This window comes from Micromonospora sp. NPDC005163, from assembly GCF_053599835.1.
Genome location: NZ_JBSFYP010000056.1, coordinates 1 through 44,809, shown reverse-complemented (window position 1 = coordinate 44,809; position 44,809 = coordinate 1). Strand labels below are relative to the sequence as shown.

General features: G+C 72.8%; 37 protein-coding genes, 2 tRNA genes, 1 rRNA gene, 1 other RNA gene and 1 pseudogene. 23 read left to right on the top strand and 19 right to left on the bottom strand.

All coding sequences use genetic code 11. From position 1 onward, the window contains the following. Nucleotides 1-93: ribosomal RNA gene (gene rrf, locus ACWD6N_RS28865) — 5S ribosomal RNA — on the top strand; the annotation flags it as partial. A gap of 76 nt (nt 94-169) precedes the next feature. On the opposite strand, the gene ACWD6N_RS28860 is transcribed toward rrf, so the two are convergent. Together ACWD6N_RS28860 and ACWD6N_RS28855 are read right to left on the bottom strand one after the other, a co-directional pair. Beyond that, nucleotides 170-565: a hypothetical protein gene (locus ACWD6N_RS28860; protein ID WP_354963324.1), complete on the bottom strand. Its 396-nt coding sequence runs from the start codon at nt 563-565 to the stop codon at nt 170-172. A gap of 88 nt (nt 566-653) precedes the next feature. Continuing rightward, a complete protein-coding gene (locus ACWD6N_RS28855; protein WP_387324007.1) occupies nt 654-2,474 on the bottom strand; it encodes a VanW family protein in 1,821 nt (606 codons plus the stop codon). Nucleotides 2,475-2,656: 182 nt separating this feature from the next. Here ACWD6N_RS28855 and nudC point away from each other — a divergent pair, with 182 nt between their 5' ends. After that, complete coding sequence (gene nudC / locus ACWD6N_RS28850) at nt 2,657-3,586, top strand: NAD(+) diphosphatase (protein WP_387324010.1); 930 nt, start codon at nt 2,657-2,659, stop codon at nt 3,584-3,586. Here nudC and ACWD6N_RS28845 read toward each other — a convergent pair. After that, nucleotides 3,480-4,904, bottom strand: coding sequence for a polysaccharide biosynthesis protein (locus ACWD6N_RS28845; RefSeq protein ID WP_387324013.1), 1,425 nt, complete (start codon nt 4,902-4,904; stop codon nt 3,480-3,482). The two genes, nudC and ACWD6N_RS28845, sit on opposite strands and share 107 nt — an antisense overlap. Then, complete coding sequence (locus tag ACWD6N_RS28840; RefSeq protein ID WP_387324016.1) at nt 4,901-7,126, bottom strand: hypothetical protein; 2,226 nt, start codon at nt 7,124-7,126, stop codon at nt 4,901-4,903. The genes ACWD6N_RS28845 and ACWD6N_RS28840 overlap by 4 nt, the downstream gene beginning before the upstream one ends. Nucleotides 7,127-7,262: 136 nt before the next feature. Between ACWD6N_RS28840 and ACWD6N_RS28835 the strand changes: the two genes are divergently transcribed. Together ACWD6N_RS28835 and ACWD6N_RS28830 are read left to right on the top strand one after the other, a co-directional pair. Further along, complete coding sequence (locus ACWD6N_RS28835) at nt 7,263-8,981, top strand: hypothetical protein (RefSeq protein ID WP_387324019.1); 1,719 nt, start codon at nt 7,263-7,265, stop codon at nt 8,979-8,981. Next, nucleotides 8,978-9,145: a hypothetical protein gene (locus ACWD6N_RS28830; protein ID WP_158609830.1), complete on the top strand. Its 168-nt coding sequence runs from the start codon at nt 8,978-8,980 to the stop codon at nt 9,143-9,145. Before ACWD6N_RS28835 ends, ACWD6N_RS28830 begins: the two co-directional genes overlap by 4 nt. A 55-nt stretch (nt 9,146-9,200) precedes the next feature. Here ACWD6N_RS28830 and ACWD6N_RS28825 read toward each other — a convergent pair whose 3' ends face one another. After that, nucleotides 9,201-10,361, bottom strand: coding sequence for a glycosyltransferase family 4 protein (locus ACWD6N_RS28825; protein ID WP_354963329.1), 1,161 nt, complete (start codon nt 10,359-10,361; stop codon nt 9,201-9,203). 258 nt (nt 10,362-10,619) lie between these two features. Here ACWD6N_RS28825 and ACWD6N_RS28820 point away from each other — a divergent pair, with 258 nt between their 5' ends. From ACWD6N_RS28820 to ACWD6N_RS28795, 6 genes are all read left to right on the top strand, one after another. Continuing rightward, entirely contained in the window at nt 10,620-12,290 is a 1,671-nt protein-coding gene (locus ACWD6N_RS28820; protein ID WP_387324022.1) for a substrate-binding domain-containing protein, read from the top strand. After that, a complete protein-coding gene (locus ACWD6N_RS28815; protein ID WP_450005347.1) occupies nt 12,287-16,564 on the top strand; it encodes an alpha-(1->3)-arabinofuranosyltransferase domain-containing protein in 4,278 nt (1,425 codons plus the stop codon). Before ACWD6N_RS28820 ends, ACWD6N_RS28815 begins: the two co-directional genes overlap by 4 nt. Next, a complete protein-coding gene (locus ACWD6N_RS28810; RefSeq protein WP_450005345.1) occupies nt 16,561-17,358 on the top strand; it encodes a class I SAM-dependent methyltransferase in 798 nt (265 codons plus the stop codon). The genes ACWD6N_RS28815 and ACWD6N_RS28810 overlap by 4 nt, the downstream gene beginning before the upstream one ends. Before the next feature lie 91 nt (nt 17,359-17,449). Next, nucleotides 17,450-18,616, top strand: a complete 1,167-nt coding sequence (locus ACWD6N_RS28805; RefSeq protein WP_387324031.1) for a DUF3068 domain-containing protein — start codon at nt 17,450-17,452, stop codon at nt 18,614-18,616. Between the two features lie 420 nt (nt 18,617-19,036). Next, on the top strand, nt 19,037-19,660 hold the full coding sequence (locus ACWD6N_RS28800; protein WP_450005343.1) for a DUF6230 family protein: 624 nt from the start codon (nt 19,037-19,039) through the stop codon (nt 19,658-19,660). Between the two features lie 77 nt (nt 19,661-19,737). After that, the gene (locus tag ACWD6N_RS28795) at nt 19,738-21,201 is read left to right on the top strand and encodes a DUF6114 domain-containing protein (protein ID WP_387324037.1); all 1,464 of its coding nucleotides are present in this window, start codon (nt 19,738-19,740) and stop codon (nt 21,199-21,201) included. An 85-nt stretch (nt 21,202-21,286) separates the two neighbouring features. On the opposite strand, the gene ACWD6N_RS28790 is transcribed toward ACWD6N_RS28795, so the two are convergent. Then, nucleotides 21,287-22,957 (bottom strand): DUF885 domain-containing protein, encoded by a 1,671-nt coding sequence (locus ACWD6N_RS28790; protein ID WP_387324040.1) that lies wholly within the window; start codon nt 22,955-22,957, stop codon nt 21,287-21,289. Between the two features lie 141 nt (nt 22,958-23,098). Here ACWD6N_RS28790 and ACWD6N_RS28785 point away from each other — a divergent pair, with 141 nt between their 5' ends. After that, complete coding sequence (locus ACWD6N_RS28785) at nt 23,099-24,082, top strand: DMT family transporter (protein WP_354963337.1); 984 nt, start codon at nt 23,099-23,101, stop codon at nt 24,080-24,082. A 21-nt stretch (nt 24,083-24,103) separates the two neighbouring features. Here ACWD6N_RS28785 and ACWD6N_RS28780 read toward each other — a convergent pair whose 3' ends face one another. Together ACWD6N_RS28780 and ACWD6N_RS28775 are read right to left on the bottom strand one after the other, a co-directional pair. Continuing rightward, nucleotides 24,104-25,174: a PHP domain-containing protein gene (locus ACWD6N_RS28780; RefSeq protein ID WP_387324042.1), complete on the bottom strand. Its 1,071-nt coding sequence runs from the start codon at nt 25,172-25,174 to the stop codon at nt 24,104-24,106. 29 nt (nt 25,175-25,203) lie between these two features. Further along, nucleotides 25,204-25,968, bottom strand: a complete 765-nt coding sequence (locus tag ACWD6N_RS28775) for a M23 family metallopeptidase (RefSeq protein WP_387324044.1) — start codon at nt 25,966-25,968, stop codon at nt 25,204-25,206. A gap of 63 nt (nt 25,969-26,031) precedes the next feature. On the opposite strand from ACWD6N_RS28775, the gene ACWD6N_RS28770 reads away from it, so the two are divergent. From ACWD6N_RS28770 to ACWD6N_RS28755, 4 genes are all read left to right on the top strand, one after another. Then, nucleotides 26,032-26,424 (top strand): hypothetical protein, encoded by a 393-nt coding sequence (locus ACWD6N_RS28770; RefSeq protein ID WP_387324047.1) that lies wholly within the window; start codon nt 26,032-26,034, stop codon nt 26,422-26,424. 111 nt (nt 26,425-26,535) lie between these two features. After that, a complete protein-coding gene (locus ACWD6N_RS28765; protein WP_354963340.1) occupies nt 26,536-26,703 on the top strand; it encodes a hypothetical protein in 168 nt (55 codons plus the stop codon). A 117-nt stretch (nt 26,704-26,820) separates the two neighbouring features. After that, the gene (locus tag ACWD6N_RS28760; RefSeq protein WP_354963341.1) at nt 26,821-27,348 is read left to right on the top strand and encodes a tRNA adenosine deaminase-associated protein; all 528 of its coding nucleotides are present in this window, start codon (nt 26,821-26,823) and stop codon (nt 27,346-27,348) included. 190 nt (nt 27,349-27,538) lie between these two features. Continuing rightward, nucleotides 27,539-27,985 (top strand): nucleoside deaminase, encoded by a 447-nt coding sequence (locus tag ACWD6N_RS28755; RefSeq protein ID WP_328426144.1) that lies wholly within the window; start codon nt 27,539-27,541, stop codon nt 27,983-27,985. 11 nt (nt 27,986-27,996) lie between these two features. Here ACWD6N_RS28755 and ACWD6N_RS28750 read toward each other — a convergent pair whose 3' ends face one another. The 3 genes from ACWD6N_RS28750 to deoD form a co-directional block, all read right to left on the bottom strand. Then, entirely contained in the window at nt 27,997-28,461 is a 465-nt protein-coding gene (locus ACWD6N_RS28750; RefSeq protein WP_354963342.1) for an acyl-CoA thioesterase, read from the bottom strand. Continuing rightward, nucleotides 28,458-29,096: a TetR/AcrR family transcriptional regulator gene (locus ACWD6N_RS28745; protein ID WP_354963343.1), complete on the bottom strand. Its 639-nt coding sequence runs from the start codon at nt 29,094-29,096 to the stop codon at nt 28,458-28,460. Before ACWD6N_RS28745 ends, ACWD6N_RS28750 begins: the two co-directional genes overlap by 4 nt. 132 nt (nt 29,097-29,228) lie before the next feature. Beyond that, nucleotides 29,229-29,936, bottom strand: coding sequence for a purine-nucleoside phosphorylase (deoD, locus tag ACWD6N_RS28740; RefSeq protein ID WP_030328147.1), 708 nt, complete (start codon nt 29,934-29,936; stop codon nt 29,229-29,231). A 75-nt stretch (nt 29,937-30,011) separates the two neighbouring features. Between deoD and ACWD6N_RS28735 the strand changes: the two genes are divergently transcribed. Then, nucleotides 30,012-30,098, top strand: a tRNA-Ser gene (locus tag ACWD6N_RS28735). Between the two features lie 75 nt (nt 30,099-30,173). Here the strand turns inward: ACWD6N_RS28735 and ACWD6N_RS28730 are convergent. Then, nucleotides 30,174-31,862: an SdrD B-like domain-containing protein gene (locus ACWD6N_RS28730; protein ID WP_387324050.1), complete on the bottom strand. Its 1,689-nt coding sequence runs from the start codon at nt 31,860-31,862 to the stop codon at nt 30,174-30,176. A gap of 174 nt (nt 31,863-32,036) precedes the next feature. Then, complete coding sequence (locus ACWD6N_RS28725) at nt 32,037-32,972, bottom strand: TetR/AcrR family transcriptional regulator C-terminal domain-containing protein (RefSeq protein ID WP_354963346.1); 936 nt, start codon at nt 32,970-32,972, stop codon at nt 32,037-32,039. Nucleotides 32,973-33,155: 183 nt separating this feature from the next. On the opposite strand from ACWD6N_RS28725, the pseudogene ACWD6N_RS28720 reads away from it, so the two are divergent. Further along, a pseudogene (locus ACWD6N_RS28720) lies at nt 33,156-34,649 on the top strand (carboxylesterase/lipase family protein); the annotation flags it as partial. Between the two features lie 132 nt (nt 34,650-34,781). Here the strand turns inward: ACWD6N_RS28720 and ACWD6N_RS28715 are convergent. After that, nucleotides 34,782-35,276, bottom strand: coding sequence for a polysaccharide deacetylase family protein (locus ACWD6N_RS28715; protein WP_387324608.1), 495 nt, complete (start codon nt 35,274-35,276; stop codon nt 34,782-34,784). Between ACWD6N_RS28715 and ACWD6N_RS28710 the strand changes: the two genes are divergently transcribed. Beyond that, a complete protein-coding gene (locus ACWD6N_RS28710) occupies nt 35,167-37,140 on the top strand; it encodes a hypothetical protein (RefSeq protein WP_449935800.1) in 1,974 nt (657 codons plus the stop codon). The two genes, ACWD6N_RS28715 and ACWD6N_RS28710, sit on opposite strands and share 110 nt — an antisense overlap. Nucleotides 37,141-37,246: 106 nt before the next feature. Here the strand turns inward: ACWD6N_RS28710 and ACWD6N_RS28705 are convergent, their stop codons facing one another. Continuing rightward, on the bottom strand, nt 37,247-37,801 hold the full coding sequence (locus ACWD6N_RS28705) for a hypothetical protein (protein ID WP_354963347.1): 555 nt from the start codon (nt 37,799-37,801) through the stop codon (nt 37,247-37,249). A gap of 153 nt (nt 37,802-37,954) precedes the next feature. Between ACWD6N_RS28705 and ACWD6N_RS28700 the strand changes: the two genes are divergently transcribed. Then, a complete protein-coding gene (locus ACWD6N_RS28700) occupies nt 37,955-39,190 on the top strand; it encodes an MFS transporter (protein ID WP_354963348.1) in 1,236 nt (411 codons plus the stop codon). Here ACWD6N_RS28700 and ACWD6N_RS28695 read toward each other — a convergent pair. After that, nucleotides 39,165-39,356 (bottom strand): DUF397 domain-containing protein, encoded by a 192-nt coding sequence (locus ACWD6N_RS28695; RefSeq protein ID WP_354963349.1) that lies wholly within the window; start codon nt 39,354-39,356, stop codon nt 39,165-39,167. The genes ACWD6N_RS28700 and ACWD6N_RS28695 overlap by 26 nt on opposite strands. Further along, on the bottom strand, nt 39,347-40,114 hold the full coding sequence (locus ACWD6N_RS28690; RefSeq protein WP_354963350.1) for a helix-turn-helix domain-containing protein: 768 nt from the start codon (nt 40,112-40,114) through the stop codon (nt 39,347-39,349). Before ACWD6N_RS28690 ends, ACWD6N_RS28695 begins: the two co-directional genes overlap by 10 nt. A gap of 198 nt (nt 40,115-40,312) precedes the next feature. Here ACWD6N_RS28690 and ACWD6N_RS28685 point away from each other — a divergent pair, with 198 nt between their 5' ends. Together ACWD6N_RS28685 and ACWD6N_RS28680 are read left to right on the top strand one after the other, a co-directional pair. Further along, nucleotides 40,313-40,552 carry a flavin reductase gene (locus ACWD6N_RS28685; protein WP_387324056.1) on the top strand — a complete coding sequence of 80 codons (240 nt, stop codon included), beginning with the start codon at nt 40,313-40,315 and terminating at the stop codon, nt 40,550-40,552. Further along, complete coding sequence (locus ACWD6N_RS28680) at nt 40,549-41,040, top strand: DinB family protein (RefSeq protein WP_387324059.1); 492 nt, start codon at nt 40,549-40,551, stop codon at nt 41,038-41,040. The genes ACWD6N_RS28685 and ACWD6N_RS28680 overlap by 4 nt, the downstream gene beginning before the upstream one ends. A 5-nt stretch (nt 41,041-41,045) precedes the next feature. Here the strand turns inward: ACWD6N_RS28680 and ACWD6N_RS28675 are convergent, their stop codons facing one another. Then, nucleotides 41,046-41,882 (bottom strand): class I SAM-dependent methyltransferase, encoded by an 837-nt coding sequence (locus ACWD6N_RS28675; RefSeq protein WP_387324062.1) that lies wholly within the window; start codon nt 41,880-41,882, stop codon nt 41,046-41,048. Nucleotides 41,883-41,958: 76 nt separating this feature from the next. Next, nucleotides 41,959-42,043: transfer RNA gene (locus ACWD6N_RS28670), tRNA-Ser, on the bottom strand. A gap of 82 nt (nt 42,044-42,125) precedes the next feature. Here ACWD6N_RS28670 and ffs point away from each other — a divergent pair. Together ffs and ACWD6N_RS28660 are read left to right on the top strand one after the other, a co-directional pair. Next, nucleotides 42,126-42,215: signal recognition particle sRNA small type (gene ffs, locus ACWD6N_RS28665), an RNA gene on the top strand. Nucleotides 42,216-42,407: 192 nt separating this feature from the next. Beyond that, a partial coding sequence (locus ACWD6N_RS28660) for a DNA polymerase III subunit gamma and tau (RefSeq protein WP_450005341.1) occupies nt 42,408-44,809 on the top strand: 2,402 nt, incomplete at its 3' end.

The following is a 44,809-nucleotide window of genomic DNA, read 5'->3' as shown; positions in this document are numbered from 1 at the left end:
ACGCCCGGTCACATTCCGAACCCGGAAGCTAAGCCCTCCAGCGCCGATGGTACTGCACTCGTGAGGGTGTGGGAGAGTAGGACGCCGCCGGACAAACATTGGTCAGGGCCACCCCTTCAGGGGGTGGCCCTGACGCATTTCCGCACCCAAATCTGCCGATCACCATTCGCTATCCGATCCGGGAGAGAGCCGCCTGGGCCCGCGGGCACTGCCAGCAGGCGACACCGTCGACCACAGCCGCGGTCGGCGGATGGGTGTCGCCGGCCGCACAGCCGGGCCAGACCGTGTCACCCTCGTCGAACTCCTTCTCCTGCAACAGGTCTGCCAACTCGACGACGGCCCGCTCGACGTCGCTCGTCACCGGGAGGCTGCCCAGGAGGGCATCGCCCGGCTGTCCCCGCCAGCGGTAACGGACCAGCAGGTTGTCGAGATCCCCCAGGTCCACGTCCAGCGGCTCCACGACGGCACCGCGCCGGGCGAAGTCGTCCGCCACCCGCCGTACCGCGCGCTGGTAGCACTCCAGCGCGCCGAGTACGCGCTCGACGTAGTCGTCGGGTTCCGACATGGCGCCCAGGCTACTCACGGGTGAGCGTGCTGGCCGTGGTCACGGCGGTGCGCAGCAGCACCCGGGTCCTGCGGTGGATCAGCGACGCTCAGGACGGCTTCGGGCCGCAGACGTAGCGGGGCTCCGCGTTGTAGCGCCAGGTGAACTTCTCCCGCTTGACCACCGCCCCGCCCTTCTTGATGACCCGGAAGGCGTCCTGGGTGAAGCCGTTGATGCCGTTGCTCGGGATGCACGTCGGGCCGGGTTCGAGGTGGATGAGCTTCGGCGTGGTCGTGTTGCGGCGTGGCCCGTACTCCGTCTTCACGCTGTCGTAGATCTTCGTGCTCCAGATCGACACGGTGATCGTGCTCGACGTGTAGGACGTGTCGATGAGCAGGCCGTACTGGGTGTTGTTGCGGAACTTGAAGTCCAGGTTCGGCCAGAAGATGGTCGACTCGATGACCGCCGGGTACCGGTCGAACCAGTACGAGTGCGGCTTGTGCTCGACGTCCTCCAGCCCCGCGTAGTAGGTGGCGTTGAACAGCGTGGTGGTGAACTGTGAGGTGCCGCCCCCGACACCGGGCACCAGCTTGCCGTCCAGGATCACCGGCGCGTCCCGGTAGCCCTGCGCGTAGCCGCGTTCGCCGGTGTGGCCGTTCAGCGAGAACGTCTTTCCCGGCAGCACGACCGTGCCGTCCACCTCCCTGGCGATCGTGGCGATGTTCTGGCTGCGCGACGAGGCCATGCCCCCGGTGAACCGGGTGGTGAAGGTGGAAACCCGCTCCTTGATGCCGAGACCGGCCAGCTTCTCCGCGGTCAGCTCGGGCGGTGTCGGCTTCAGTTCGCCGGTCACCTCGCGGCCGTCCGGCTTCGGCAGCACGGCGAGCAGATCACGGCCCAGGGTGGCGGTGTCCAGCTGCTGCCCGGGTCGCCCGTCGGTGACCTTCGGTCGGCCACCGGAAATGGTCATCGTCGCGTTCTTCGGCGGCACCTCGATGGCGTCCAGGTCGTCGCCGAGCGCCGAGCGCAGCCGCTTGACGTCCACCGTCGGGGTCAGCTTGCCGGCCTTGTCGGCGGTGAACCGCAGGCCCTTCGCGATGGCCGCGGGCGGGATCTTCAGCGAGCCGCGATCGGTGCGCAGGGTGACCGGTGCGGAGACGGCCGGCTTCGCCAGCTCGGCGACCAGCCGGTCCAAGTCCTCGGCGGTGGTCGCCGGCTGGCTCTCCACCAGCGGCACGGTGACCTGGGTGCCGGTCAGCCAGCCGGCGCGGACCGCGTCGGCGGAACGCTGCGGGTCGAACGCCAGCCCCGGCTTGGGCTGGACCACCTTCGGCGTGGTGCCCTTGTAGGTGATCGCCGGCATCGTCATCGGGCGGGCCTGGTCGCCGAGCACCTTGCGGAGCGCGACGTCCAGCCGATCCACGTCGACGGTGACGACCGGGTCGACGGTGCGGGAGCCGACCAGTCGGCTGACCGGGTGCGCGTCGGCCTCGGCTGCGGCCGCCACGGTGCCCTCGACGTCGACGTTCAGCCCCACGTCGGTGGGGTTGATCTCGGCCGTGCGCTCCCCGACGCTGACCCGCAGGGGCGCGGCGAGGGCCGCCGCCCGCCGGTCCAGCTCCGCGCGCAGCTCCCGGTGGGCGTCGGTACGGCTCCGGCCACCCAGCTCGGCGCCGAGCACACTGGTGCCACGGGGAACATCCCCGGCGTACGCCCAGGCGCCAGCGCCCGCCACGGCGGCGAGCACGCCGCCGGTGACGCCGGCGGCGAGGAGCATCCGTAGCCGGCGGGGGCTACGCCGGCGGCCCTCCGGCTCGCCGATGGGAGGTGGCGTGACCTGCCCCGGCCCGTTGTCGGGCCAGGTGACCGCGGTGACCTGCACGGTGGGCCGGTCGTCGGCGGGTGGACTTGTTTCGCCGTACAGCGTCACTGCAACCTCGATCGCCAGGTGCCGCGGGAGGTCCTCCCTCCCGGAGGCACCTACGGTAACGAATGCCCGGCCGTCCTCGTCGGCTGCACGCCCACCGGTGCCGATACCGCGTGTCGTCCCGGCGTGTCGCGCGGGGCGGGGGCGATGTCCGCGTGGGACCGCGCACGTGGCACGGTGGCGCTGTGAACACTGCGGAGCGGGTGTTGGCGTACGGCGGCGGGTGGCTGGACCGGGCGGGTGAGTTGCGCACCGATCCGGCCCGGCTGAGCGCACTGCTCACCGACGCGACCACCGTGGTGCTGCCGCTGTGGCGGGACCGCTGTCTCGTCGACGGGAACGGCCCGGTTCGGTTGACCGCGGAGCTGGCGTCTCTCGTCCGGTCCGCCGCGGTCGAGTCCGTATTCCTGGGGCTCGACGGGGACGCCGCCGTGTTCGCCGCGGACCTCTCCGCGCTCGGCGAGCAGTCCGCCGTCGAGATGGCCGGTGCGGCGCGGGCCGTCGACGTACGCGCACTGGTCGGCCGGCTGGACCCGGCCGAGGCGGCCGTCCAGGCGTACGCGCGGGGGTTGCTGCACTGGCACCGGCAGCAGCGGTACTGCGGCGCGTGCGGAGCGCCTGCTGTGGCTGGCGGCGGCGGGCACGTGCGGACGTGCACCGGCGGGGAGTGCGGGCGGCTGCTGTTCCCCCGGATCGAACCGGCGATCATCGTGCTGGTGGTGGCACCCGACGAACCGGGTGTGCCGGAGCGCTGCCTGCTGGCCCGGCACGCGGGCGCGGCGCAGGACGCGTACTCGACGCTGGCCGGCTTCGTCGAGGTGGGCGAGAGTCTGGAGGACGCGGTCCGGCGGGAGATGGCCGAGGAGGCCGGGATCACCGTGACGGACGTGGCCTATCAGGGGTCGCAGGCGTGGCCGTTCCCGGCCGGGCTGATGGTGGGCTTCCGGGCCAGCGCCGGATCGGACGAGGTCCGGGTGGACGGTGTGGAACTGCTGGAGGCCCGCTGGTTCACGCGGGCGGAGCTGCGGGAGCGGGTCTCCGCCGGTCGTCCGCTCGGCCGGGTCGACTCGATCGATCACCAGCTGCTGGGCGCCTGGCTGGCCGACGGCGACTGACCCTCGGCCACCGGTGGCCGGTCTTCCGGGGTCCGCCGCGGGTACGGCGAACGGTCAGCCAGATCATCACGGCGGCGGTCAGCGCGGCGGTGACCAGCGCGCAGCTGAGCACGCCCTCGACCGTGCGCGGCGCCACCAGCAGGGCCGCCCCGACCAGGCCGGCGGTGGCCACCCAGAGCGGCGCGGCCGGCCATCGGGCACCGGTCGCCACCCGGTCGTTGACCAGCATGAACACCACCGCGTAGAGAGCGCCGGTGGCGGCGAAGAGCGGGGCCGCGCCGGCCAGGTGCAGGTAGTCCGCGCCGCCCACCAGCCGGAAGGCCAGCCCACCGGCGAGGGTGGCGGCGGTCACCAGCACCGCACCGCAGGCCACGATCAGCGCCAACGCGAGCGCGCGAGCCCTCCGGTCGCCCCACGCCAACCTCGGCAGCACCAGCAGCGTGACCACCTGCGGCGCCCAGAGCGCGCCCTTGGTGAGCACCGACCCGACCGCGTAGCCGCCGGAGCCGGTGGCCGGTAGGAGTTGGCGGGCGAGGATCAGGTCGGCGTACGAGATGACGAGCATCGCCAGGGTGGCGCCGCACGCTGTCAGCACCTGCCGGCCGCTCAGTGTGCGGTCCTGCTCGCCGGCAGGGGTGGGCGCGACCCTCGGCTCAGGGGCGGCACCGCTGACGGCCGTGCTGCCGGGGGCGGCGAGCCGGGCCAGCAGCGGCAGGACGAGGAAGCCGGCGAGCATGCCGAGCAGCAGGGAGCCGACCGGTCCCCACCCGAGGGTGAGCCCGACGATGAGCCCGCCGTAACGCCCGGCGGCGAGCCCGGTCATCGCGCCCGAGAGCCGCAGGAACCGCTGGTCACCTTGAAGCTCGCCGAGCCAGCGACCGGCCAGCACAGTGGCGAAGGTGGTCGGGGCGAGCAGCAGGGTCAGTGCGACCGGAAGCCGGAGCGCCAGGGTGAGCACCGGTGCCGCGGCGAGGGTCACCCCGGCGGTGAACGCGGCGGTACGCAGCGCCAGTCGTGTCGTCCCGCTGGACCCCCACCTGGCGCGGTGGGCCGCCACCGCGATCTGCAGGCCGAACCCGGGCACTGCCGCGATGGCGCCGAGCGCGAGCACCGTGGCCAGCGCGCCGAGGTCGGAGGCGGTCAGTTGCCGGGCACCGAGCATGGGGACCAGGTAGGCCAGGCCGTTGGTCAGCATGGTGGCGGCGGTGACGGCCGCGCCCGCGACACCGAGCCGTACGACCCCCTTGTCGCGGGCCGGGCGCTTCGCCGCGTCGGGCCGGGTCACCTCCGCCACCAGCCGGGGCTCTTCGGTGGTCACTCGGGCTTCGGCACCAGGTCGCCGATGGTGATCTCGTTCGTGCAGAGCGTCAGGTCCGAGCCGGTCACCGTCAGCTCCACCGCGTCGTCACCGCCGGTGATTTCGAAGAAGCGCTGGTTCAGGCCCCTCTTGATCGGGAACGTGTGGCTGCCCTGCCCGAACCGCAGCACGGCCATGCCATCGGTCGAGCTCAGGTAGCCGATACGGACGATCCAGTCCCAGTGGTGCCGTGGCTTGTCCAGCGGCATCCGGACGGTCTGGCCGGGCGTCACCAGGTAACCGCAGCCCTCCTGCGGACCCGGAACGATGCTGCTGCCCTGAATGGTGGCCACCTGCACCCGCCCGAGGCCGTCCAGGATCGAGGCGTTCTCCGTCTCGGTCACGAACTCCGGACGCGAGCCGGCGGCCGCGAAGAACCGGGACTGGTAGTTGTACGGCCAGGAGAGATTCGACAGGACTTCGCTCGGGAGCGGCGTGTCGAAGAAGACGGTGCCGGGCGGGGCGCTGGCCAGCTCGATCCGGGCCGTGTCGAGGTAGGACCGGCCGTACTTCTTCGCCCACTCGTCGCCGTAGCGCGACGTGGTCCAGACCGTGCCGAACATCGCGGCCACCAGCAGCAGCGCCAGACCAGCCGTCACCACCTCGCGGTACCGCTCGGGCACCGGCCCCAGCCAGTCCGGCGGTGGGGGCGTTGACGGCCGCCGCTCGCCTCGACTGGCCGGGGACGCCGCGGTGGTTTCCGGCGCGCGCTCCGCCGGGGGCCTCGGCCCTGCCGTCGGCCGGGGCTCCGCTGCCTGCTCCGGGTCGAGTGGGGTGTCCGGCTCGGTCGTCGGTTCGCCGGCCGGGCCGGGGTCCGGGTCGTCCGGGGCCTCGGCGTGGATCACACCGGCCCGGGACGAGTGGGCCGCGACCACGGAGCGCGGTGCGGCCGGCGACGGCTCCGAGCGCGGCGCCCTGGGCGCCACCCCGCTCAGCGCCGCGGCCGGCTCCGCGTCGGCGGGCGGTGCCGGAGACCCCGCGGGCGGAGTTGACTCGTTGTCGGTCGGCTCGCCGCCGGAGGGCGTTGATCGGGCGATCCCGACGAGGGCCACGCCGACGCAGAGGGCGGCCACCACCACGGCGTCGCTGACGTAGCGGGGTACCCCGCCCGCGACGCCGGAGAAGACCGAGCCGAGCCGGGTGGCCGCCAGCAGCGCCGTGACGAGGATCAGGTAGCTGCCGAGCAGCACCCAGGCCCGGGTGGCCCGGCGGTCCCGCTTCACGGTCAGCACGATCAGCGCGGCGAAGACCGCCCAGGCGATCCAGCGACCGAGGTCGGGCGGTGCGACCACCGGCGACCCGTCTCCCGCGCCAAGCCAGCCCCAGGGGCCGCCCAACAGTCCGGGCACGAGCGTGGAACCGAAGAGTTGGGTGAAGAACGACAGCACCTCCTCCACCGACTCCGGCCGGCGTACGGACGACTCGGCGCGCCCCAGGTAGACCGCGGCGAACGCGCCGACCAGCGCGGTCAGCACCAGCCAGGACGGCCACCAGCGGCGCAGCGCCGTCAGCACCGAGCGGACCGGACCGCCGTCGGTGAAGAAGCAGACGGTGAAGAGGAAGACCAGGGGTACGGCCAGCAGCGCCTTCTCGAAGAACAGCAGACCCAGCAGCACGGAGAGGACCAGCGACAGCAGGTGGCGCTTGCGACCGGTGCGGACGTACCTGAGCTGGGCACCGAGGGCGAGCACCATGCTCAGCTCCATGGGCAGCATGTTCGCGCCCACCGCCCACCACGAGGTGGCCTCCAGAGTCAGCGGGCTGAACAGGAACATCCCGAGCGGGACGAGCAGCAGGCGGCTCGGTCGCAGCAGGTCCCACAGCAGTCGGTAGAACGCGACGGAGAGCACCGCCTGACCGGCGGCCATCAACAGCACGTACGGCCAGTAGGTGAGCCCGAAGGCGTCGGTGACCAGCCAGGTGAGCAGCCGTCCGCCCGGCATGAAGTGGTTGTTGTAGAGGCTGAGCAGGAAATCCGGGGTGAGGGCCGATTCGGTGGACTGCGTGACCAGCACGTAGTCGTCGGCCGCGAGGTAGCCGCGGGAGGCGATCTGCGCCCGCCACAGCACGCTGACCACGATCATCGTGACGGCCAGGGGTCGGATCGGATCGACGCGTACCCGTCCGCCGGCCTCGCCGGTCTCGCCACGCGCCGCGTCCACCTCGGATCCGGTCAATGCCATGGCGGGAAGACTGCCACACCGGTGACGGGTGGCCCCATCAGGTCAACGGATGGTTCAGGGGCCGACGGCGGTCCGCGTACAGTGGCCGCCACCAGCGCGACGGGTGCTCGCGCCGGACCGGGGTGGGGTCGACGAAATGCGCGAACGGTTGGTGCCGCACGGTGTCGCCGCCGCCGTCACGGCGGTGGTCCTCGCGCCGCTGCTGCTCCCCGGATACGTGCTCCGCTACGACATGGTCTTCGTGCCCCGGCAGGCGCTTGGCTGGGAGGTGATCGCTCCGGCCTCGGCGCTGCCCCGGGCCGTCCCGCAGGACGCCGTGGTGGCGCTGGCCAACCAGCTGGTGCCGGGCTGGTTGCTGCAACGGCTGGTGCTGGTCGCGATCCTCTACCTCGCGGCCCTCGGCGCGGCCCGGCTGGTGCCGACCGAACGGGTCGCGGTGCGGGTGGTGGCCGCCCTCGGGTACGCCTGGACGCCGTACCTGGCCGAGCGGCTGCTCGTCGGCCAGTGGGGGCTGCTGGTCGCGTACGCCGCGCTGCCCTGGCTGGTCCGGGCGGCGATCGGGGTACGGACCGGCCGGCCCGGCGCGCTGCCGCGGCTGCTGCTCGCCGCGGCGGCGTCCGCGCTCACCCCGAGCGGCGGCGTGATCGCGCTGGTGGCGATCGCGGTGCTGCTGCCCGGCCGGTATCCGGGGGCGGCCCGGGCGGCCTCGACCGCGCTGGGCGCGACGGTGCTGCTCAACGCGCCGTGGCTGGTCGCCGGGTTCGCGAGCACCGGCAGCGGGAAATCCGACCCGGCGGGCGTGCTGGCCTTCGCGGCGCGGGCGGAGAACTGGGCCGGGCCGCTGGTGGCGCTCGCCGGTACCGGCGGCATCTGGAACGGGCAGACCACGCCCGCCTCCCGGGGCGCGCTGCTGGTGCCACTGGTCACCGTGCTGGTGCTGGCCGTCGCCGGGTTCGGCGTACCGCTGCTGCGCCGGCGCTGGCCCGCCCCGGTGACCGGCCGGCTCGGCCTGCTCGCCGTCGGTTCCTGGCTTGTGGCGGCGCTCGGCGCGCTGCCCGGCGGCGCGGACCTGCTCGGCTGGCTGGTCGCGACCCTGCCCGGAGCGGGGCTGGTCCGGGACGGCCAGAAGCTGCTCATCCCGTACGCGCTGGCCCTGGCGGTGGCCGCCGCGGTCGGCGCGGAACGCCTCGCCGACCGGCTGGCCGCCCGTTTCGACCCGGCCACCGGGCGGGTGCTGCTGGTCGGTGCCGCGCTGCTGCCGGTGGCGCTCCTGCCCGACCTGGCGTTCGGTGCGGCGGGTCGGCTCCGACCGGTGGCCTGGCCGGCGGACTGGACCAAGGTGGCCCGGCTGGTCGAGCAGCGGCCCGGTGAGGTGATCTCGCTGCCGTTCCAGGAGTACCAGCGCTACGGGTGGAACCGGGACCAGGTGGTGATCGATCCGGCGCCCCGGTACCTCGGTGTGCCGGTGCTGATCGACGACACACTGCGGGTGGGTGGGCTGGCGGTGGCCGGCGAGGACCCGCGCGCCGAGCGGGTGCGGGAACTCCTCGACGCCGGGACGCCGGTTTCGGCGGCCGGCGCCCGCTGGGTGCTGGTCCAGCGGGCGGCGGGACCGCCGCCGCCTCCGACGGCCCTGGCCGGACTGCGGATCGTCCACGATGGACCGGAGCTGACCCTGTACGAGAATCCGCGCTGGTCTCCGCCGCCCGCGCCGACCCGGCCCGGGCCGGTCGGGCTGGCCCACCTGCTCGCCGGAACGGTGGTGCTGGCCATCGGTTTTTCGGGCGCTGCGCGGGCACGCTACCGCGTGGTAGCGTCCCGGCACGCGAGTCCCGCGGAAGGAGAAGGTGGATGAGGAACCTGCCCGCGTTCGTCGCCGTCGGGGTGCTCGGGGTCGTGCTCGGCCTGCTCGGTAGCGTCGGTCTGGCGAATGTGCTCAGCCCGTCCGCCAAGGAGGCTGCCACCACCAACGTCAATGGTGAGCAGGGCGCCGAGCCTCCGCTGTACGGCACGCGCTAAGTCAGACGACGAAAGGGCGCCCGCTGGTCGCGGGCGCCCTTTCGTGGTGCTCGGGTCAGCCGGCCCGGCCCGTCGCCTGGGCCACCAGTTGGGCGAAGCGGGCCCCGGTCGCCGTCCAGGTGAAGCGGGACGCGTGGTGCAGCGCCGCCTCACCCATCGCCTTGCGCCGCACGTCGTCGGCGAGCAGTTCGCGGACCTGGGCGGTGAACTCGGCCTCGTCGTCGGCGAGCAGGCCGGTTTCGGTGTCGACCATCGCCTCGGCGACGCCGCCGGCGTAGCGGAAGGCCACCGTCGGGGTGCTGCGCGCGGCGGCCTCGACGATGGTGAGCCCCCAGCCCTCCTTCAGCGACGGGGTGAGCGCCACCCAGGCCGAGGAGAGCACGGCGTGCTTCTCCTCCTCGCTGATGAAGCCGGTGAACCGGACGCGGTCGGCGATGCCGAGCGAGTCGCACAACTCCCGCAGCGGCTGCTCCCACCAGCCCTGACCGGCCACCACCAGCTCCAGGTCGGGCAGCTCACCGACGAGTTCGGCGACGGCGCGCAGGGCGATCTCCACCCGCTTGTGCGGGACCAGGCGGCCGAGCACCAGCAGCGACGGGTGTGGCGTGCGCGGCAACGGCGGTCCGGTCACCGGCGGCGTGCCGTTGGGCACCACGTCGATCCGCTCGGCGGCGACCCCGAGCGCGGCCAACTCGGAGCGGCTGGCCTCGGAGACGGTGACGTACCGGCAGCGCCGGTAGAGCCGGACGGCCAGCCACGACTCGATCCACCAGCCGAGCCGGGCCATCCACGGGCCGAAGACGACCGGCCACTGCTCCCGGTGCACGTGGTGCACCAGCGCGATCACCGGTCGGCCGGCGTACAGGGGGGCGAAGAACGGCACGCCGTTGCAGACGTCGATCACCAGGTCGGGCCGGCCGAGACCGCGCCGGCCGAGCGGGCCCAGGCCGAACCGGCCGGCGAGACAGGTCAGAGCGGCCCGGGCGTAGACGGTGTGCCGGGAACCGCGCCGCAGCACGCGTACGCCCTCGGCGGTGGTGTCCGTCGGGCCGGCGTTGCCGTGCGCGGCGCAGAGCAGGGTCACCCGGTGGCCCATGGCGACCAGTTCGGCGGCGATCCGCTCGAGGTAGACCTCGGAGCCGCCGCCTTCCGGGTTGGTGGTGTCGCGCCAGTTGAGGAACAGGACGTGGCGTGTGGGGGTGCCGGAGGGGTCCACGCTGCTCCTACCGATGAGTAAGTGAGCACGATCGCGCCACCCTAGGGCGGCCCGGCCCGTGGGCGCAATGGGTCGCACCGGCAGCGAAGATCGGATAACCGCTCGTCGATCGGGGGTTTGCCGGCGGCGGAAAAGCTTGGCAGGGTGTGCAGCGCAACCGCGCGTGACGGCCGGCGTCCAGGTGACGCCGCCCGGCGGGCGCGATGGATTCCGACCTGCGCACGGACGCGCCGGTACGTGACGAGGAGGTGGCCGGCGGTGTTGCGCGACGGGCTCGCGCCGGTGCGCTCCCTCTTCCGCCGATCCCCGGTGGTGCTGCTCAGCGCCGCCCTGGTGCTGCTGCTGATCGGTTGGGCCGCCGTGGCCTACGTGCGCGCGGACCGGGGTGTGCCGGAGTGCGCCGAGCGGGTCCAGCTGCGGGTGGCCGCCGCGCCGGTGATCGCCCCGGCCCTGGACCGGATCGTACGGGCCAGCGTCGGTCGGCAACCGTGCGTGTCGATCGCCGTGCAGGCCCGGGAGTCCGCCGCCGTGGCCGGGGAACTGGCCAACGCGGCGGACGTCGCCGACGCGTGGCTGCCGGAGTCCACGTTCTGGCTGCGCCGGGCCCGGGCCGGGGGCGCCTTCGAGGTGCCGGGCGAGGGCACCTCGGTGGCGAGCACCCCCGTGGTGCTCGCGGTGACCGAGCCGGCCGCGCGTCGACTGGGATGGCCGGCGAAGGCGGTGACGTGGGCGTCGCTGATCGGACCGAAGGCCCGTCCGGCCCCGGTGGGAGTGCCGGACCCGGCCGCCGATCCGGCCGGGGTCGCGGCGCTGCTCGGCGTGCGCGCCCTGGTCGCCGGTGAGCGGCAACCGGCCGCCGCGATGGCGGCGGTGCTGCGCCGGCTCGCGGGTGAGACGTTCCCCGCCGGCGAGGGCGGGGGCGTGCTGGCACCCGGGGGCGGGCTGGCCGGTAAGGCCCAGGCGGTGGCGGCCAGCGAGAAGGCCGTGCTCGACCACAACGCGCTGGCCGGCTCCAACAAGCTGGTCGCCGCGTACCCGGAGATCGGCGTCCCGTCGCTGGACCTGCCGTACGTGGTGCTGCCCGCCGCCCGCGGCCAGGTCCGGGAGGCGGCCGCGGGCTTCCTGGCCAACCTGCTGACGGTCGAGTCCCGGGACGCGCTGCTCGGGTTCGGCTTCCGGACGGCGGCGGGCTTCCCGCCGGCCATTCCCGACGACCGCCGACTGCGGGCGGAGGAGCGCAGCCCGGTGCCGTTGCCCGCCGAGGAGGCGGTCACCGAGGTGTTGAACGGCTGGAGCGGCGTGCAGCGCAGCGCCCGGATCCTCACCGTCATCGACGTCTCCGGCTCGATGGCGGCTCCGGTGCCCGGCACCGGCGAGACCCGGCTCGGGGCGACCGTCAAGGCCGCCCAGGAGGGCGCCGGTCTGCTGTTGGACAACAGCGAGCTGGGGATCTGGGTCTTCTCCACCAAGGTGGACGGGGGCCGGGACTACCGGGAGATCCTGCCCGTCGCCCCGCTGCGCGCCCAGCGGGCCCGGCTGGCCGATCGGCTCGCCGCCGTCCGGGTCAAGACCGGTGGGGGCACCGGGCTGTACGACACGACGCTGGCCGCGTACCGGGACGCCCGGCAGCACTGGACGCCCGGCCGGATCAACCTGGTGCTGGTCATGACCGACGGGCGGAACGAGGACGAGGACAGCATCGGCCGGTCGAAGTTCCTCGCCGAGCTGACCCGGTTGCAGGACCCCCGCAAGCCGTTGCCGATCATCTTCATCGGGCTGGGCCGGGACGTCGACCCGGACGAGCTGACCGCGATCGTCAAGGTGGCCGGCGGGCGGGTGTTCCGTACCGAGCAGCCCAGCGGCATCCGGCAGATCTTCTTCTCCGCGCTCGCCGACCTGAGCTGCCTGCCCCCGGAGTGCCGCCGATGATCCGGCCGCGCGTCCCCCGGCCGGTGCGCTCGGCGCCCTGGACCGCGCTGTCGCTGCTGCTGCTCACCGCGATCGCCTTCGGGCAGCGGCCCGGCCAGGTCACCTTCGACACCAAGCTCGACCTGGCCGCGAACCCGATCCACTTCCTGACCCGCGCGCTGCACCTGTGGAACCCGGAGGCGACCTCCGGCGAACTGCAGAACCAGGCGTACGGCTACCTCTTCCCGATGGGGCCGTTCTTCGCGGGCGGGCAGCTGCTGGGCGTACCGTCGTGGGTCACGCAGCGGGCCTGGACCGCGCTCCTGCTGGCGGTCGCGTTCTACGGGCTGCTCCGGCTCGCCCGGGCGTTGAACATCGGCACCGAACCGACCCGGTACGCGGCCGCGCTCGGCTACGCGCTGGCGCCCCGGATGCTCACCGAGATCGGCGCGCTCTCCTCGGAGACGCTCGCCGCGGCGCTCCTGCCGTGGGTGCTGCTGCCGCTCGTGCTGGTCCGCCGCATCGGCTCGCCACGCCGGGCCGCGGCGCTCTCCGCGCTGGCCGTGCTCGGCATGGGTGGGATCAACGCGGCGGTGGTCGTGCTGGCCCTGCTGCTGCCCGGGATCTGGCTGCTCACCCGACGCTGGGACCGAGCCCACCTGCGCCTGGTCGGCTGGTGGTGCCTGAGCGTCGCCGCGGTCTGCCTGTGGTGGATCGTGCCGCTGCTGCTGCTCGGCGAGTACAGCCTGCCGTTCCTGGACTACATCGAGTCGTCCACCACGACCACGGCGGTGGCGTCGCTCTTCCAGGCCGTTCGGGGCACCAACCAGTGGGTGGCGTACATCGTCCAGGGTGATCCGTGGTGGCCGGCCGGTTGGCTGCTGATCGACCACCCGGCGCTGATGGCGCTGACCGCGCTGGTCGCGTTGATCGGGCTGGCCGGGCTGGCCGGCAACCTGCTGCCCGAGCGGCGTTTCCTGGTGCTCGGCTTCCTGACCGGGCTGACCCTGCTCACCATGGGCTACGTCGGCAGCCTGGACAGCCCGCTCTCGGGGCCGGTCCGGGAGCTGCTGGACGGTCCGCTGGCCCCGTTGCGCAACGTGCACAAGTTGGACCCGATGTTGCGGCTGCCGCTGATGCTCGGGTTCGCGCACGGTGTGGACGCGGTGGTCACCCGGCTGCACAACGCCGCCGCTCGGCGCCGCCCCGGTGTCCGGCTGCGGCCGCTGGCGCTCGTACCGGTGCTGCTGCTGGTGCTGGGCGCGGCCGCGCCGGCCTGGCTGGGCCAGCTGCGGCCCGGGCCGGGCTGGTCGGACCTGCCGCCGCACTGGCGGTCCGCGGCCACGTGGCTGGCCGACCGGGACGCGCTGGCCCGGACGCTGATGGTGCCCGGGTCCGGCTTCGGCCAGTACGAGTGGGGGCGGACGGTCGACGAGCCGCTCCAGGCGCTCGCCGGAGCGCCTTGGGCGGTGCGGAACCAGATCCCGCTCGGCTCGGCCGGCAACACCCGGGTGATGGACACCGTCGAGACCGTCCTGGCCGGCGGCCGGGGGTCGGCCGGGCTGGCCGACTTCCTGGCCCGTGCCGGCTTCCGGCACGTGCTGCTGCGCAACGACATCGACCGGAGTCAGGTGGACGCCCCACCGGTCGCGGTGCTGCGCCGTGCGCTGACCGGATCGCCGGGCATCGCCCGGGTGGCGACCTTCGGGACCACCACCGCTCCCGGTCGCACGCCGGGCAGCCCGATGGACGACGACGCCGGCCCGGTGCCGGCCATCGAGGTGTACGAGGTGCAGCGACCGGTGCTGGTCGCCTCGGCGGTGCTCACCGACGACGTGCCGACGGTCAGCGGCGGGCCGGAGTCCCTGCTGCCCCTGCTCGAACAGGGGCTGGTGGAGCGGGACCGGCCGGTGGTGCTGGCCGGGGACCGCGCCGAGGTCGGTGACGAGCGGTGGATCGTCACCGACGGGCTGCGCCGCCGGGAACGCGACATCGGCCGGGTGCGGGACAACGTCAGCCAGACGCTGACCGCCACCGAGGCCGGCCGGCAGGGCCGGGTCGCCCTCGACCTGCTGCCGTTCCCCGGCAAGCGGCACCAGACCATCGCCACCTACCAGGGGGTGCGGGAGGTCAGCGTGAGCACCGCGACCAGCTTCGTGGACAACCTCGCCGCCGCCGACCCGTCGCACCTGCCGTTCGCCGCCGTGGACGGCGAGTACTCCACCGCGTGGCACTCGGCGCCGCTGGCCGGGCCGGTCGGCCAGTGGCTCCAGGTGGACCTGGACACCCCGCGTGCGGTGGAGACCGTGTCGTTGGCGTTCGTCGACGACCTCGGGGTCGGCTGGCCGGTGACCCGGTTCCGGATCACCACCGACCGGGGCTCGGTGGACCACGAGGTGGCCGACACGCTGGGTGGCCACTCGTACTACACGTTGCCCGGATCGACCAGCCGGGTACGGGTCACGGTGCTGGCCGTCGCCGGGGAACGGCGCGACGGCGGGGTCGGCATCCGGGAACTCGCCATCCCCGGCACCACCGCCCGTCGGGCGCTCAGGGCGCCGAACGACCTGCCCAACGGGTTCGGTGGTCCGGTGGCCTGGTCGTTCAGCCGCGGCTCGGGCGACCGGCCCGCCTGCTTCCCGACCTCCGCTCCCGGTGCCGGTTCGGACGCGGCGGGGACGGGGAACGGGTCGGCGGGTGGCACCGGGACCCGGCCGGCCGGAGCGGTCGTACGGTGCGACCGCTTCCTGGCCCGCGCCGGCGAGGAACCGCTCGGCGTCGACCGGGTGTTCCGCAGCACCACCCCGGGCAGCTACCGGCTGGCGCTCACCGCCGTGCCACGGCCGGCCGGTCAGCTCACCCTGATCGGGGTGCCGGTGGTGGCCACCGTCTCCTCGTACCTGACCGGCGATCCGGCCGTCGCCGGTTACGCGGCCGTCGACGGCGATCCGGGGACGGCCTGGCTGGCGGACACCGGCGACCTGCGCCCCACGCTGCGGCTGCGGTGGCCCAGGCAGCGACGCCTCGCCGAGGTGCGGCTGCGGCCCGCGGAGTTGCCGGTCGGCTCGCTGCCCACCCAGGTCGAGGTACGGACCCCGGGCCGCAGCCTGGTGCTGCCGGTCGGCGCGGACGGAACGGTCCGCTTCCCGGCGGTCCGGACGGACCGGATCGAGATCGTGGTCCGGGAGACCGCCGCGCGGACCGCCGACCGGCGCGGTAACGGCTGGACCGCCACCGCCGGGATCGCCGAGGTGGAGATTCCGGCGCTGGACGACCTGCTCCGCCCGCTTTCCGGCGGCACCCGGGTCACCGAGAGGTGCGGCACCGGCCCGGCCGTGGAACTGGACGGCTACCGCTACGAGACGTCCGTGACCACCACGCTCGCCGACGTGCTGGCCGGGCGGCCGGCACCGGTGACGATCTGCGGCTCCACGGGGGCGGTGGTGGACCTCCCGGCCGGAGGGCACCAGCTCGCGACCGCACCGTCGGCCGGTTTCCTGGTGCAGGACGCCACGCTGCGCCCGGAGGCGGCGGTGCCGGCACCCCGGCACCGTGCGGTGACCACGCTCGACTGGGACCCGACCGACCGCCGGGTGCGGGTGGCCGCCGGCGGTGCGGCGCTGCTGGTGGTGCCGGAGAACGCCAACGCCGGCTGGACGGCCACGCTGGACGGTCGAAAACTGACCACGACCCGGGTGGACGGCTGGCAGCAGGCATGGGTGCTGCCGGCCGGTGACGCCGCGGAGGTCCGGCTGGTCTTCGCGCCGGACCGGACGTACCGGGGCGCTCTGGCGGCGGGCGCGTTCGCCGCGCTGGTGGTGCTCCTGCTGGCCGCATGGCCGGTCCGCCGCCGCGCCGGGGTGGACCGGACGATTCCGGCCGAGGGCCCGGCGTGGGCGATCGGCGTCCTGCTGGTGGTGCTGCTCGCCGCCCTGGGCGGGGTGCTGCCGGTGGCCATCGTGCTGGCCGCGATGCTGCTGCGGCAGCTCGCCATCCGGGCGTTGCCGGTGGTGGTGCTCGGCGGGCTGACGGTCGCCACGGTGACCGCGGTAACGGGCCGGTTGCAGGGCCACGGGCAGGAGTGGGCGTACGGCCCGTGGGTGCAGGCGGCGATGCTGGTCGCGGTCGCCGCGGTCACCGCGGCGGTGATCCCGGCTCCCGGCACGCCCGCCGAGCGACTCGTACCTGCGGGCGCGGGCGAGGCGGCGACGGACCCGTCTCCGCAGACGAACGACGGTGGGCCGGACGCGGCCGGCCCCACGGATCAGGACGAGGACGGGACGGTGGCGCGATGACCACAGCAGACGGGATCGCTGGCCCGGCGGACCGCCGCCGGTTCGCCACGCTGGGCCGCTCGGTGACGCTGTTCCGGGCGTTCCTGGTCGAGCAGACCGACCCGGACCACTTCTACGGCCTGCTGGCCGGGGACTCGGTACGTCAGGTGTCCGGCTACACCGCGCTCGCCGGGCGGACCGTGCTCGACGTCGGCGGCGGTCCCGGCTACTTCGCCTCCGCCTTCCGGGACGCCGGTGCCCGTTACGTGGGCCTCGACCCGGACGTCGGCGACTTCTCCGCCGCCGGGGAGTCCGTCGCCGGCATGCTGCGGGGCAGCGGCACCGCCCTGCCGGTCCGGTCCGCCAGCGTGGACGTGACGTTCTCCTCGAACGTGCTGGAACACGTCTCCGAGCCGACCCGGATGCTGGACGAGATGGCCCGGGTGACCCGTCCCGGTGGCGTGCTCTTCGTGTCGTTCACCCCGTGGCTGTCACCGTGGGGCGGGCACGAGACGGCCCCCTGGCACTACCTCGGCGGCGACCGGGCCCGGCGGCGCTACCAGCGGAAAACTGGCCGACCGCCGAAGAACCGCTACCTCGAGACGCTCTTCCCGGTGTCCATCTCGGACGCCCTGCGCTGGGCCCGCGGCAGCCGCGACGTCGAGGTGCTCGAGGCGCTACCGCGCTACCACCCGTGGTGGGCCCGCTGGGTGATCCGCGTGCCCGGCGTACGGGAGATCGTGGCCTGGAACTTCGTGCTCGTCCTGCGGCGCACCGGTCCGGAACCGGGCGGCGCGGCGGAAAAACAGAGCTGACCGGGGGTCGCGTTGCGATGTGACCAGGTAGTAACCTCGCGGCCACATCACTGATCGATAGCGGCGAAATTAGCTCCTCCAGGGAGGAAACATGAAGCACCGCGCCATAGGTGCCGTGCTGTTCGGTGGCGGCGTACTGCTCCTGGCGTTGGCCGCCGGATTGGTGTTCGTCGTCAAGCCCGCGATGACCAAGCTGCCCTACGATTTGGAGGCGTCGACGTCCGTCGCCGAGGCGAAGGGTGCGACCTTCCTTCAAATCGCCAACGGCGCCATCGCCATCAACCAGGGTGACCTCAAGTCCACCGTCCTGGTCACGCCCAACCGCGAGCAGACCGCCAACCTCAGTGGCGACCTCGAAGGCGACACGGTGGTCTGGACGGTCGGTCAGACGGTCGACCGGACGGACACCAAGGAACTGGTCAACGCGTACGGTGCCACGCTGGCGCTGGACCGGGTCTCCGGTGCCGCCGTGGACTGGGACGGTCAGTACCTGGACGACACCGGCACGCGGGAGAAGGTGACGTTCGCCGGCCAGGTCTACAAGTTCCCGTTCAACACCGAGAAGCGGAGCTACGACGTCTTCGACCGTGATCTGCGGAAGGCGCTGCCGGCCGAGTTCAAGGGCACGGAGGACGTCAACGGGCTCGAGGCGTACCGGTTCGAGCAGGTGATCACCGACCAGCAGCTGAACCTGGCCGCCGACCGGATCGGCCTGCTGCTGGGGGCCCTCGCCCCCGGCGCGACCCAGGGCACGATGACCTACAGCAACACCCGGACGCTCTGGGTCGACCCGGTCACCGGGTCGTACGTCAAGGTGCGGGAGGTGCAGAGCAAGGCCCTGGTGCCGGACGTCGGCACCCCGATCTCGCTGCTCAAGGCCGACTTCACCTACAACGACGCCACCATCGAGGCTTCGGTGGAGCGGGCCAACGAGAGCCGCGGTCAGCTCACCATCCTCGGCGTGTGGGCCCCGATCGGCGTGGCCGTGCTGGCTCTGCTGCTGATCGTCGCCGGTCTGCTGGTGGCCCGCCGAGGCGGGGCTGTGCCGGCGGGCGAGGCGCGCCACCGGGCCGACCCGGTGCCCGTGGAGGACCCGACGCCGACCCGGGTGGACCAGCCGGCGGTGCGGGACGACGAGTCCGAGCGGGAGGGCGGTCCACTGACCGACGAGATTCCGCCGGCATCGACGAACTGGAAGTCCGAGGACCCGACGGTGCCGACCCAGCGCCCGGCTCCCGGCGAGGTGGAGCAGCGCTGACGCGCGTACGACCGGAAGTACGACGAAGGGGTGGACCGCGATGCGGTCCACCCCTTCGTCGCGTGACGGGGGTACCCGTCTCGGACGCCCACGCAGCGGCCACGACCTGCGCACTTTACATCTGTTACCTGATTGTAATCGGTCGATGTGATTGTGACTCTCCGTCGCCCTGTAGTGGGCATATGCCGGCTTTGTCGGCACTTCAGACCACTCTGCACGTGGAGGGCTCGACACTTCGTGACGCCCTGCCACCGTTCGGTCGCCCGTCTGTTACCGCTGGGTAATCAGGGGGTTGTGAGCCGCGCCGCAACGGGTGCACGATCAGGCTCGATCGTTACCCGCCGGTAACAGGTGACGGGCCCGGTGCGGGCCGCCAGTCCGGGACCGGCCACCCGCGCGCATCCGCCCGAGGAGGAACCCGTGCAGGATCGGTTTGACAATCAGGGTCGTACCCGGTGGCGGCGGTTCGCCGCCATGATGGTGCCCGCCACGGCCGCCGCTGGCGCCATCCTGTTCGGGATGTCGTCCGGCGCGATCGCCTCCGACATCAGCGTGTCCGGGCAGACGTTCAAGATCGGCGCCGAGCGCCTCGAAGGCGACGGCTTCAAGCAGTACGGCGGCATCGTCCGGGAGAAGGGCAAGGACGGTAAGGCCGGCGAGGTCCACCCGGTCGCCCTCTCCGAGATCAGCAGCGCCGAGCTGTACAGCCTCTGCCAGTCGGTCCGCGCCGACCTGCCCGGCCTGCCGGTGGTACTCACCATCAACGCCGGTGAGGGCAAGGAACCCGCCCGGGCCAAGGACCTGCTGATCGCGATGGACACACTGAACGGCAACGCGACGTTCACCAACATCAAAATCGGCCGGGACGCGACCGACCTGAACCCGACGGCGAAGGCCGGTTCGTTCGGTCAGAACTCCGACCACGTCACCATCACCAACCTCCAGCAGGTGTCCCGGTACACCACGGCGGCCACCTTCAACCTGGTCGGACTCCGGCTGAAGGTCAACGTGGGCGACGACGCCAAGGGCAAGGAGTGCTTCTGAGGTGAGCCGTGGCCCGCGGTGGCCGACCGCCGCGGGCCACGTCCGTGTCCCCGTCCCCGCTCCGCCAGGAGGAGTACGTGACAAGCGACAACCCGTCCCACGCCCGGCCCGGCGATCCGGCTCAGGCGTGGCGGATCTTCCGCCGTTGGCAGCGGAGCCGACCGTTCTGGGGCGGCCTGTTCATCGTCCTGGCCGGGGTGGAGATGTTCGCCTCCACCCGGATGACGCTGAACGGCCTGAGCTTCCACAGCGGAGCCACCGGCCTGCTCTCGCTGTTGATCCCGGTCATCCTGGTGACCTGTGGCCTGCTGCTCTGGCTCAGCCCGGCGCAGCGGCTGTTCTACTCGATCGTCGCGGCGGTCACCGCCGTCTACGCACTCATCGGGCTCAACCTCGGCGGCTTCTTCGTCGGTCTGCTGCTCGGCATGGTCGGGAGCGCACTCGCCTTCGCCTGGACGCCCACCCGCCCCGCCCCACCCGCCGCCGAGCCGGCCGCCGCCGAGCCGGCCGACACCGAGCCGGCCGACACCGAGCAGTCCGACGCTGAGCGTTCCGACGCTGAGCAGGTCGAAGCCGAGCAGCCCGGCGTGGTTGATGACCCCACGGTCGAGATCGCCGACGCGGGCGCGCCGCCCGAATTGCCGGGACGCTCCGCTGATCCGCGTACCTTCGCCATCGTCCTGGTGCTGCTCGGTGTCGCGGCCGCTGGACTGGCCACCCAACCCCGACCCGTGCAGGCCGCCCCCGACCGGCCCGCCGCGACTGCCTGTCCCATCCCGCCCAGCGTGGTCACCCCGTCGCCCAGCCGGAGCGCGCCCACCGCGACGCCGACGGCCAGCCCGAGCCCGACGCCGGAGCGCGACCCGGACGGCAACCTGATCACCGACATCCTGGACGGGATCGGCGACCTGTTCACCGGTGGACGCCGCGACGACACCGCGACGCCGTCGGCGAACCCGACCGCGCCACCGTCAGCGAAGCCGACCGGCACGCCGACCCGGCCACCGGCCAGCCGCCCCGAGCCCACGGACTGCCCGTCGCCGACCCCGACCCGTCCCGCCAAGCCGGGCAAGGCGGAGCCGGGTAAGCCGCTGCCGCGCCTCGCCGCCGACCCGACGCTGCCGAAGGTCGCGCAGACGCCGTCCAAGCTCACCGGCTCCAAGGTCATCATGACGGGGCTGCGGTTCGAGGGCACCACCGAGCTGCGGTCCGAGAAGGGCGACCTCAAGGTGCTGAAGTTCAGCATGCGCGAGGCGGTGACCGACGACTTCCTGCTCCGCGCGGACGGCCCCGAGGGACGCAGCCAGCGGTACGCGACCGACCGGCTGACCATTCGGGGTGACGTGGCCTTCTACGCCACCCGTTTCGTCGGCCGGCTGCTCGGCATCAAGGTCACTCTCACCCCGGACCTGCCGTTGCCGGACGGCATACCGGTCACCCTGCCCATCCCGGTCACGTTCACCGAGCCGGTCATCGACCTGGCGTACGTCACCAGCGACACGCTGACCGCCCGGCCGTCGTTGGCGCTGACGCTCGGTTAGGCCCTGGACCCACACGGCGTCGGACGCCGGCGGTACGGGGCGTCCCGCCGGCGTCCGTCACCGTCGTGATCGGTGCCGGGACGGCTCAGAGCCGGGCCAGCGCCTTGCGCAACGGGTCGAGGCCCAGCGCACCCAGGTCCAACGCCTGCCGGTGGAACTCCCGCAGGTCGAAGTCCGCGCCCTTACGGGCCTTGGCATCCTCGCGGGCCTGGAGCCAGATCCGCTCACCGACCTTGTACGAGGGTGCCTGCCCCGGCCAGCCCAGGTAGCGGTTCAGCTCGAAGCGCAGGTTCTCGTCCGGCACCCGGCAGTGCCCCCGCATGAACTCCCAGCCCAGCTCGGGCGTCCACCGCTCGCCCGGGTGGAAGCCGAACGGGTTGTCCTTCGGGATCTCCAGCTCCAGGTGCATGCCGATGTCGACGATCACCCGCGCCGCGCGCATCGCCTGGCCGTCGAGCATGCCCAGCTTGTCGCCCGGGTCCTCCAGGTAGCCCAGCTCGTCCATCAGCCGCTCCGAGTAGAGCGCCCAACCCTCGCCGTGCCCGGAGACCCAGCAGAGCAGGCGCTGCCAGCGGTTGAGCAGGTCGGCGCGGACCGCGGTCTGCGCCACCTGGAGGTGATGACCCGGCACGCCCTCGTGGTAGACCGTGGTCACCTCCCGCCAGGTGGAGAAGTCGGTGATGCCCTGCGGCACCGCCCACCACATGCGACCCGGGCGGGAGAAGTCCTCGCTCGGCCCGGTGTAGTAGATGGCGCCGTCACTGGTCGGGGCCAGGCAGCACTCGATCCGGCGAACCTGCTCCGGGATGTCGAAGTGGGTGCCGTGCAGCTCGCTGATCGCCTTGTCCGCGAGCGCCTGCATCCAGTCCCGGAACGCCTCCTTGCCCTGGATGGTCCGCGCCGGGTCGGCGTCGAGCGCGGCCACGGCCTCGTCGACACTGGCGCCGGGGCCTGCGATGCGCCCGGCGACGACCCGCATCTCCGCCTCCAGGCGGGCCAGCTCCGCGAACCCCCAGGCGTACGTCTCGTCCAGGTCGACCTTGGCGCCGAGGAAGTACTGCGAGGCGAGCTCGTAGCGTTCCCGGCCGGCGGCCTGCTTGTCCCGCCCGTGCGGTGCCAGCTCGGCGCGCAGGAACTGGCCGAACTCCGCGGTCGCCGCGGTGGCCGCCGCCGCGCCCCGGCGCAGCTCGGCGCCGAGCGTGCCGTCCGCGCCCAGCCGCTCGACCAGCCCGTGGAAGAAGTTGTCCCCGGTCGGGTCGACCCAGACGTCGCACTGCTTGGCCACCTCGACCAGCTGCACCTTCGAGCTGATCTGGCCGGCGGCGAGCGCCTCCCGCAGCGTGGTCTTGTAGCCCTCCAGCGCGCCGGGGAAGCCGTTGAGTCGGGCAGCGATGTTGGCCTGAGCGTCGGCCGTCGCGGTCGGCATCAGGTCGAACACCATGCGGATGTCGTGCAGCCCGCTGGCGATCACATTGACCTCGCTGGTGGCCTCGCCGGCGTCGTACCGGGCCAGGTCCAGGCCGAGCCGTTCCTGCATGGCCTCCTTGGCGGTCCGTTCCGCCTCGGTGTCCGGGTCGGTCACCTCCAGCTCCGAGAGCGTCCGGCGGGTCAGGTCCGCCCGCGCCCGGTAACCCTCGGGCGAGAGATCGTCCAGCTGGTCGTCATGGCCGGCGATGCCGACGTAGGTGGCGCCGGTCGGGCTCAAGGGCGCCCACTCGGCCACGTAGCGGTTGGCGAGTTCATCAATTCGTCCCACGGTGCGACCCTACGTGACCACCCCGCCCCGGTGTCGACGACGTTTGTCGTGTTCAGCTGGCAGTTGGCGGCACCGTGGTGGTCAGAGATGGTGTCCGAAAGTCGTGCCACTTTGTCGTACGCCTCGGGAAGAGTGTCAGGGGTGAACACCGACATCACTCCTGACAAGGCAGCGCTGCGCGCCTGGCTGCCGGGATTCATCGCCCTCGCCGCCATCTGGGGCTCCAGCTTCCTGTTCATCAAGGTCGGGGTGGCCGAGCTGCACCCGGTCCAGCTCACCCTCTACCGGGTCCTCGCCGGCGCGCTGACCCTGCTGGTGGTGCTCGCGGTGCTGCGCGACCGGCTGCCCTCCGAGCCCCGGGTCTGGGCGCATCTCTTCGTGGTCGCCGCGTTCGGCGTGGCCGTGCCGTTCACCCTCTTCGGCTACGGCGAGCAGCGGGTCGAGTCGATGCTCGCCGGCATCTGGAACGCCACCACGCCACTGATCGTGCTGCCGCTGGCGGTGCTGGTCTTCCGCACCGAGCGGCTGACCGTACGCCGCGCGGTCGGGCTCGGGCTGGGCTTCCTGGGCGTGCTCGTGGTGCTCGGGGTCTGGGAGGGCATTGGCGGGGCGCACTTCATCGGGCAGCTGATGTGCTTCGGCGCGGCCGCCTGCTACGGCCTCGCCATCCCGTACCAGAAGCGGTTCGTCGCGGGCAGCAGCCACTCCGGCCTGTCGCTCTCCGCGGCGCAGTTGCTGCTCGCCGCCGGCCAGTTGGCCATCGTCACCCCGTTCGTCGCGGGCGCGCCACCGCTGCCCACCGACCTGTCGCCGAAGGTGGTGGCCAGCGTGCTGGCCCTCGGCGCGCTCGGCACCGGGCTCGCCTTCGTGATCAACATGCGCAACATCCGGGTGGCCGGGGCGAGCACCGCCTCCACCGTCACCTACCTGATCCCGATCTTCGCGGTGCTGATCGGGGCCGTGGCGCTCGATGAGCGGCTCAACTGGCACCAGCCGGTCGGCGCGCTGATCGTGCTGCTGGGGGTCGCGGTCTCGCAGGGCGTCTTCGGCCGGCGGCGGCCGCGGCCGCTGGTTGGCGTCGGCGCGCCCGCCGCCCCCGCTGCCGAGCCCGCCGCCCAGCGCTGACCCACGGCGGCCGCCGATCCGTCAGGGCCGGTCGGCGGCCCACTCCACGAGTTGTTTCGCAGACCAGGTGTTGACCACCCGGTCGGCGGGGACGCCGCAGCGGGCCGCCCGCTCGCAGCCGAACCGCTGCCAGTCGAGCTGGCCGGGCGCGTGCGCGTCCGTGTTGATCGCGAACCGGCAGCCGGCCTCCAGGGCGCGGCGGATCAGCCGCTTCGGCGGGTCCTGCCGCTCCGGCCGCGAGTTGATCTCGACGGCGGTGTCGTGCTCCGCGCAGGCGGCGAAGACGGCGTCCGCGTCGAAGTCGCTCTCCGCCCGGGTCCGGGCCCGGTGCCCCCGGTCGCCCGGCCCGGTCACCCCGGCCGGGCGCGACGACACCATCCGGCCGGTGCAGTGACCGAGGATGTCCAGATGGGGGTTGGCGACCGCGGTCAGCATCCGCCGGGTCATCTTCGCCCGCTCGTCGTTCAGGCCGCTGTGCACCGATCCGACCACCACGTCCAGCCGGGCCAGCAGCTCCTCGTCCTGGTCCAGTGAGCCGTCGGCGAGAATGTCCACCTCGATCCCGGTCAGGATCCGGAAACCCTCCGGCAGCGCCGCGTTGACCTGCGCCACATGGTCGAGCTGACGGCGCAGCCGATCGGCGGTCAGCCCCCGGGCCACCTTCAACCGTGGCGAGTGGTCGGTCAGCACCATGTACTCGTGACCCATCTCCACCGCGGCCAGCGCCATCTCCTCGATCGGGGAGCCGCCGTCGGACCAGTCCGAGTGGGTGTGACAGTCGCCGCGCAGGGCGGTGCGCAGCGCCGTCGCCTCGGCGTCCAGGTCGCTGCCCTCGGTCGCCACCAGCCGGCGCAGGTAGACCGGCTCCTCACCGGCCAGCGACTCCGCCACACAGCGGGCCGTGACGTCACCGACCCCGGCCAGCTTGGTGAGCGTGCCGTTGCCGGCCCGCTCGGCCACCTCGGCCGCAGGCAGACCGGCCAGCGCCTTGGCCGCCGACCGGAACGCCCGTACCCGATAGGTGGCCTCGTTCGCCCGCTCCAGCAGGAACGCGATCCGGCGCAGGTCGGCGATGGGGTCCCGGGCCTTCATCCCACCGAACCTAGCCGTTGCGGGGCCCGTCAGGGAGCCTTCGGGCAGCCGTGTTTACGCTGCCACGCCGTCACCTCGGCGGCCGGTTCCCGATTGCCGCCACGCCGCCAGGAGTCCAGGTAGCGCGCCGGCCAGAGCACCCCGCGCCGGATCCACCAGCCGTCCCGGCCCGTACACGGCGGCGAGATGCCGAAGTGCACGTGGCAGACGTTGTTCGCGTTGCCGGTGCGACCCACCTTGCCGAGCTGCTGCCCGGCGCGCACCCGGGCCCCGGGGTCGACGCCGCTGGTCACCACGCTCAGGTGCGAGCCGTAGTAGCGCACCCCGTCATCGCCGAGCAGGGCGACCGACAGGCCCCCGTTGTCCGGACCCTGCGGCCCGCGCTTGTCGTACCGGTCGGTGCGACTCACCTCGAGCACCGTCCCGTCGGTCACCGCGACGAACCGCTCACCACAGTCGGCGAAGATGTCCGTCGCCGGGTAGGCGCCGTGCGTCGGGTGGTACGCCACGTCGTCGGCGCGTACCGGGAAGACATGCCGCAGCCCGGCGCGGGGTGCGGCTGTCGACGGCCGGGCCGACGACGGCGCCGTGCTGGCCGGACCGGTCGCCGTCGGCGTGGCGGATGGCGCCCCGGGCTGGTCGGCCGTCGCCCAGACCGCCGGCGGCGTCGGGGCGGCGCCACCCGCTGGCACTCCCGGCCGGGTCGTCGCGCAGCCGGCGGCCAGCACCGGGGCGAGCAGCAGCAGGATCGGGTACGCCGGACGCGTGCGGCGGCCGATCGTCGGCGAGGGCATCCGGTCATCCTGGCAGACCGGTACCGTGGGCACGAGCGACGCGTGTAGGGGAGGGCAGCGACGGTGACCATCGCCCGGCCCGATCCCGGCCCGGATCCCGACGCCGTCGCGCGCCCGGCCGCGCGTACCCCCTCGGGGCTCTTTCCGGCCGGGCCACCGACCCGCCCCACCTACCGCGAACCGCACCCGGTCACCGGCGGCGGTGTCGCCGCCGGCGGCGGTGCGGCAGCCGCCTGGCTGGTGCTCTTCGGTCTGCTCGGCACCGGCGTGGCCAGCTACGCGTGGTGGACGGTGGTGGCCGGTCTGCTGGCCTGGACGACAGCCCTGGTCCTCGTGCGCCTCGGCGACCGTGGGGTGGCCGCCGGGGTGGCCATCGTCACCGCCGGTGGCTGGAGCATCGCCGCCGCCGTGGTGGCGGTCAAGTGGGCGACCGGTGGTGACTGGCCGCTCTGGTGAACGGGCCGGCGGGCCTCGGTTCGGGTCGACGGTGACTGCGCCGCGTGCCCGGTTGGCTGCACAGCGAACGCCGTCTTGACGTGGCTGCCGAGACTGGGCACGCTCGGCACTATGGCCTGGACCACCCAGCGGCAGGACCCCGATCGAAGCCGCCGCCGCCTGCAGCTGCTCGCCGAACTGGCGGGGGCCCGGCAGGTACGTCAGCGCACCCGGCCCCAGCGGCTGCGCACCGAGCGTCTGCGCCAGCTCATCGCCACCCGCCGTCGGGTAGCCGGCTGATCCGACTTTGTCAGGAATGACCGGCCCTTCGGGGCGTTGACCGGTCGCCTGCCGACCCGACCGGCTAACGTGCACGCGTAACGAGTCGGCGCTGTGCCGAGGGCTATTGGGGGGACCGTGTCGTACTTCGCTGCGGCCGTGGTGCGCGACGACAGCGGCTGGACCGCCGCAGAGGTCAACCTGCGCGGCGCCACCGACATCGACGAGGTCGCCGACCGGCTGCGTGACGTCGACCAGGAGGCCGACATCTCGCTGCTCTTCGTCGAGGCGGACGACGCCTACCTGGTGATCCTGCGGCTCGACGAGGGCGAGGACCTGCGGGTGTTCGGATCGGACTCCGCGTACGCCGAGGAGTCGCGGCTGGGTTCGCTGCTGGTCGGTGATCTGAAGACCTCGGTCACCGGGCTCGACGGCGACGACGAGCCGCGCCCGGCGGCCAGCGGCGACGAGGAGAGCGAGCAGCCCGTCGTCGACCCGGAGGCCGACCCGGTGGGCGACGCCGACCTGCTCGCCAACCTGGGCATCCCCGCGCAGAAACTGCTGGCCCTGTGCACGCACGAGGGGATGATGCCGGCCGACGTCACCGCCGAGATCTGCGAGGTGCTCGGCTGCGCCGACGAGGTCGAGGACCTGCGTGAGGTCTGATCCCACCGGGTCTGACGGTGGGATGCCGCCGGTGGGCGGCGGGGAGCCCGCCGACGCCACCGATCCCCTGCTCGAGACGATCCGGCCGGGGCAGCCGACCCCCGGCGCGGTCGGCCGCGCCGGACCGGGCGCCCACGAGGGGCTGGCCGACCCGGGTGAGGTCGGCCGGCGCCAGCGGCACGAGCTGTGGATGCGGCGTGCGCTGGAGGTCGCCGTCACCGGCCCCGCCGTGGACGACGCGGGCGCTGTCGACGTGGACGACGTGCCGGTGGGTGCGGTGCTCTACGGCCCCGACGGGACCGAGCTGGCAATCGGGCGCAACGAGCGGGAGCTGACCGGCGACCCCACCGCGCACGCCGAGGTGCTGGCGCTGCGCAGGGGCGCCGAGCGGGCCGGCCGGTGGCGGCTGGACGACTGCACCCTCGTGGTCACCCTGGAGCCGTGCACCATGTGCGCGGGAGCGCTCGTGCTGGCCCGGGTCTCCACCGTCGTCTTCGGTGCCTGGGAGCCGAAGACCGGGGCGGCGGGCTCACTGTGGGACGTGCTGCGCGACCGCCGACTCAACCACCGCCCCGAGGTCTACGGCGGCGTGCTGGAGGCCGAGACCGCGGCCGTGCTGCGCGCCTTCTTCCGCTGACCCGCAGCGCGTCAGGCGGAGGTGGCGGTGGTACGGAGGAGGGTGGCGGCCACCGCCCGGGCGGCCTCCGTCCACGGCGCGGGCCGCAGCGTCGCCGGGTCGAGGCGGACGATCGCCCGCCGCCCCTCGGCGTGCACGGTGTCGCCGTCGACGGAGCGGAACTGGAAGGCGTACTCGGCGCTGCTGGTGCCGAAGTGTTCGAGCCAGAAGTGCACGGCCACCGGGCCCGTGGCGGCGATCGGCGCCCGGTAGGTGATGGTGAACTCGCGGACCGCGTGGAACAGGTCCGGCGGGGTGGCGCTGCCCCGGTAGGCCAGCCCCCGCTCGGTCCAGTACGGCGTCAGGGCCCGTTCCAGCAGCACCGCGTAACGCGCGTTGTGCAGGATGCCCATCGCGTCGAGGTCGTCGAAGTGCACCGTGACGTGCTCGACGTGCCCGAACTCGGCGGTGGGCTGGTCGGCGACGGCGTGGGTCATGAGGTGCCTTCCGTTAGCAGGGTGGGGTTGGGGCAGAGCGCCCGCAGGCGGTCCAGCAGGCCGGCGCGGGCGTAGCGGTAGGCGGCGTCCGGGTCGAGCAGCCGGGACTGCATCGCGGCACCCATCCCGAGCGCGTCGATTTCGTACGCCAGCTGTGGGACGTTCAGGTCGGTGGGGAGTTCGCCGGCGTCGACCGCCTGCTGGACGAGGAGTTCGAGGAACGCCGTCCACTGGCTGTACGTCTCGGCGAGCCGGTCCCGGACCGGGCCGGGGCGGGCGTTGAACTCGAACTGGGTGTTGGCGAAGAAGCAGCCACCGGGGAGCACCCGGCTGGCGTAGAAGTCGATCCGTGCCTCGTGCAGGGCGCGAAGCCTCCGTACGCCCCGGGGGGCGAGCAGCGCCGGCGCGACGATCCGGTCCTGCCAGAGCGTCACCGCACGGTCGATCGCGGCGAGCTGGAGCGCCTCCTTCGACCGCCAGTGCGCGAAGAGGCCCGACTTGCTCACGCCGAGCGTGTCGGCGAGCTGGGCGAGGCTGAGACCGTCCAGGCCGGACTGGGTGGCGAGCACCACGGCCGCGTCCAGCGCGGCGTTCCGGCTGCGCTCGCCCCGAGCGAGGCGTCCGTCGACGGTCATGGGGACACCGTACTAATAAAGCACGACCGGTCGTGTTGTTTTCCGTCGTGATCGTCATCACCCCGCCACCCGACCGACAGCACACCGCCCCGCCGTCCAGACGGACGACGGGGCGGCGGGTGCGCCAAAGGGTCAGGCGATGATGGTGTCCAAGGCGATCTCGACCATCTGGCTGAAGGTCTGCTCCCGCTCCTCGGAGGTGGTCTTCTCGCCGGTCTTGATGTGGTCGCTGACGGTCAGCACGGTCAGCGCGCGGGCCTTGAACCGGGCGGCGATCGTGTAGAGCGCCGCCGACTCCATCTCCACCGCCAGCACGCCGTAGTCGGCGAGGGTGTCGTAGAGGTCCGGCCGGTCCGTGTAGAAGGCGTCCGCGGCCAGGATCGGCCCGACGTGCATGCTGATGCCGCGCCGCTCGGCCACCTCGACCGAGGTACGCAGCAGCCCGAAATCGGCCACCGGGGCGTAGTCGATCAGACCGTCGAAGCGCATCCGGTTCATGTTCGAGTCGGTGGACGACCCGATCGCGGCGACCACGTCGCGCAGTTGGAGGTCGGTGCTGAGGGCACCGCAGGAGCCGACCCGGATCAGCGTCTTCACGCCGTACTCGTTGATCAGCTCATGGGCGTAGATGGAGGCGGACGGCATGCCCATGCCGGAGCCCTGGACGGAGACCTCGACGCCGTTCCAGCGGCCGGTGAAGCCCAGCATGCCCCGGACCGTCGAGTAGCAGGTGGCGCCCTCGAGGTAGGTCTCCGCGATCCACTTGGCCCGCAGCGGGTCGCCCGGCATCAGGACCCGCTCGGCGATCTCTCCCGGCTTCGCGCCGATGTGCGTACTCATGGCAAAGATCCTGCCAGGCCGCTGCCGGTGATACCGGTTCGGCGTCGGAACCAGCGGTCCTGTACCCTCGTCGGCGGTGGCGTGTCCGAGCGGCCTAAGGAGCACGCCTCGAAAGCGTGTGAGGGTTAACGCCCTCCGAGGGTTCAAATCCCTCCGCCACCGCTCCTGAAATGCAGAAACGCCCGGACGATCCGTGAGGATCGGCCGGGCGCTTTCGTTTCTGATTCCGGGCAGGCGTCAGGACTGCGGCAGGATGCCGACGTCCACCGGGGTCTCCGCGCCGTCACGAACCTCGACGAGGGCGCTGAGCCCGTACGGGTAGTAGCCGCCGACGTAACTGACGATGTCCGAGTCGGTGGCGTCGTCGCCCAGGTCGGGCGTGCTGAACTGGGTGCTGCTGCCGTCCGGCAGGATGACCTTGACGGTGTACCGGCCCGGCTTCAGCCGTCCGCCCCAGTACGTCCCGCTGACCGTGTTGGTGTAGATGCCCTGCCAGTCCCACGGCAGCGAGCCCGTCTCCGGTACGACGGTCAGTCCGGCAATCTTGTCGAAGGCCATCGGCTCCCCGGCGTCACGCTGGCCGTCCCGGTCGAGGTCGAGCCAGACGCGGCCGGTGACGGCGCCCTCGGCGACGTAGGTGACGGTGTCCGAGGCGGTGTTGTTCTCCGTCGACGACTCCGGCGTGCTGGCGGACCCGGTCACGGTGAAGGTCAGCTGGCCGGCCGGCGTGCCGGGCTGCGCCCGCAGCTTCACCCGCACGTTGAGCCCGTCGGTGGCGATGTCCCAGTGGTCACGGGTGCACTCGACGACCCGCTCAGTCGTCTCCTCCAGCCGGCAGGCCCAGGCGGGGCCGCCAGCGTCGACCGAGAGGAACTCGACGGTTGGCGGGAGCGGGAGCCGGACCACGACGTCCTCCGACGGGCTGCCACCCTCGGTGTACACGTACGCCGACACCTCGAACTCCTGGTTCGCCCGCAGCTCATCCGTGGCGACCACGTCGAGCCCGTAGACGTTCAGATCGCCCGGAAGCGGCACGGCGTACGTGAAGGTGGTCGTGTCGCTGTTGTTGGCCAGCGACCGCTCGATCGCCGGGGTCGACACCGAGCCGGTCACCGTCCGGGTGTCGCCCGCCGTACCGGCCGGGAAGTACGGGTAGAGGTTGAACTGGGCCGCCTCGCCCGGGCGGATCTCCTGGTCGTTCTCACAGACCCAGGTGGAGGTGGAGAAGTCGCACGTCCACGATGGGTCGCTCTGGGTCCAGGCGCCGGCGAAGGCGCCCGGTGGCATCTGGAAGGTGAAGCGGGCACCGGGGGCGCTGACGGTGCCCTCGTTGACCGCCCGGGCCCCCACGGAACCCCGCGAGCCGTTGCCGCCGAGGGTGGAGATCTCGCCCCCGTCCCATTCAACGAAAGAGAAGCTGAGGTCCGGCTTCACCACGTACTCCACCGTGGCCGTGCCGGTGTTGTTGGTGGTGGACGACTCGCGGCTTTCGGTGGTGGCGGTGGCGGAGACCGTCACCTTCCGGCCGTCGGTGCCGGGAGGCAGGGTCGCCCAGACGTCGAGCTCGGCGGTGGCGCCCGCGGCGAGGTCGCCCCACTTGCACTTGGCGGCGGCCGCGTCGCACCTCCAGCCATTGAGTCCATCGCCCCAACCGAGGGTGGCGTCGGCCGGCAACTTCAGTTTCACGGTGATGTCGGTGGCCTCGGCGCCCCCCGCGTTGCGTACCGAGACGTGGAGGCGGACGCGGCCGCCGTCCGGGCCGACCTCGCCGGGGTCGGCGACCAGGCCGAGGACGACGTCGGCGGGGCTGGGTGCGGCCACCGCCGCGCCCGGGAGGGTGGTGAGCATCGACGCGACGACGGCGGCCGCGAGCGAGCCGGTCCGCAGCGCGCGGCGGAGCGTTGGTCGGAACAGGTGGTTGACCATGGGTTCCTATCGTGGTCGGGATGGGACGTGGGGCCGGGACCCGCGCTGGAGACGGTCACCGGCCCGGCCGGCATCTGGCCCGGTCGATAGGTCAGGCGTCCCTCCGGCCGAAAGGGTTACATCGCTCACGAACAGGCGACACGCCCGGTTGATCCGCACGGATCGGCCGGGCGTTCATCGTTCGAGCAGAGCCGCCACCCCGTCGAGCAGCCGTTGCAGACCGAATTCGAAGAGGCTCTCGACGTTGAGGTCGACCGCGGACCGGGTGAGCCGGGCCAGGTGGGGAAACTCGCCCGCCGTGAGCAGCGCGGTCAACACCTCGGCCTGGGCCGCCATCCACTCGTCGTCGGTCAGGCCGGTGTCCTGTTCCGCCTCGGCCTCCCGCTCCAGGCTCACGGCGGTGCCGCGTACGTGGTTGGCCAGCGCGGCCACCAGGTGGAGCTGGGTGTGCTGGTCCAGGCCGTGCCCGGCCAGGGCGCGCAGGGCCCATTCGGTGTGTGCGACGGCGTGCGGCGCCATGAGTGGGCGGGTCAGCGAGATGACCTGGGCCAGCCAGGGATGCCGCCGATAGATCGACCACTGGAGCCGGCAGAGCAGTTCCAGTTGGGCTCGCCACCCGGGCGGGAGGGTGTGGGGCAGTCGATGCGCGGCGAAGGCCGCGTCCGCCATCAGCAGTAGTAGCTGCTCCTTGCCGCGGACCTGCCGGTACAGCGACATGGTCGGCACGTCGAGTTCGGCCGCGATGCGCCGCATGCTCAGCGCCGCCAACCCCTCGGAGTCGGCGATGCCGGTGGCGGTCCGCACCACCTGATCGCGGGTCACGCCGCGGGCGGAGCCCCGCCGGGCGTCGACCCGGGCACCCCGCGCGGCCGAGGTCGGCTCCGGGCCGGTCACCACCATGCCCACACCGGGTAGCGCCCGGACCAGGTCCTCCTGGCGGAGCACGGTGAGCGCCCGGCTGGCGGTCGCCATCGCGACCCCCCATTCCCGGACGATCTGCCGGGTGGACGGCAACCGGTCGCCGGGGCCCAACTCGCCTGCGGCGATGCGCCGCCGCAGCTCCCCGACGATGCGCAGGTACGGGGGTGTCGACTCGTCGATCTCCGTCACGGTCGGCCTCCCGCCGGTCGGGCTGTGACGGTAGCGCACTAGAGCACCGACAGTCGGCCCGTCGGTGTTCGTCGGCCCCGGCGGTCGGGCGTACTAGAGCTCCCTGGTCGCGTGGTTGCCAGGTCGGCATGCTCGCCGCAGCACGGTGCGTACGCCGTACCGGCTTCGACGAATGGAGGAAACATGGCCAGCATCCCGTACCTCGGAACGGGTTCTCCGAAGCGGTGGGTCGCCGCGCTGGGTGCCGTCGCGCTGCTCGTGCCGATGGTGGCCGTCGGCCCGGGCGCCTCGGCAGCCACCGGCCGGAGCGCGGCCGTCGTGCGGACCGACCAGGGCGCGGTGCGAGGGACCGTGGCGGCGGACCACCGCTCTTTCCAGGGCATCCCGTACGCCCGCCCGCCGCTGGGCGCGCTGCGCTGGGCCCCGCCGCTGCCGGGTGCCGCCTGGACGGGCGTACGCGACGCGACCCGACCGGGCGACGCGTGCGCCCAACTCCAGGGTCTGCCGATGGACGATCCGTCGGAGTCCGAGGACTGCCTCTACCTCAACGTCACCACGCCGCGTGCCGCCGCGCGGACGCCCCGCCCGGTGCTGGTGTGGCTGCACGGTGGCGACTTCCGGTTCGGCAGCGGGGACGTGTACGGCGGGCGGCGGCTGGCGACCGGCGGTGACGTCATCGTCGTCACGCTGAACTACCGGCTCGGTGCGCTCGGCTTCCTGGCGCATCCTGCGCTGGCCGACGGGGGCGGGTCCGTCGGCAACTACGGCCTCCAGGACCAGCAGGCGGCGCTGCGGTGGGTGCGACGCAACGCGGCGGCCTTCGGCGGGGACCCCGGCAACGTCACCCTGTTCGGCCAGTCCGCCGGGGCGACCAGTGTCTGCGCGCAGCTGGCCGCGCCGGCCTCCGCCGGCCTGTTCCACCGGGCGGTCATGCAGAGCAACTCGTGCGCCAACCCGGTGCAGACGCGGGCCGGCGCGACCGAGGCGGCCGAGGAGTTCGCGCGCGGGGTCGGCTGCGTCGATCCGGGTACGGTCGCCGCCTGCCTGCGCGGGCGTGACCCCTCCAGTCTCATCGAGGCGGCCGGCTACCCGGGTGCGGGTGTCGACCTCGGTCCGGTCGTCGACGGCCGCACGCTGCCGGTGGACCCGGCGGACGCGCTGGCCACCGGGCGACTGCATCCGATGCCGGTGTTGACGGGGATGAACCGGGACGAGTCCCGACTCCTGGTGTGGGGGATGGAACGCAGTGGGATGAACTGCCCGACGCCACCGGAGCCGGGTGAGCAGCCCGAGTCGTGCCCGCTCACCGACGAGCAGTACCGCGAGCAGGTGCGGGCCGCCTTCGGTGACCGGGCGGGGGAGGTGCTGGCCCGCTATCCGCGCGACGCCGCGCGATCGGCGAGCGAGACGTTGGCCGCCGTGCTCACCGACCGCGACTACGCGGAGCCGGTCTACTCCGCCGCGCTGGAGTTCGCCCGGCGGGTGCCGACGTACGCCTACGAGTTCGCCGACGACGACGCGCCGTTCTTCGCCGACGGGCCGGAGTCGACCTACCCGACCGGCGCGTACCACTGCGCCGAGCTGCCGTACCTGTTCACGGTCGACTACGCCGAGGCGCTGACGCCGCCCCAGCGGCGGCTGTCCGACGAGATGGTCCGCGCCTGGAGCGACTTCGCGCGGACGGGCCGGGCGGACTGGCCTCGACTGCGCAGCGGTTCGCCGTACGTGCGGGTGCTGGGCGGCGGCGGGTCGGGCACGAAGGGTTTCGCGGAGGCCCACTCGTACGACTTCTGGCGGTCGTTCCGCGGCTCAGCAGGGGCCGGTGCCCTCGTCGAACATGCGGCGGGCCCAGTCGGCGTACCCGGCGATGGTCTTGCGGACCGTGCGCCCGTCGTGCAGGAAGAGGTACGCGCGGTCCCCGCTGCGGGCGAGCAGCCCATCGAGCCGGTACGTCCCCTGTGGAGCTCGCAACCGGGTGACCGACGGATAGCGGGACCAGACCTGGTCGACGGGTGAGCCTGCCGTGATGCCCTCCGGTGTCCGCATCGGGTCGCCGACCCAGAGCAGCACCAGTTTGTCCCCGGCGAAGACCGGGCTGACCGTGTCGTGGCCGGCGAGCATCGGCCCGCAGGCGTCCAGGTCGGTACGCAGGATGCCCCGGCGGGTCAGCTCGTCCTCGGTGTCGCCGAACTCGATGTTGCGCAGGCCGTTCAGGTCGATGATCTCCACGCTGCTGGCGGGCCGGCCGTCCGGGACCGGCCCCGGTGGTGGCACGCCGCTGCCGGCGATCGAGGCAGCCGTCAGCAACGCGGAAATAAAAGCAAATTGTCGCAATTTCATGGAATCCCCCAGTCCACAACGGAACCAGGGCGTCCAAGTTGCTGCCGGTCACCGGATTTCTGGTGGGCTGATCCTCGGCGGGCCGTCGTCAACCCTGCCCGTTCGCCTCATTTCGGTGATCCGACCGTCCGCCTACGGTGTCCAGGCGCCCAACGGAAGCGGGGTATCTATGCAGCGATCTGCACCAATCTTAGTAGTTTCGACCGTTCTGGCCAGCCTGGCGCTCAGCGTCCCGGCACAGGCTGCGGGAGGCGTCCGGACCATCACCCGTGAGGGCATCGTTCTCCAGCACCACAGGGTCGCGGTGCCAAGGACGATCACCCCGGTACGGGGCAAGGGCGCCGGCCGCTCCGACTTCGACGGCGACGGCATCGACGACATCGCGGCCACCGGCGACCCGTTCAACTACAACCTGCCCCTGACCCCGGCTGGTGTGGTCACCGTGCGCTACTCGTCGGCCGCGCAGGTCGATTACCTCCTAGGCGTCGTGCCGCCGGACGGCGGCTGCGTCTGTTTCGGGATGGCTCTCGTGGCGGGAGACTTCAACGGCGACCGTTACGACGACCTGGCCATCGGCAACAGTGACGAGGTGAATCCCCGGACCAAGACCCGCGCCGGCGGGGTCTGGGTCATCCCGGGCAGCCGTACGGGCCTGGTGGTCGACTCGGCGATCCACTTCAACCAGGATTCGCCGGGCGTTCCGGACGACCCGGAGAGCTTCGACCAGTTCGGTGCTGCCCTCGCGGCCGGTGACATCAACGGCGATGGCCGCGAGGACCTCGCCATCGGCGCGTACGGAGAGTCGATCGGGAGCAAGAGTTTCGCCGGCGCGGTCACCGTCCTCTTCGGCGGGTCGACGGGCCTCACGGCCACCGGAGCGCAGCACCTCCACCAGGACCAGGCTGCGGTGCCCGGCGGGGCCGAGGGCAACGACCAGTTCGGCTTCTCACTCGCGATCGGGAAGGTCGACAACAACGGTTACAACGACCTGGTGATCGGCGCTCCTCGCGAGAACGACGGCGTGGCCTCGGACGGCAGCGGCATGGTCACCCTGATGTGGGGCTCGGCGAGTGGTGTGTCGTCCACCGGCGCCACCGCGGTCACAGGTGCGGCGGTGCGGCCGAAGGATCAGAGCGGCACCATCGCGTGGTACCTGGGTGACACGCTCGCGATCGGCGACGTGAACGGCGACGGGCTGGGCGAGGTGGTCGCCGGGGCGCCCGGCGCGCAGACCCCGCACATCAACGGCGGCCTCGTCGCGGTCTTCACCGGCCGCTCCGGCGGCCTGTCCAGCGGCGCGGCAAGAATCATCACGCAGAGCACGGCCGGCGTACCGGGAGATCCTGAGGACGACGACCGCTTCGGTGGTGCGCTGGCGGTCGGCGACGTGACCGGCGACGGCAGGGCGGACGTGCTGATCGGCGCCCCTGGCGAGGGCATCGGCTCGCAGACCGAGGCGGGCGGCGTCACCCTGCTCAAGGGCTCCGCCGCCGGGCTGACGGGGAGCGGTGCCCAGGCGTTCGACCAGAACCACCCGACCGTCCCGGGCGGGTCCGAGAGCCGAGACGTGTTCGGCGCGTCCGTCGCCCTGCTGAACCTCAACGGCGTCGGCGGGCTCGACGCCGTCGTGGCGGCGACCGGGGAAGAGGTGAGCGGTGACCTTGCCGGATATCCGTCCGGGACCATCATCCCGTTCCACGGGGCCGCCGGCGGGCTCGAACCGCTCAACAGGTCGTGGAGTGGGCTGACCCTGCGCACCCAGGTCGTCTGGCCCCAGCGCTACGGCCTCCGGATCGCCGGGCCGCAGAGTGGTGGCCCGCTGTTCTGAGCTGAACACGGCGACGCCCGGCCGGTCCGTCACGGACCGGCCGGGCGTTGTGCGCGGGTGCCGGGCCGTCAGGCCCCGTCGGCGACGGTCGATGCCGCTCGGCGGATCACCGGTTCTCCCACTGCTCGACCAGCTCATCCCAGTAGTCGGCGCTGAGGCGGCGCCGCCCGTGCGCAAGCCAACCGTCGGTGTTGCTCTCCAGGTGCAACCCCAGCTCGGCGAACGGGTCGATCCAATTGCCCGGCTCGACACCGAGCCGGGTGAGCGCCATGTTGATCGGCCACTGTCCACGCGGCGCGTCGAGCACGTCGTCGAACCGTGGCCCCCAGGAGAGCGCGCCGCCCAGCCATACCGCCGCCGACTGGTAGCCGGCGCCGCCGCCGAACTCCGCCTCCAGGTACGCCACCGGCCCGGACCGCGACCAGCGGGCCAACAGCTCGACCAGTGCCGGCGACAACACCAGGTCGAACGGGTGCTCGGCACTCCGGTCGTCCAGCGCGAAATCCGGCAGCGACCCGGTCAGCTCCACCACCAACTGAGGGGTGACCGGCAGCAGCGCGAAATCCTGGCGCAACTCGCCGAGGACCGCGTGATCCAGCTCGGCGGTCTGCTCGCGGAGCAGTTCCGCGTCCGCGACCACCGCGCTGAGCTGGTAACCCATCGAACCCTCCGCCGTCCACAGCCTGTGGATAGAACATGTGTACGACGGATTCCGGGCCGGCCGCCGTCGATCCCCGGACCGTACCCGCCGGCCGGGCCGGACAACTGCCGTGGCCGCCGTTCGGGCAGAATCTGCCGGTGGTGGGGAGGTGCGATGAGCTGGGGTACGGCCAGGGTGCTGACCAACCGCGACGCCGGCCGCTATCTCGGCGGGGTGCTGGTGTCCGGCTTCGGCACCGCGGCGATGCTGCTGGTGGCCGGCATCTGGGTGAAGGAGCTGAGCGGGTCGAGCGGCCTCGCCGCCCTGGTGACCCTGGGGGTGTGGGCGCCGACGCTGGTCGGGCCACTGCTGGGGCTGCTCGCCGACCGGTTCCGCCGCCGGCCGCTGCTGATCGTCCTGCACGCGGTGATGGCGGCGCTGCTGCCGGTGCTGCTGCTGGTCGACTCGGCGACCCGGGTGTGGTTGATCTTCGTGGTGATGACCGCGTACGGGATCAGCTTCGTACTGAGCGACGCGGCCGAGGCCGCGCTGGTACCGGCGGTGGTGTCCGGCCCGCTGCTCGGCGACTTCAACGGGCTGCGGACCACGATCAACGAGGGGATGAAGCTGCTCGCCCCACTCGCCGGAGCGGGGCTGTTCGCCGCGTACGGCGCGCACCCCGTGGTGCTGCTGGACGCGGCCACCTTCATGCTGGCCGGCCTCGTCTTCTGGTCGCTCCGGGTCCGCGAGCAGCCGCCGGGGCGCCCCGAGCGCTGGAGCCGGCAGCTCGCCGACGGGTGGGGACACCTGCGTCGGCATCGGGCGCTACGGCACGTGGTCGGCTGCGCCGCGCTGACCATGGTGCTGATGGGGCTCAACGGCGCCGTCGCGTACGCCGTGGTGGACGCCGGCCTGGGGCGGCCGCCCGAGTTCAACGGCGTGCTCGCCACCGTGCAGGGCGTCGGGTCCCTTCTCGGCGGCCTGGCCGCCGGGTCACTGCTGCGCCGCTTCGGTGACCGGCGGGTGGTGGCCGGGGCGGTCGCGGTCTTCGCCGTCGGGCTGGCCCTGCGGGCCACGACCTCGGTCGGACTCGTGGTCGCCGGCGGGGTTGCGGTGGGGCTCGGCGTGCCGCTGGTGCTGGTCACCGTCTGGACGGCGGTGCAGCGGGAGACGCCGGGCGAACTGGTCGGGCGGGTGGCGTCGACGGTCAACACGCTGACCTTCGGCCCGTCCACTGTGGCCCTGATGGCCGGCGCGAGCCTGCTCGAACTCGTCGACCATCGCCTGATCCTGCTGACCGCCGCGGTCGCCGCCGTGCCCCTTGCGCTCTGGTCCCTCCGGGCCACGCCTGCCCCGGCGGACGGACCGGACGCGTCGGTCCCGGTCAGGGCCGCCGAGCGAGCTGGGTGACGAACGCGCGCCAGGCCGCTGGCGCGAAGGTGAGGGCCGGCCCTGCCGGGTCCTTGGAGTCCCGCACGGCCACGACGCCGGAACGGTTGTCGGCGACCTCGACACATGCGCCGCCGTTGCCGCTGCTGCGGCTGCTCTTGCGCCACCGGGCGCCGTTCAGCTCCATGTCTCCGCCACTTCCGTGATGAGTTCAACCGACTGCCAGTGGGACAGCGCCTCGCCGCGCACGTTCTCCCACGCCGCCATCATGGCCGCGATGTCCTCCGGGTCGCTAGCGAGATGTCCCTGGAGTTGGTTGTCCAGGTAGCCGGCGACCCGGTGGTCGTGGCTGTGGGCGATCACGAACGGCCCGTTGAGACCGGCGTAGGCGCCGACCGAGGCGGGCACCACGTGCACCCGGACGTGCGGCTCGGCGCAGGCCGCGACCACAGCCAGCAGTTGCTCGCGCATGGTGGACCGGCCTCCGACCGGCCGGCGAAGGATGGCCTCGTCGATGACCGCCGTGAACTGCGGCGGGTCGTCCCGTTTGAGTACGCCCTGCCGGGTCAGCCGGACCGTGAGGTGCCGCTCGATGTCGGCCGTGGGGATCAGGCCCGCGCCGCTGAGCACGGCACGGGCGTACGCCTCGGTTTGAAGCAGTCCCGGCAGGACGGTTGACTCGTACCAGCGCAGCGACACCGCCTCGCGCTCGATTTCCTGCCAGGGACGGAACCAGATGGGGTCCCGACGTCTCGAAGTGTCCGGCCAGATGTCCGACACGTCCCGATGAAGGGCTTCCGCTGCCGCGAACCGGTGCCGAGGATGCGGGATGCGACCCTCGGTCAGCCAGCGCGCCACGGTCTTCGGGTCGACACCGACGGTCTCGGCGAGGGACTCGGTGGTGTGCCCGGTGTCGCTGAGCGCCACCCGCAGCGCGTCGTTCACGGCCCCTCCATCGGATGTCTCGAATATCTGACGACCATATCGCTACGGGATGTATCTGTCTGGTGACGCGCGCAAGGGTGGTCCACAGAAGACGGCGCGGCCGGTGGAGGCAAAGGAGCCCGGCGGTCGGCGTCAGTCGGGGGACCGCCCGGACGGGGAGGCCGGGCGGCCCCCCTCCACCGTGAAGGAGGCCCGCCCATGCCCCGCCGATCCCGGAACCATTTGCCGACCCGTCCCACCTGGCGGTGCGGGACGTGCGGCATCGCCTGGCCCTGCTCGGCGGCGAAGCTGCGGCTGCTCGCCGAGTACCGGCACGACCGCGTGGCGTTGATGGTCTACCTGGCGACGATCCAGGCCGAGGCCGGCGAACAGCTCACCAGCGTGGATCCGACTCGCCTGGCCGAGCGCTTCCTGTACTGGGCACGCGCTCGTGGGTGACCGGCGGGGTTGGCAATCCACACGGCCGCTGTGGTGGTCAGAAGCCGTTCGACGCGGTGCATGCGGTGTGGGAAGGTCGCCTGGTGCCTGCATCCGGTGGTGATCTGCTGCGTTGGCAGTTAGAACTGACCTGGTCGCTGTTCGAATATCACCTCGTTCCGACGATCGGGTGGATCACCTGGCATATCGGCTGGTGGTGGACCGTCGCTATCGATCACCTTCAGGGGCGGCCGGCGCGGGAGCGTACCGAGGTCAACTGGCCCGGTGATGGCGACAAGACGGTGGCGTGGCTGCGTGATCTCCGTACCGAATGGTTGGCGGTGTTCGACCGGCTCAGCGAGACCGACCTTGACGGTACGGCGCCGTTCCCGTGGCAGGACGACCCCGAGCACACCGTCGCCCACATGATCGCCTGGGTGAACGCCGAGCTGATGAAGAATGTCGCCGAGGTCGGCCAGCTTCGGTTGCTGTGGCACGCAGGCGGGTAGCCAGGTCAGGGGTGCCAGATGACGACGTCGATCCCTCGTCTCCGCTCAGCGAAGCGGCCGTCGCGCGCCGCTTCGGACAGGAGGCGACGCAGGTCCGCCTCGAAGGCGGGGAGTCGATCGGCGAACAGGTGCGGTGCCGAGCTGGACAGGGAGAACACCGCGGAGGCGATCTCGTCGACACCGCGTTCCACGACCATGCCTTGATCGACCGTGAGACGGGTGGGGCCGGTGAAGCCGGCCTGCCGCATGATCTCTTCCTCCCCGCCGGGGGTGCCGGCGGGTAACCATCCCTGACCGGCCCGGCGGACCGGTCCCAGGTAGCTGGCGACCAGGTCGTCGATCTGCCGCCACGGCGGCCGGGGGTACGGCAGCGTCTCGTCGTCGGCCACGCCCTGGTGCGTGTTGGCGCTGACGTGGACCCACGCCCCGCCCGGCGCGAGCATGTCGCGGACCCGACGGGTGACGAGAGGCCGGTCCATCCAGTGGAACGACTGGGCGAACGTGGCTACCCGGAACGTGCCCAGATCTGCGGGCAGGGCCTCGGCGCGCAGGTGCCGCCACTCGACGTTTGTGGCTCCGACCTCGCTGGCTCTGCGCCGCGCCTCGGTGAGCATGTCCGGGTCGGCGTCGACGCCCACCGCCGCCTGGAACAAGGGCGCGAGCAGGAGCGTCACCGATCCGGGCCCGCAGCCGACGTCCAGCAGTCGGCCGGTGCCGTCGAGGCCGAGTGCCTCCCCGACAACCTCGGCGAGCCGGGACGGGTAGGGCATGCGTCCAGAGCTGTAGTGGCTCGCGCTGCCCGCGTACAACGTCTCGTCCCATTGGCACGTCGTGTCCGCCACGACGTCGATGAGACCACAAGATCAACGCCCGGCGGACCGATTATGGTCTGCCGGGCGTCTGTGCTGCTCAAGCGAGCGGAGGATACGAGATTCGAACTCGTGAGGGTGTAAACCCAACACGCTTTCCAAGCGTGCGCCCTAGGCCTCTAGGCGAATCCTCCGCGAGCCAGGATACAGGCCCCCGCCAGCCCGGCCACCCCACCACCCCCTGAAGATCGACGAGCGGTCGGGTAGGCTTGGCGGCACCTCCCGTGCGGCGGTATCTCGTGAACCTCCCCAGGGCCGGAAGGCAGCAAGGATAAGCGAGCTCTGCCGGGTGCACGGGAGGCCTTTTCGTCTGTGGCCGGTTGATCCACTCGACATCCGTGATGTCGGGACATCCCGGGCGTAGGGACACCGCGACTTCCAGGAAGCCGAGTCGATCAAGCGGGGCAACCCGTGGCAACCCGGCGTCGGGCCGGGGTGGTGGGTGGTCACCCGCGCCCGAGCGGCGCAGAATGGCTCGGTCGAGAGGAGGCGGGACGAGTGACGCTGGCGCTCTACCGCAAGTACCGGCCGCGTACCTTCGCCGAGATGATCGGCCAGGAGCAGGTCACCGAGCCGCTGTCACAGGCGCTGCGCAGCGGGCGGCTCAACCACGCCTATCTCTTCTCCGGCCCGCGCGGCTGCGGCAAGACCTCCAGCGCCCGGATCCTGGCCCGTTCGCTCAACTGTGAGCAGGGCCCCACTCCCGAGCCGTGCGGCAAGTGTGAGTCCTGCCGCTCGCTGACCACCGACGGCGCCGGCTCGATCGACGTCATCGAGATCGACGCGGCCAGCCACGGTGGTGTCGACGACGCCCGCGAGCTGCGCGAAAAGGCGTTCTTCGCGCCGGCCCGCAGCCGCTTCAAGATCTACATCATCGACGAGGCGCACATGGTGTCGACGCAGGGCTTCAACGCCCTGCTCAAGCTGGTCGAGGAGCCGCCGGAGTACGTCAAGTTCATCTTCGCCACCACCGAGCCGGAGAAGGTCCTCGGCACGATCAGGTCGCGGACCCACCACTACCCGTTCCGGCTGTTCCCGCCGAAGGTGCTTCGGCCGTACCTGGAGCAGCTCACCGAGGCGGAGGGGGTGACCGTCGAGCCGGCGGTCTTCCCGCTGGTGGTGCGCGCCGGTGGGGGCAGCATGCGGGACAGCCTCTCGGTGCTCGACCAGCTCATCGCCGGTGCCGGGCCGGAGGGGGTCACCTACGCCCGGGCCGCCGCGCTGCTCGGGGTCACCGACGCCGCGCTGATCGACGAGATGTGCGACGCGCTGGCCGCCGGGGACGGCGCCGCCGCGTACGCCACCGTCGACCGGGTCGCCGAGGCCGGGCACGACCTGCGCCGGTTCGCCTCCGACCTGCTGGAACGGCTGCGCGATCTGATCGTGCTCCAGCAGGTGCCGGACGCCGCCGCGAAGGGCCTCATCGACGGCCCGGCCGACCAGATCGAGCGGATGGCCGCGCAGGCCTCCCAGCTCGGTCCGGGCACGCTCTCCCGCTGCGCCGACATCGTGCACGACGGCCTGGTGGAGATGCGCGGCACCACCGCGCCCCGGCTGCTGCTGGAGCTGATCTGCGCCCGGATGCTGCTGCCCGGCGCGGACGACTCCACCGGCGGCCTGCTCCAGCGCTTGGAGCGGATGGAACGCCGGCTCACCCTGAGCGGCGCCGACGCGCCGTCGGCCGCCGCCGGCTCCGCCCCGGCGACCCACCCGGCGGTACGCGCACAGCAGGCCTCCCCGTCCCCGGCACCCGCTGCCGCCCCGACCTCCGCACCCCCGTGGGCGGTCGACCCGGCCCCGAACACCCCGTCATCGGCCCCGAGCACTCCCGCCTCGGCCGCTGACACGCCGATCCCGGCGTCCCCCGGTGCGTCGGCGACCGTCGATCGGGCCGTACCCGTCTCGCCAGCCGGGCCCGGCTCGCCCGGTGGGTCGCCGGCCCCCCGCCGCGCGGTGCCGTCGTCGGCGGTGCTTCCCGACCCGGCGACGCCGGCGCCGCCCCGACCCGGTGCGCCGGCCGCGGCGCTGGACGCCGTCGCGGTCCGCCGGGTCTGGCCCGACGTGGTCGGCAAGGTCAACCGGACCAACAAGCGGATCGCGGCCCTGATGCGCGACGCGGTGGTGCGCGACCTCGACGGCGACACGCTGGTGCTGACGGTCAAGTCCACCGTGCTGGCCAAGATGATGGCCGACCACTCGGCGGTGCTCACCGACGCGCTCTACGAGGAGTTGGGCGGGCGCTGGCAGATTCGTTGCGAGGTGGCCGGCGAGCGGGGCGGCGTCTCGCTGTCCGGCCCGCCGCGTTCGCAGGCCGCCGCGCCGGCCCGACCCGCTTCCTCGCCGACGCAGGCGGACGCCTCACCCACACCGACGAATGCGACCGCCGCCCCCGGCCCGACCGGCGGTCCGGATTCCCGCGCTGGTCTGCCCGGGGGCGCGTCCGGTGCGCCGGGCGTTTCCGGTGTCTCCTCCGGCGCCGGTGCCAACGGAAACGCCCCCAACGGTCGCGCCACGGGTCGGCAGCCCGGCGGGCAGCGGTCCGGGTCGGCTCCGCCGGCCGAAGCCGAGGACGACTGGCCGGAGGCGGCCCGCCCCGGTGGCAGCGCCCCCGCCGCCGCGCCGACGGATGACGAGGACTGGCCGGAGGCCGCCCGACCGGGCGGCGTCGTCGCCGACACCGCGCCGGCCGGCGCCAGCTCGGCACCCGCCGGCGCGAACGGCACGGACCAGGGCGGCCCCGACGCGACGGCCGCCGGTGCGACCAGCACCGACCTGGGCCGCGCGGGTGAAAGCGGCACCGGCGCGACCGGCGGCGGTAAGCCGAACGCGCGGGCCAACCCCACACCGGCGGCCCGCCAGCCCGCCGCTGGCGGCGCACCGGTGAGCAGCGCCATCGCCGC

Excerpts from the sequence above, each read along its gene's own strand:
- ACWD6N_RS28805 (WP_387324031.1), top strand. The coding sequence starts at position 17,450 with ATGAAGCACCGCGCCATAGGTGCCGTGCTGTTCGGTGGCGGCGTACTG.
- ACWD6N_RS28835 (WP_387324019.1), top strand. The coding sequence starts at position 7,263 with ATGCGCGAACGGTTGGTGCCGCACGGTGTCGCCGCCGCCGTCACGGCG.
- ACWD6N_RS28750 (WP_354963342.1), bottom strand. The coding sequence starts at position 28,461 with ATGACCCACGCCGTCGCCGACCAGCCCACCGCCGAGTTCGGGCACGTC.
- ACWD6N_RS28685 (WP_387324056.1), top strand. The coding sequence starts at position 40,313 with ATGCCCCGCCGATCCCGGAACCATTTGCCGACCCGTCCCACCTGGCGG.
- ACWD6N_RS28765 (WP_354963340.1), top strand. The coding sequence starts at position 26,536 with ATGGCCTGGACCACCCAGCGGCAGGACCCCGATCGAAGCCGCCGCCGC.
- deoD (WP_030328147.1), bottom strand. The coding sequence starts at position 29,936 with ATGAGTACGCACATCGGCGCGAAGCCGGGAGAGATCGCCGAGCGGGTC.
- ACWD6N_RS28815 (WP_450005347.1), top strand. The coding sequence starts at position 12,287 with ATGATCCGGCCGCGCGTCCCCCGGCCGGTGCGCTCGGCGCCCTGGACC.
- ACWD6N_RS28700 (WP_354963348.1), top strand. The coding sequence starts at position 37,955 with ATGAGCTGGGGTACGGCCAGGGTGCTGACCAACCGCGACGCCGGCCGC.
- ACWD6N_RS28840 (WP_387324016.1), bottom strand. The coding sequence starts at position 7,126 with ATGGCATTGACCGGATCCGAGGTGGACGCGGCGCGTGGCGAGACCGGC.
- ACWD6N_RS28860 (WP_354963324.1), bottom strand. The coding sequence starts at position 565 with ATGTCGGAACCCGACGACTACGTCGAGCGCGTACTCGGCGCGCTGGAG.
- ACWD6N_RS28830 (WP_158609830.1), top strand. The coding sequence starts at position 8,978 with ATGAGGAACCTGCCCGCGTTCGTCGCCGTCGGGGTGCTCGGGGTCGTG.
- ACWD6N_RS28705 (WP_354963347.1), bottom strand. The coding sequence starts at position 37,801 with ATGGGTTACCAGCTCAGCGCGGTGGTCGCGGACGCGGAACTGCTCCGC.
- ACWD6N_RS28780 (WP_387324042.1), bottom strand. The coding sequence starts at position 25,174 with ATGAAGGCCCGGGACCCCATCGCCGACCTGCGCCGGATCGCGTTCCTG.
- ACWD6N_RS28730 (WP_387324050.1), bottom strand. The coding sequence starts at position 31,862 with ATGGTCAACCACCTGTTCCGACCAACGCTCCGCCGCGCGCTGCGGACC.
- ACWD6N_RS28775 (WP_387324044.1), bottom strand. The coding sequence starts at position 25,968 with ATGCCCTCGCCGACGATCGGCCGCCGCACGCGTCCGGCGTACCCGATC.
- ACWD6N_RS28710 (WP_449935800.1), top strand. The coding sequence starts at position 35,167 with ATGTTGCGCAGGCCGTTCAGGTCGATGATCTCCACGCTGCTGGCGGGC.
- ACWD6N_RS28695 (WP_354963349.1), bottom strand. The coding sequence starts at position 39,356 with ATGGAGCTGAACGGCGCCCGGTGGCGCAAGAGCAGCCGCAGCAGCGGC.
- ACWD6N_RS28755 (WP_328426144.1), top strand. The coding sequence starts at position 27,539 with ATGCGGCGTGCGCTGGAGGTCGCCGTCACCGGCCCCGCCGTGGACGAC.
- ACWD6N_RS28810 (WP_450005345.1), top strand. The coding sequence starts at position 16,561 with ATGACCACAGCAGACGGGATCGCTGGCCCGGCGGACCGCCGCCGGTTC.
- ACWD6N_RS28745 (WP_354963343.1), bottom strand. The coding sequence starts at position 29,096 with ATGACCGTCGACGGACGCCTCGCTCGGGGCGAGCGCAGCCGGAACGCC.